The organism is Bacteroidota bacterium, from assembly GCA_018266835.1.
Lineage (GTDB): Bacteria > Bacteroidota > Ignavibacteria > Tepidaquicellales > Tepidaquicellaceae > JAFDZO01.
In genome coordinates, this window is the sequence record JAFDZP010000002.1 from 830,475 (window position 1) to 888,145 (window position 57,671).

The following is a 57,671-nucleotide window of genomic DNA, read 5'->3' on the forward strand; positions in this document are numbered from 1 at the left end:
AGAACACAGATTTTATACGTTAAAAAATAATATTTCCAGCTTTGTGTCCTCTGTGTAGATTTCTGTGTTCTCTGTGGTTTAGAACATGCATTTAATTGTAAGTTCAATATCGGTATATTTGCAGATGAAAAATTTAGACGCGATTTTTTTCTCAGCCCATCCTGATGATGTTGAATTATCTGCCGGCGGGACTGTTATTGCTCTTGTTAAAGCAGACTTTAAAATCGGAATTGTTGATTTAACCCAAGGCGAACTATCTACACGCGGAAATCTAAAATCACGTGCGGTTGAAACTAAGAACGCTTCGAATCTTATGGGAATCCATCACAGAGAAAATTTAAAGATTCAGGATGGCAACATTGAGAACAATGAAAAGAACAGAAAAAAAATAATAGAAGTCGTTAGAAAGTTCAGACCTAAAATTGTTTTTGCTCCATTCAATTGTGACAGGCATCCTGACCATATAAATGCAAGTAATCTTTTGAGAGAAAGTTTTTTTTATGCGGGACTAATTAAGATAAAAACAAAATCCCCTGCTTACAGACCCGGTAAAGTTTATTATTACGCGCAGCACTTTGATATTCCTACAAGTTTTATATTCGATATATCAGATACATACGAACAAAAAATAAAGGCAGTAAAATGCTACGAAACTCAATTTTTTACCGATGATAAAAAAGGACCGCAGACATACATAAGCGGAAAATCATTCGGAGATAATCTTGAAGCGCGCTCAATTAACTGGGGATTTAAAATCGGAGTTAAATACGGCGAGCCGTTCTATACAGAAAGCGAATTAAAAATTACAGAAGATACTTTGTTTAAAATATAATTGAATGGAATGATAGATTTAGAAAGAAGAAAAATATTGGTTTTTGATTTAGAGGTCGCTGCATATGATTTCGAAACTCATTACGACGAAGAAACAAAAGCGTATCTTACAAAATTTGCAGCAACTGAACAGGAGAAACTAAACTCAATAGATGCATTAACTTTTTCTCCTTTCACATCACAAATAGTCTGCATAGGTTTATATGATTTAAGCCGTGATAAAAAATGTTGCCTGATTAACGTGGATGAAAACTACGAAAAGCAGCCTGAAGATGAAAAGGAAGAGTATGTATTCGGCACGGAAAAAGAAATTGTTGATATTTTCTGGAAGAGCATTGCAACTTATAAATACGATATTTTTGTAACGTTTAACGGACGGGAATTTGATTGCCCGTTTATTATGTTAAGAAGTTTAGTGCTGGGCATAAGACCGTCATACAATTTAATGAAAGGTTCGGATTTTACATTTAAAGATTACCATGTAGATTTATTAAAGGAACTGACTTTTCACAAACACTCGCCGCAGGGAGCAAGAAGAAAATTTACTCTGGATTTTTACTGCAAACAACTGGGAGTTGAAAGCTCTAAGGACGGAGGAGTTACGGGAGATATGGTCGGTCCGCTCTTCAGAGATAAACAGTACAGGACCATTGCAGATTACTGCATAAGAGATGTTGTAACCGAAGCAGAGCTTTTTAAAAAATGGAATGAGCTTTTAAATTTTAACCAGCTGTACTAAAACAAATAAGAATTTTAAAATAAAATTATAAAAATAAATTAAAAATTAATTAAGGAGAAATAAAAATGAACTTAGGTCAAATGCAGGGAATGATGAAACAAGTGAAAAAGATGCAGGAAAAAATGGACAATGTTAATCAGGAGCTTGAAGGTAAATTTGTTACTGAAGAATCAGGCGGCGGAATGGTGAAAGTTACAATGAACGGAAAAAATGTCATCACAAAAATTGAAATTGAAAAAGAAATCATCAAAGCAGAAGAATCTGAAGTGCTTGAAGATCTTTTAATTGCTGCTGTGAACAAAGCAATAGAAAGCTCAAAGAAAATGGCTGATGACGAAATGTCAAAGGCAACTGCAGGTATGATTCCAAATATTCCGGGATTAAATCTTCCGAAATTTTAATTAACGATTTTTTATATCCGATACAACAATGAACGGCACATCAGATATACTTGATATATTAATTGACGAGTTTGCAAAGCTACCTTCCATCGGCAGAAAAACTGCGCAGCGCCTTGCTATGCATGTTACAAAGCAGCCGCTGGAAGATATAGAACAATTTTCTAAAGCTCTTATAGAGACAAAGAAAAAAATAAAGTTCTGCAAAACCTGTATGAATATTACTGAGAACGAAGAATGTAAGATATGCTCTTCCGACAGAAGAAACAAAAATGTTATCTGCGTTGTGGAAGAGCCGCAGGATGTTTTTGCAATTGAAAAAACGAATGAGTTCAAAGGAGTTTATCACGTTCTTCATGGGAGAATTTCTCCGTTGGACGGAATTGGTCCAAACGATATCAAACTCCGTGAACTGATAATGAGACTTGATGAAAGCTCGGGTAATACAATCACTGAGTTAATCTTAGCATTAAATCCCACTGTTGAAGGTGAAACAACAATATTATACATTTCAAAATTAGTTAAACCACTGGGAATAAAAATTTCACGCATTGCGCGCGGAATACCTATCGGAGCAGATATCGAGCTCACCGATGAAGTCACACTTGCAAAAGCAATGGAAGGAAGAGTTGATGTCTAAGCAAACACCATGGTACGTTAACTGGTTCTCAAGCAAGCTTTATCTCGAACTATATAAACACCGCAACGAAGACGATGCTCGTAATTTAATTAACCTTGTGCAACGGGTTCTTCCGTTAAAAAAATGTGATAAAGTGCTTGATGTCTGCTGCGGCGCAGGAAGATATTCAATTGAATTAGCGCGTAGAGGATTTGAGGTTACGGGATTTGACCTATCTAAATTTTTAATTTCCGAAGCAAAGAAAAATTTCAAAGCTCTGCCGGAGAAATACATTAAAGCAAAGTTTCTCAATAAGGATATGAGAAAGTTTGACTTCAATCACTCCTTTGATTTAGCTGCAAACTTATTTACCAGCTTTGGATATTTTTCTGAAGATGAAGAAAATTTTCTTGTTATAAAGAACGTTTCCGCCTCCCTTAAGAAAAACGGATACTTTGTTTTTGATTTCCTCAACGGTAATTATTTAAGAAAGAACATTGTTCCCTATGATAAGAAGATTTTTTTAGGAAAAGAGTTTACTTCGAAGAGAACAATCACAGGTGATTTTGTAAGAAAAGAGATCACAGTAAAATCAGGTACAAAAAAAATCAATTATGAAGAAGTACTGAAGTTATATAAAATTGAAACACTGAAGAAAGTTTTTAACGATAATAGATTAAAAGTTATATATTCTTTCGGTGATTATTACGGTAATAAATATAACAAAGATAAATCTCAGAGACTGATATTAATTGCGCAAAAATTTTAAAATATTTTTTTTTCTTCTTTTATATGTAAGCGGATGCGGCTTGTTCGAAACAAGAGATGTTGAAATTCCGAACACTCCGCGCTCTAACTTCATTCCCCCGACTACTCCCGATATTGTTATAACAAATTTTACCTCAGCAATTTTTCAGCGGGATATAAACAATTATACAAATTGTATTTCTGATTCCAATTTCAGCGGAGCGCGTTTTTCATATTTCCCGGATGTTATTTCTCAGGGGACTTATCCTATATTTGCTTCATGGGATAAAAACAAAGAAAACTCTTACTTCACTAATTTAGTTACTCAGACTTCTGAGGCTTCCACTTCAAATTTATTTTTATCGAATGTTTCTTCCAACATAACCAGTGACTCTGCTGTTTATGACTCAGACTATCTGTTAATATTTAATCATAACCGCGCCAATGTCGCAAGGCAGGCAAAAGGAAAACTGCGGTTTGTAATAACACATGATTCAAGAAATCTGTGGTCGATAAAAAGCTGGACGGATTTTCGTGTGAATGATTCAGATACAACATGGAGTGTTATAAAAGCTAATTTCAGCAATTAAGAAGACGGGCATGGGCTTATGGAAGTTTCCGAAAGAAAATTTATTCACATTGTAAACTATTTAGTCTTCGGGAATATTTTCATTGCAATCTGCGCAGTGCTGATGTCTTACTACACATTCGTTGTTTTTAGCTCGCCCTTGAATTTTACTTTACTAGGATTTATTTTCTTCGCTTCAATAAGCAGTTATTCATTCCATTCATACCTGCCTACAACTGAGAAAGAATATTCAGAAAAAGTTACGTGGGGTTTGCAGCACAGAAAATATTTTTTAACGCTGCTTATTGTAGGAGCAATCGGCTCAACAGTGTTTCTATATTTCTTCAATCAGGATTTGAAGTTAATTCTGACTTTAATTGTATTTACCGTTTTATATTCTTCACCTAAAATAAAATTTGAAAAATTCAGTTTTTTTAAAAGATTCGGAACTGCAAAAACACTTTATCTTGCTTTAATCTGGACGCTGGTAACAGTATCGCTCCCTCTTAGTATGATTACTTCCTACGATGGAAACGCCGGAGTTTTATTTTTTCTGAACAGATTTTTTCTAATATATGCAATCTGTGTTCTGTTTGATTTGAAGGACAAAGAATATGATATTCAGCGGGGTATACGAAGCATAATCACCATTCTGGACGAGAAGAAAATCCAAATGCTTTTTATAATTACGTTAATTTTATTCTTTATATCATCCTTTGCATTTTTTATTTTCAGAAACAGCGGATTGATTATTACAACGTTAATTATACCCGGAATATTGTTATTATTTTTACTTAAGAAAAGCAAAGAGACGAAATCGGATTACTGGTTTTCATTTTTATTAGATGGAGTAATGATGCTTTCTTCCATACTATATTTAATTGCAACAGGAATTAAAAAACTTTACTGATTGAAGTTTAATTATAAAAATATTGTATTCGGAATTTTTCTTCTAACGATAGGAATTGCTTTATCCTCCTGCGAAAACATCTTTGCACCCAAAATTGACACAACCAGTACTACAAATATAATCACTGACCAGAAAACCATCGAAGGGCTGTATCAGAATTTCCGCTACGCATATACTTTCAAAGATACAACGGTTTACAGCGGACTTTTAACGGATGATTTCGTTTTCACTTACAGAGATTACAATTTAGGTTACGATGTTTCATGGGATAAATATACTGAGATGCGGACTACTAGCGGATTGTTTCAGAACACTCAGAAACTGGAAATTATCTGGAACAACATTGTCTATCAGGACGGAGATTCCTTAAATACTAATGTAAGGCGGAGTTTAAATTTAACGATTACCTTCAACCCGAACAACGTTGAACGGTTGAACGGGTTTGCAGATATGAACTTGGTGCGCGAGACTTCCGATTCAAAATGGAAGATTAAAAAATGGCGCGATGAAAGTTTTTAAACTTTTATTGATTTGTTAAGAACTGACTTTTTAAATCTTCAAAATAATATCTCTCATAAGGCTTACCGTTTTTCATCAGGTATTCAATAATTTCATCAAGTTTTTCTTTGGGAATATTCCATCCGTACTCACGGTTATACTCATTCAGTATATTTTCTTTTGTAGTGAAAGTCATTAAAGACGGGTCATTCCAATTATCTCTTGATAAATCTTTCCCCTGATAGTTATAAATATCTTTGAAAAATGAGATATAATGTCCGTAGTCGTCCTGACTTAATTCATATGTTTTATAAATTATTCTTACAGGGAATTTATCAATCTCGTCAAAATCATACGTCATTGATTTTTTACTTTTCACCCAGCTTGTAAGGTCTTTCGATTTCACAACTCTTTTAAGAATGAACTCTTTCATCTTCTTAATATTGTCGTTGTCGTTTCTTACGCATCCGTGCGATTCGTATCTCAATGTTTTTTTCAAAACACCGGGTTTATTTGTTCCGTGGAAATATCTGAGTGAACGCTCATCATAATGAACTACAAAAAGTCCAAGCGGATTTCCGGGTCCCGGAGGTGTTGCTTCAACATCTTTCTTGGCAGGATCAGGATCTTTCCATGAAGGCCAGTTCCTTATTCTGAATGCTTTGTAGTTTCCTGTATAAGTTTTATCAGTTACTCTGCCGACAACATTAGGCCAGGTATCGATGTAGATTGTATCCTGTGCATATAGCTGATAGATGTGTGATTCAAACTGCGGAATGTTCAGCTCCCATAAAATTTTAGCAGTATCAGCTAAAAAACTTTTGGGGATCTGATATGTAACTTTGTAGAGAACGTCAGTTTTTGTGCTGTCGTTTATCTGTTCAACTTTCTGAGTTGCAGTTATATCGCCAATCCATTTATCGCTGAGTATAGCAAACCTGTCAAGAAGAAAATCCTGTAACGCTGCATCAGCATCAGATAAACTTCCTGCTTCAATAGTATATGGAACAGTCGCTAACTTTTTATTATTTACCTGGGAGAATGCGCCGCTGTATGCAAATAGCAGGGCAAGAACTAAAAATAAATTATATCGGGGTTTCAAAAAAATTATTTTAATTAAATTATAAAATGAGAAAGTGTTAAAGTACTAGTGTAATATTGTATTAATTACCCATTGTGTGCCAGACTGTTTTAGTTTCGGTGAATTTCTCTACATCTTTTACTGATTCATTAAGCTCATCATTATACCAGTCCCAGTCAGCAGGCAAATAATTTCCGCGCTTTACATTGTTTGCGCAGAGTTCCTGAATTTGTTTCTTGTAATCTGTTCCGTCAGCTGAGTAATCGATTGCGTTCACATCCATATGTCCTGCAAGATGTGAAACCAGTTCCTTCTTCATTCCTGTAAGAATGTTTATTGAGCCTGAAGGAAAATCACTTGTTGCAATAACTTCAGAGAAGCTCAATGCCGGCAGCGGGTATTTTTCGTTTGCAATAATGATACATGAATTTCCCGATGCAAGCACAGGAAGAATTCTTGAAATCATTGGTAAAAAGCTTAACGTATCAGGTAAAATAATTCCTACAATACCTGTTGGCTCAGGAATTGAGAAATTAAAATATCCTGCCTGAACAGGATTAACCGTTCCCGATAGCTGAACATATTTATCGCAGAGACCTGCGTAAAAAATTATTCTGTCGATTGCAACACTTACTTCATCGCAAGCCTGCTGCGGAGTGCATCCCGTTGATATTATAATTTCATCTACAAATTTTCCAACACCGCTTTCAAGCATTTCTGCCAGGCGGTAAAAAATCTGGCCTCTTTCATAGGGAGTTTTGCTGCTCCATGATGCAAATCCTGCTCTTGCTGCAACAACTGCATTGCGTACGTCTTTTCTGGATGAGCGCGAAATATTACAAAGTTTATTTTTATCTGCATCAAAAACTTCAAGGTAACGTTCTGATTCAGTGCGGGCAAATTTTCCGCCAATGAATAGCTTGTACATCTTTGGGATTGCTAATCTTGCTTCCATAAATTTACTATGTTAAACTTTTTAGTTTATTGATTTCATTATGTCTTCAAACCTTATATAGCCATGTGATTCAGTGTAAACAACTTTTCTTGTCTTTATCACTAGCACCTGAGGTGACTCATGCATTACATTGAATTGCCTCACTACAGCAGTTGATACATTTCTATATCTTATCAGGTCAAGAAAGTAAGGAGTGATTTTCATTTCGTTATCAGATTCGTTTTCACTCCATTCAGATTCAAGTATGTCCTGCACTCTGTCGCAGATGGAACATCTTCCGCTGTACTTAAAAATTAAAACCGGTTTTGTTTCGCTTTGTTCAATTAATTTTTGTATCTCTTCTTCAGTAGTTAATAGTTTCCAATTCATTAAATGTTTTTGACAATGTCCTTTATAAGTTTCCCTGCTAAAGCAGACGAAGTTAATAACGATTTTTTCCTGTCTTTAGTTCGTTCTGCGTCATTTCTGGAATCTTCCATCATTTTATCAGCGACTAAATCCCGGCTAATTAATCCTATCGCAATGTGTTTCAATCCGCAGTGAACAGCTGTAATATTTTCTGCAGCAGTTGAGTAGCCGACTACATCTCCGCCAATCTCTCTGTAAAATCTTGCTTCTGCATCGGTTTCGCTTTCAGGTCCTGTAGTACCAACATATATTGCTTCGTTAATTCTTACTTTATTATCCTGTAAAACTTTGTAAACTTTTGCATAAAGATTTTTATCGTAGGCATTGCTCATATCAGGAAATCTTACTCCTAAGTCATCATCATTTTTTCCGATTAGCGGATTATCTCCCATAAGATTTATGTGGTCATAAACTAAAGCAACTTCTCCTGTAGAAAATCTTGGATTTAAATGCCCGACTTCATCAACAGTAATTAATTTTTTAACTCCGAGATATTTTAAAACGTAAATAACGTGTCCGATATCTCTCATTTTATATCCGTCATAAAAATGGAATCTTCCTTTTACAATAATTACATTTTTTCCGTTTAGCTTTCCGAAAATAAATTTTGAGTTCTGATTGTTTCCGCCTTCGAATGTTGGAGGAATATCAGAAGTTTTTATTTTGCCAAGCTCTTTAAAATCGCTGATGTTAAAATTATCTTCTGTGTAGATAGCAGTATCTGCTGAAAAGCCCTTCGGCATTACGCTTTTTATATAATCAACTGATTGCTTTATTCTTTCTCTTTGTTCAGTCATTTGTTTTTGTGTTTTCTATAATAATTGAGAACGCATTAATAATTTAGATTAAAGTCTCTCTACTAATTTTTTTGTTAATAAAGTTAATTTAGGTTCGGCTAAGTTTGCAGCTTCAACAATTTCATGATGCGAAGCGACTTTTAATGTATCGGGAAAACCTTCATCGGTAATAATTGAAAGTCCAAGACATTCTATTCCAAGTTCTGCTGCGGCAAGAACTTCAGGAACGGTTGACATACCTACAACATCTCCGCCCATCATACGGACCATTCGATACTCTGCTACAGTTTCAAGATTTGGTCCCTGCACTACAAGGTAAACTCCTTTTTGAACATCTATACCATTCTCAAGAGCAATATTTTCTGCAAGCTTAATTAATTTTTTTGAATAAAAATTCTTTGCGCGTCCTGCGCTCTTCCCCTGAAAATTTATCAAAGGAGAAGTTCCGTGCAGATTAATATGTCCTGATATAATCATTAAGTCAGTCCTTCTGAATGTGGGATTCAATCCGCCGCACGCATTTGAAACAAGAAGTGATTTTATTCCAAGAGCATGTAATACTAAAACGGGAAACACGACATCTGCATGTGAGTACCCTTCGTAATAATGAAATCTTCCCTGCATGGCAACTATTTTTTTACCGGAGAGCTCTCCGAAAATTAATTTGCCTGAATGTGATTCAACTGTTGATACGGGAAAATTGGGAATATCAGAATATTCTATGGCGTGATTTATTTTTATTTCTTTTACAAGTCCGCCCAGACCTGTTCCGAGAATAATACCTACGTCATAATTATCGCCTGCGATTTTTTTAATGTAATCTAAAGCTTCAGTATGTCTAAAGTTCATTGCTATACGTTTCTAAAAAACAGACCTGACAGTATAACGCTATCAGGTCGATTTTAAATAGTTTAAAATTTCTTTTGTAAAATTATTTTACTTCGAAGTTCTCGTCGAATGGTCTGGAGGTCAGACCGAAATCTGTGAGATTGCCTGCTGCTGTATTGACTGTGATTTTTTCTGTCGGTGAAATTTCTATATCAGTCTTTTCTTCTGCATCTAACATCTTAGGATTTGCAAGTTCCATCTTATAAATTCTTTTATTCTTGATGTAATCTTCAAGCTCAGTAAGTTTATCCATTAAAAACATTTTTGTATCTTCAATCATCTTGTCGTTTTTTAATTTTATCTCTTCAAGCTCTGCGCGCTGAGTCATAATATCTTCATCGATATCCTGCTTTATTCTTTGCGCATTAAGTTCTGCTTCGCGGACAATGTTCTGCGCGCGTTTTTTGGAGTTTTCTAAAATCTCTTCGCCTATATCCTGCGCACGGACAATGGCTTTTTGTAAATTGACTTCATTCTCTTTGTAAACTTCTATATCAGAAGTAAGGGATTTAATTCTGTTGTTTAAAGTTGCTATTTCGAGCACAAGCTTTTCATAGTGAGAGCTCACTGTATCTAAAAAAGCTTCCACTTCATTGGGGTCGTAACCACGGAAAGATTTTTTAAAATCTTTCTTCCTTATTTCAGCAGCTTTAATGTTCATAAATTAAATTTTAAATTGTAGAATGAACTACGTAATTTCGTACTCCCTTTTACCGAAGATTGCGCTTCCGATTCTCAGAAGATTTGCGCCTTCTTCAATTGCAATTTCGTAGTCTGAAGTCATTCCCATTGATAAATATTTAAAATCGGGAAATGATGGTTTCAGTTCGTCGTAAATCTTTTTTAAATCTTTGAAATTTCCTCTGATAATATTTTTATCATAGGTAAATTTTCCTATAGTCATAAGTCCGCATAAACGGACATTTACTAAGCTTGATACAAATCTGCAAAGCTTTTCAGCTTTGTCAGGGTCGACTCCGGATTTCTGCATCTCATCGCTTGTATTCACCTGAACCAGAACATCTAACACCTTATTTCTTTTTTCTGCCTGCTTCTGAATTTCCTCGGCAAGCTTTTCACTATCTACACTGTGAATCAAATAAACGTAGTCGGCAATATATTTTACTTTATTGGTCTGCAAATGACCAATCATATGCCACCGGATATTCTTATCGTGAAGCTCATCAAACTTCTCTTTCATTTCCTGTGGCTTGTTCTCGCCGAAATCAACCTGTCCGGCATTAAAAACCGTTTGGATATCTTCAACAGGAAAAGTTTTGCTTACAGCAATAAGCTTTATCTCGTTTACATCGCGCCCTACCCTTTTACAAACCTCAAATATATCGTTTTTTAGCAGTTTTAAGTTCTCTGCCAGATAGTCTTTCACACCTAAATATAATTTTTATTCAAAGAACATTCAATAAACAAATAAAATACGGTTAATTTGCAGTTTTATTCTTGTTTTAAATTCACCGCAAAGAAGCAAAGTTGATTGCAAAGAACGCAAAGAAAAAAAATTATCCATTAATAATATTTCTTACTTAGCTTTTGCGTACTTTGCTTAAATCTTTGCATCTTAGCGGTTAAATTCAACATGATCTTTACAGTATGAATTATGAGTTCAACACTTTTTCGTAATATTTTTCATACATGGGCACAATGTTATCTTCCTGGAAATACTCTGCCCTGGCGCGGGCATTTTTTGCAAAGAGCTCATATCTTTTCGGTAATGTAAGCAGCTCAATTGCATATCTTGCCATTCTGTCCACATCTCCGATTTCAGCAATGTAACCTGTTTCGCCGTGAAGGTTTAACTCAGGCAATCCGCCGACACTGGACGAAATTACCGGTACTCCGCAGCTCATTGCTTCAAGCGCAGAAAGTCCGAAGCTCTCTGATTGTGACGGCATAATGAATATGTCAGCAATAGAAAGTAGCTCAACCAGCTCTGTCTGCTTTCCAAGGAATTTTACTTTGTCGAAGATATCAAGCTCGCGAGCAAGTCTTTCGCATTCACCTCTGTCGGGTCCGTCACCGACGAGAATTAATCTTGACGGTACTTTTTTATTAACTTCATTAAAAATCTTAACGACTTCCGGTACACGCTTTAATTGACGGAAGTTTGAAATGTGAATAAGAATCTTCTCACCTTCGGGAGCGTAATTTTTTCTGAAGCAGGTGTTCTCTTTCCCGTCTAATCTTTTATACTTCTCAACATCGATAAAGTTAGGAATGACCTCTATATCTTTTACAATTTTATAATTCGAAAGTGTCTTATCTTTTAAGTATTGCGATACTGCTGTAACTCCGTCTGACTGCTCAATACTAAATTTCATCGTAGGAAGAAAGCTAGGCTCTAATCCTGTTAAAGTAATATCGGTTCCGTGAAGCGTAGTTATAAACTTTATATTCTTAATATTTCCGTTCTGACTTTTTATAATTTCGCGGGCAAGGAATGCGCTAGTGGCGTGAGGAATAGCATAGTGCGCATGGACTAAATCAATCTCGTGAAACTTTGCGACTTCGACCATCTTGCTCGCAAGTGCAATGCTGTACAATGGAAACTCAAATAACGGATAATTATTTATTTCTACTTCGTGATAAAAAATATTTTCAACGAAGGCGCTTAGCCTCATAGGCATTGCATAAGAAATAAAATGAATTTCATGACCGCGGAGAGCGAGAGATTTGCCAAGCTCGGTAGCTACAACTCCGCTGCCGCCGTAGGTTGGATAACAGGTAATTCCTATTTTCATTTTTAGAAGAAATTTAATAAATATACTTCTATTATAAATTAAGTTAAATGTATTACGGGAATATAATATGCTATTAAACGAAGTTTTGATTTTTAACCACCCCCTACCCCCTCCTTGAAAAGGAGGGGGACTAGTTTATTCTCGTTTCGATGTTCAATGCTTTGAAAAAAAATTTACAACTGATACCGCCCCCTCAATCCCCCCTTATAAAAAGGGGGGGGAAGCAAAGAGTGGCCCCGCGTTCATATGGAAGTGGGACATCCCGAAACAAAAATAGTTACCCCCCCTGCCCCTCCTTGAAAAGGAGGGGGATTGTCCTCATATAAATTTATTTCGAATTTACAATTTGTAATTCATATAGGGGGATGTGGCGCCGCGTCCCGCTTCCAGCGGGACCTGCCGTAAGCACGAAATTGAAATTTCAATTTCGTGCTTACGGCACCCGGACTTTCAGTCCGGGCGGCGCCACAATGTTTTCCAGAGCGTTTTTGTTTCTCTATTGTTTTTAATTACGCCTTGTAATAATTTACTTGCGAATGAGATACAAACCATACATTTTTTTCATTCCCCTCTTAATTCTTTTTTCCTCGTGCAACTCAATCCAGTTCAATCAGGCCCTCCAGATAAATGAAAATGAGGATTGGCTTATGTCCGGAGGAAATCTGCAGAAGACCAATATATCCAATTCGAAAGAAAACCTTACTCCGCCATTTAATTTATTATGGGAGTACAGCCTCGAAGCAGGAATTTCCAAAAACAGCATTTCTGCAAGCGACGGAGTTGTTTTTATAAATACTCTGCACGGTGAATTACAGGCGTTAAATATTTCAAACGGTAAAAGTCTCGGCAATTACGGAGACCTTGGCAAAGCAGCGTTCTCAACTCCGCTGATATATAAAAATTATGTTATCTGTACATTCTCAGGTGATAAGGAAAGCTCACTACTTTGTTATGATTTAAAAAGAGGGAAAGAAGTCTGGAGAAAAAATTTATATAATATAGAAGCATCACCAATATTAGTAGAAGATAATATTTTAGTGAGCACAGCCGAAGGTGAAATAGTAAAATTAAATTTGAAAGACGGCAAAGAGGTTTGGAGTTTCGAAATAAAAAATTCAAAGTATGGATTTTATAATTCGCCTACTTACTATGATAATAAAGTCTATTGCGGCTCTACTGATGGTAACATTTACAGCGTAAATTTTTCTGACGGCAAAGAAATCTGGGAATATAAAACCAAAGCAAGTATATACGCTGATGTTTCAATTTATAATAACAAAATTTACTGCGGTTCTGACGATAAAAATTTATACTGTTTAGATACAGTAGGAAAATTAGTATGGTCAAAAAATTTAAACTCCAAAATAATTTCTTCGCCGGGGTTTTATAATAACAACGCAATCGTAAGTACTGTAAGCGGATATATCTACTCATTCAACGAAGATACGGGAAATGAAAACTGGAAATTTGAAACTAAGGGAGCAATACACGCATCCCCTTTAATAAAAGATAACAAAATTTTCATCGGCTCTTATGATTTTAACTTCTACTGCCTGGGAGCAGAAGACGGAGCAGAACTCTGGAGATATAAAACCGAAGGAAGAATCCGCTCTAGCGCAGTCGTCTGGAAAAATTATATACTCGTCGGCAGCGACCCGAAATATTTTTATTGCTTCAAATAATTTAATGAAAAGAAATTTTTTAATATTAATATTTTTAATTTTATCCTCATCCCTTTTCGCACAAAGTGATTCCTCTTTCTATAATCTGTCTGTAAATTCCCTTCCGGATAATTACGATGTTTACATTGATTCAACTTTGATAGGAAAAGCTCCCCTAGTTAATTATAAACTTAAACCTTCCGTTTATACTCTTAAAATTTTGAACTGGAGTTCACTAAAAGATTGGGAAACTGAAAGCAAAATTATAACACTCGAATTAAAGAGCGATACTTCATTCACAGTAACTTTTCGGAATGAATATTTTATAAATACAGTCCCTTCAAATGCATCTGTAATAAAAAATGATTCTACCTATGGCTTTACACCATTAAGACTATTTTCAAAAGAAAAATTGTCAGGTAACTTTATTTTAAGGAAAGAAGGCTACTTTGATAAGACTATAAACTTTGATAACCTGGATTTCGGAAGGAACATTGTTGAGACACTCACTCCCTCAGGCATTACAAAAAATAATGTCTGGAAAAACAAGAACACAAACTTTAATGCTAAAAGAAATTTTCCGCTGATAGGAATTTTAGGTGCAGCTATTGCAGGAACAACATTTGGGACTTTCCATTTCAAATCCGTTGCTAACGACGCATACGACAGATACTTAATTACATACAATCAGGCTGACTATGACGAATCAAAAACTAATGATACTTACTCAGTTATTTTTTTAATTGCAACTCAGATTACTCTCGGAGCATTAGTTTACTTTCTATTTGGAGATTAATCTATTATCATAGTTTTTTCACTCGGCTTACTTATCAAATTTCTCCATAGTATCGCTCCAAGTATTACACATGCTCCTGCAATTGCAAAAACTGAAGGCTTCTCTCCCACTCCGAAAAATACCCATATAGGATTGAATATCGCCTCAAGCGTTCCTATAATCATTGACTCCGTTGCGCTTACATACTTTATCCCTTCATTAAAAATCATATAACTAATACCTATCTGCACTGCACCAAGAAAAATAAGTATCACTGTCTGATTAAAATTCAAACTCAGATGCGGAAAAATTATCGGAAGACAGATTAATCCCACTAAAAAATTTCCCATTACAACATTGCTTATTGTATCCTCACTCTGGTGCTTCTGTTTTTTCCATTTAAGAAAAAGTGTGAACGCCGCAAAACACATACCAGAAAGTATTGCAAGCAGGTTGCCGTATATATTTCCAAGCTCTATTCTTCCCATGAAAAATAACGCCATACCTAAAATAACAACCAGCACAGTGATTAAATTTCTTTTATCAAATTTTGTTTTAAATATTAACGGCTCAGCTATCACTAAATATATAGGAGCGCCGAACTGCAGAAATATTGCATTGGCCGCAGTCGTCAGCTTAGTTGCGGCTACAAATAAAATTAATATGCCTGCAAATGTTATAAAGCATAGGACTGAAATTAAATCGAAAGAATATTTTACCTTCTGCCCTCTTGCTGCGCTTATCACTACAATAGTAAGTGCGGCAATCATCGAGCGGTAAAATGATATCTGAAAGGCATCAAGCTCTTTAAGCACTTTTATAAAAAGTCCGCCCGTACTCCAAAAACATGCGGCAATGGAAATAAGCACAAGTCCTTTTCTGTGAGCGGGAATTTTACCTAAGAGCTTTGATATCATTGGTGTGCTATAATACAAAAATCCCGCCTTTCAGCGGGATTAAAATTACTTCAAGTTTTATTATTTTACTTTTTTCTTTATTTCATCCAGCATTATCTTAGTCATTTTTTTCAGGTCGTATTTATGCTTCCAGCCCCAGTCCTTTGCAGCGACTTTATCATCAATGGATTTCGGCCATGAGTCTGCTATTCTTTGCCTGAAGTCAGGCTTGTATGTAATCTTAAATGTTGGAATATGTTTTTTTATCTCGGCTGCTAATTGCTTCGGATCAAAACTTATTCCGCCTAAGTTATAACTTGAGCGTACTGATAATTTCTTCGCATCAGCTTCCATTAAATCAATTGTTGCATTAATTGCATCGGGCATGAACATCATTGGCAATGCAGTATTTTCTTTTAAGAAACATTCGTACTTCCCTTTCTTTATTGCATCGTAAAAAATTTCCACTGCGTAGTCAGTTGTTCCGCCGCCCGCCTCAGTCTTATAACTTATCAAGCCGGGATATCTTATGCTTCTCACATCAATTTTATATCTGTTGAAATAATATTCCGCCCATCGTTCGCCTGCCTGTTTGCTGATGCCGTAAACTGTGTTCGGCTCCATCACTGTAAACTGCGGTGTTTTTACTTTAGGTGTAGTATTACCGAATACTGCAATTGAGCTAGGCCAGAAAACTTTTTTTATTCCGACTTCCCTCGATAAATCCAGTATGTTCAGCAAACTTTTCATATTAATATCCCATGCCTGCAGCGGAAGACGCTCTGCATTTCCCGATAGCACTGCTGCAAGTAAATATATCTGAGTAATTTTATATCTTATAACGAAGTGAATTAATCTTTTATCATCCATAACATCAAGAAGCTGAAACGGACCTCCTTCAATTATATCCTGCGGCGCCTGACGTATATCAGTTGCAAAAACATTCGATGCTCCGTAAACTTTACGGAGTGCCGTTGTGAGTTCGGAGCCAATCTGCCCTGCTGCCCCTATAACAAGAATTTTTTCCATAAGTGAATATGTTGTAAAAATTATAGATGAAATAAAATTGGAAAATTAAAAGAAAGTTTAAAGTGAGAATTGATAACATTTTTGTTACACTATAAAAAGAGAATAACCTGCTTACGTGTTGAAATCAATCCTCGTCATTTAATGAATTGATGCCTTGCTCCTTCAGACGTTCCAATGCATCTTTCATTTCTTTAAGCCGCTCTGCAGGATGCCCTTGCCAGACTGTTACTTCTCCTATAATTTTAAAAGGATAAACAGAGCGAAAAGATTTTGTGGGATTGCCCGGAAATTTTTTATCCGTTAAGTCAGGGTCGTCTTCAATTTCTCCTGTAGGCTCAACTAAATAAATTCTTTCCCTTCCCTCTCCAACAGATAGTTCAGCGCCCCAGATTGCTGCGTCCAGTGTGGCAGTGAGGAAAATATACTTTGCATTTTTTCTCTGACCAAAGTTCGACGTATAACCCGGCGCAATCAAATCACCAATTTTCAAATCGGCTTTTGTCCCGTGAAAGTAAGTTTGTATAAAAGGCGTAGCGCCTTCTCCGTTAAATTTAATTTCGTGTTTTTGTTCTTTCATTTTATAAATTCAATTAACAGTAGTTTTTAAGTATTGAAAATATATTCTAAAAATTATTGATAAATAAAATTGGAAAATTAAAAAAAAGTTTAAAGTGAGATTCTATACTTATTTCCTATAGAATTTTTTGCTTAAGAAAACATATATTTGGATTTAAAATAAATTACATTTTTACTATATATAATCTACAGCATTTCCACCCCTGTATTTGAGCTGTGAAAAATAAATCAAACTGCTTAATTCAATTGAGCTGAAAACGATTTTAAATTTTTCAAGTTATGGAAAAGATTTTAACCCTAGATCCAGAGACTGAAAAGCTCTATAAAAATCTATTCGAAAAAAATCCCTCCTGTATCTATATATATAATTGTGACACACACCGGATACTCGACGTTAATGAAGCAACAATAAATACCTACGGCTATACTAAAGATGAGTTTTTAAAAATGTCGGTGAAAGATTTATGTACACCGGAAGATTCTCAAAAATTGGAGAATGCTGTAAGGAATCTAATTGAAGATTATAAAACAGGAATCTGGAGGCATAGAAAGAAAAGCGGCGAGATAATTACAGTTGAAATAAAATCAGTGAAAATTTCTTTCAAAGGACAGGATGCTGTGATTTCAATTCCTAACGACATTACAGAAAAAGTAAAAAAGGAAGAAGAGATAAATAAACTCAATGCAAATCTTATCCTGCTCAACGAAGATTTAAGAAATAATGAGGTACGTCTCAAAGCTGCTCAAGAGGCAGGGAAAATAGGATACTGGGAATATAATTTTAAAGATGAGCTTTACTATATATCCGATGCGCTTTTTAAAATTTTCGGAATACCATATAAACCCGGACCTGTGAAAAGAGATGTGCTTACACCAAAAGTTCATCCTGATGATTTATCTATTGTGAGAGGAGCAGTTCTTCAGGCTCAATTATACAGTGAGTTTAATGATTACACGTACAGAATAATTAGTGACGATGGGAGTTATAAGTATGTTTACACTAAAGGTGAAGTAGTTAAGGATAAGAACGGACTGCCTGAGAAAATATTCGGAGTCTCTATGGATATCACCGAACGCGAAATAGACAGACAGGAACTAGTAAGACATTCTAATAATATTGATATAATACTCAGGAGCATTACGGATATTTTTTATATTGTGGACAGGAACTTTTTCATTTTATTTGCAAATGAAGCTGTTGAGAAATTAACAGGTCTTTCAAAAGAAGAACTCCAAGGAAAAAACGTATGGAAAATATTTGAAGATGTCGATCTCTCAATTCCTAAAAAATATTTTCAGATCGCACTTGAGGATAATAAAGCCACTCAGTTCGATATGGAGTACCATGGAATAATATTCCGTGTTTTCATCTATCCTTCCGAAATAGGGCTCGCAGTTTCAGGTAAAGATGTTACTGAACATGTCAGGACTCAGCAAGAACTTTCACAACAGGTAAATAATATAAATATTATTCTTGCCAGCATTACTGACCCATTCTTTATTATTGATAACAATTACAATTTTATCTTTGCGAATTCTGCTCTTGTAAAGTTAACAGGTCATGAACTGAATGAACTCATCGGCAAAAAACTCTGGCCGATTTTCATTCAGCAGAACGAAGACTTCACAAATTTGCGCAGAGGTTTGGAAAAATCCCTTAAGGAAAAAGTCACTGCAGAACTTGAATTTACCTATAGCGGCAGGACCTTCTATACTCATGTTTATCCTTCTGAAATAGGACTTGCAGTTTCATGCAGTGATATTACTACAAGGAAAAAATCAGAAGAAGAGCTTAAGCTTAGCACAAAGTTTATAAAACAAATAAGTGATACCATGCCAGGAGTGATTTTTCAAACCGAATATGATAAAGATTTTAATGCAAGATTTAATTATATAAGCCGTAAGGTGGAAGAGTTTACCGGATATACTGCTGAAGAGATACTGAATGATTACAAAAAGCATCTCAGCGCAATACACAAAGATGATTTAGAATCATTTAATATCGCCAGAAATAATATTGCAAACTTTAAAGGATTTACCGTTAAATACAGATACATTAATAGTAAAACTTCCGAGACAAAATGGGTACGTGTAACTGCAATTCCATCAAGACTTTCGAATGGAAATATTATTGCAAACGGCATTCTTCTTGATATTTCTGAAAGCGAGAATTATTATAATGAACTGGAAAAATCAAATCAGAGATACGAGTATATATCGCAAGCTACAAATGAAACAATCTGGGATATGGATGTAAAAACCAGTATTGTAACTTTAGGAGGCGCTTATAAAGAAATGTACGGAACTTCTTTTCCGAATAATCAGATTGACGGGTATGAGGCAGAAAAATTTATTCACCCCGATGATATTCAGCAAATGCTTGACCAGATGGCAGAAGTTGTTGCAAACCGGAAAAATTTTCTTGAAGAACGTTACAGGCTTTGCAGAGCAGACGGAAGCATTATTTACGTTTACGAAAGAGGTTATATTTTCTATGAAGAAGGAAGTAATATTCCTGTAAGGATTTTAGGAACCATGCAGGATGTAACCGCACTTAAACTCGCAGAAATAGAAAGAGAAAAAATTATTACTGACCTTATGAAAAGGAATAAGGCGCATGAACAGTTTAGCTATATTGTCTCCCATAATATAAGAGCTCCGCTTGCAAATATTCTTGGTTTATGTACTATGTTCAATGAAGACAGCATTGATGCAGAAACTAAACAAGAGTTAATTTCCATGATACTGACATCTTCTAACCGTCTTGATGAAGTAGTCAAGGATATGAACCAAATACTTATTATCAATAAAAACTTTGATGAGAAAAAAACAGAAGTATTTTTTGATACTATCCTTGAAGAAGTTAAAAAAATTGAAGAACACGGCATAAAAAAATCAGATATAAAAATTATGTCAGATTTTAAAAAATCATCTTCAATTTTTGCCGTTAAAAGTAGTGTTCAAAGTATCTTTCAGAATTTAATAAGCAACAGCATAAAATTTAAAAAAGTAAAAGAACCTCAGATAAAAATTACCTCAGATGCGGATAACGATTTTGTTTATCTTACCTTTGAAGATAATGGAATAGGGTTCAATTACTTGAAACACCGGGATAAAATTTTTGGACTATATAACAAATTTCATCTTGAAACCGAAGGAAAAGGCGTAGGACTTTTTATGGTAAAGAAGCAGGTTGAAAATCTTGACGGGGAAATTTCAGTTGAAAGCGAAATAAACAAAGGAACTAAATTTTTAATAAAATTGAAGAAAGAAAACGGATAGATTGCTTTTCTTTAATGAAGCTAACTATAATAAAGGTATTATCATAAGCAGTATATCTAAAAGCTAATAACGCCTAATGCTGGTAATAGGTAGGCAAAATAAATGTTATTTTTTCAGTAGGTTATTGCTAGGGCACCCGTAAAATTGATTGAAAAAACAATAAATTACTGAAAAACTTACGAGGGGGCGTAAGTTTTGGGCTATTAAAAATCAGCAATTTAAAACGTCCTTGAATTAGGACATAAAAAAAGCGGGAAAAACCCGCTTTTTTCAATATCACTTTATCCTTGTTACTTTCTACTTTATTCTAATACGGTCTGTACTTATTAAAAAAAGCCAGACGTTTTTTATGAACGTCCATATAAGAATTTGATACAGGAAGTATATGGAATCCGTCTTCCACGATGAGCTTCTCTGCCTGCGGAATATTGGTAGCAAGATATCCTGCATGGTGAAGCGTTACATCGGCATCGTGTTTGCCGTGGATTATCATCGTAGGACACTGGATTTTGCCAAGGTCGAAGTGCTCGATGTTTGAGTTCTGAATGATGTCATTTTCAAGTCCGGTCTTTCTTATGCCAATCGGACTCATGGATTTAATAAGATTGAATATGTATGCAAGCTTGTCGTTGCTGTTCATGATGTTATTTGTTATTTCATCGATGCGTTTGGAGTCATAATCGCTTTCCATTTTCACCATGGATTTTACTACTGAGTAAGATGCATACTTGGCGAACACATTGTACAGCCATATTGTAGGATCGTTAAATGTAAGCTTTGATAAAACCTTTTCACTCTTTTTACCTGAGTTGACGTAGTACTTCTGGCTTACGCATGATTCTAATACTAAAGCATAAACTCTGTCGGGATGTCTTATTGCAAACTGAAGAGCGATTGGTCCGCCGGTTGAGCTTGCTATAATACCTGTTCTTTTAACTTTGAAATGGTCAAGAAGATTGGCGAGGGCATCTGCCTGCTGTTCAAAAGTTCTGCCGACCGTTATGGGAGTTCTGAGATAACCCGGGCGTGACCATGAAAGAAAGCGATAGCCTCTGCCGATTAATCCGGGAAAATGCGCAAAGACCTGATCGTATCCGCCGGGTGAACCGTGAATACCGGTGATGACAGGACCTTCGTTTCCCTTAACGGCGTACTCGATGCTTCCTGCAGGAGTGTCTACGACTTTGCTTCCGGCAACAAGCTGTCTTTCAAGCTCTTCTTTCCAGTTAAAATACCACACGGGCAATTTTGTTTGTGTTTGAACCATATTTTGGATTTTACAAGTTTATAAAATCCCCCTTAAAATATGTACTGCTTAGAATGAAAATCAGATGTTCTCTACAATCACTTGCGGAGTAACTTCTGTCTTAGGTATTAAAGCAGGCCAGTAAGCAACAACATCTGAAGGTTTTGGTCTGCCTCCGGCAAATCCCGTAACTCCGGGAGGGCCGGTTAAAATCAATGGTGCTAATTCTTTACCAAAGCGCTCAACTGAATATTTATCAGATGAACGGACTGAAAATCTTAATACAACTTCATTGGGTTCGTCTATCTTTCTTGCGATTGGTCCGTGACATGCATTGTATCCCTGAAACTCAGCGCGGACTTCATCGAACTTAAGTCCTAAGTCATCGAGCCTTGTTCTTAAAATCTTATCGGCTGCTTCTGCTTTTTCAAGAGCATCGGGCCAGCTGTAAGTTAATGAACCTGAAGCTGAATATCCATCTGAATAAGACATGGATACTTTATAGAAAGGGGTTGCAGGTAATCCTTTAACGTTGTAAACTCTTACTTTGTTTTCGCCGACATCTTCTAAATGAATGGAAGTAAAGTCTGCGATGCAGTCAGGAGTAATGTAATCTTTCGGGTCGCCGATTTCATAACAGAGCTGTTCGCTTACTGTATCGATTGAAACAAGGCCGCCTGTATTTTCGTGCTTGGTAATAATAACTTCTCCGTTAGGATAAGCTTCTGCAATCGGGAAACCAATGCGTGCTAAATCTGGAATTGACTGCCAGTCACCGGTGAAATTACCGCCTGATGCCTGTCCGCCGCATTCGAGAATGTGGCCTGCAACTGTTCCGGCTGCCATAAGGTCGAAGTTGTTCATATCCCAGCCAAACTCATAAATCATCGGAGCAAGAGTTAAACCTGTATCGGTAACTCTGCCCGTAATAACTATATCTGCTCCCTGTTTTAAACACTCAACAACAGGAGCTGCGCCGAAATAAACATTGGCGCTTAATACTTTATCTTTAACTGTTTTTACGCTGTCACCGGATTCCATGTTCTTTAATTCAACACCTTTGCTTACTAATTCATCAATGTTATCTAATATGTTATCACCCATTACTACACCGATTTTCAAATCCTTTATGCCGAGCTTTTTAGCTACTTCAAAAATAGCATCTCTGCAAGCAGTCGGGTTTACGCCGCCGCCGTTTGTAATGACTTTGATTCCCTTTTCTTTAATAACGGGGAGCATACGCTCCATTAAAGCAGGAATATCACGTGCATATCCGAATCTCGGGTCTTTAAGTTTTTGTTTTTGGAGAATAGACATTGTAACCTCAGCGAGGTAGTCCATCATAATGTAATCAACAGGTCCGCCGGTTGCCTGATTCATAGGGGCATCGATTAAATCGCCCCAAAATCCCTGGCCTGACGCTATACGTATTTTATCTTTCATTTACTATTTAGAGTGTACAATTCGTTCGGAAAATAGAAATTTAAATCATTATTAACAATTTAATAAATAATATACACTTATTTTGCAGAAAAACGTAGTGGTGAGACTATCTATTGAAATTTAATGGTAACATTCTTGGGTTCGGTAAAGAAACGAAGTGCTTCCAGTCCGCCTTCACGGCCGACTCCGGAGTTTTTAACGCCGCCGAATGGAGTACGAAGGTCACGCTGCATCCAGCAGTTAACCCATACAATACCTGATTTGAGTTTTTGTGAGATTCTTTGAGCGCGGGAGAGATTTTCAGTCCAGATAACTGAAGCAAGTCCGTACTGAGTTGAGTTTGCCATCATAAGAACTTCTTCCTCAGATTCAAACGGCATTATTGTAACTACGGGACCGAAGATTTCTTCCTGATTTGTTCTGCATCCGTAAGAAAGGTTTTCAATGATAGTAGGATGTATAAACCATCCGTCTTTACATCTTTTATTTGAAGAAGTGAAATCACCTGCATGATTTCCGCCGCATAAAATATTACCGCCCTCTTCTTTTGCTAAATCTATGTAGGATAGGATTTTTCTGTAATGCATTTCAGATACGATAGCTCCCTGCTGAGTTTTTTCATCATTAGGGTCTCCGAGTCTTAATGCTTTAGTTCTTTCAACAAAGTCTTTTTTAAACTTATTATATATGCTCTTATGAATAAAAATTCTTGACCCGCATAAACAAATTTCGCCTTGATTTGAGAATGAAGAGCGAAGAGTTGTATCGAGCATTTTGTTGTAATCACAGTCATCGAAAATAATGACAGGATTTTTACCTCCGAGTTCAAGAGATAATTTCTTAAACATGGGTGCAGCAACTCGCGCTATATCTGCTCCCGTTGATGTTCCTCCTGTGAAAGTTATTGCTTTAATTCCGGGATGATGTGTGATTGCAGCACCGACTTTTCCGCCCAGACCGTGAACGATGTTTAAAACTCCTTCAGGCATTCCTGCTTTAATGCAGATTTGCGAAAGAAGATATGCAGTGTACGGAGTTACTTCAGACGGCTTTGCAATAACGCAATTTCCGGCGGCTAAAGCGGGAGCGATTTTCCATGTGAATAAATATAAAGGAAGATTCCATGGAGAGATTGCGCCGATAACTCCGATTGGCTGACGTAAAGTATAATTTAAAGTATTGTTATCTGTTAAATGTGATTCGCTTGCAAAATGAAGTATTGCGGTTGCGAAGAACTTAAAGTTCTTTACTGCTCTGGGAATATCAACTTCTCTTGCAAGAGAAACAGGTTTGCCGTTATCTTTGCTTTCAGCGGCAGCAAACTTATCCAGGTTAGCTAAAATTAATTGCGAGACCTTTAATAAAATTTTCGAACGCTCTTCATTAGTCATTGAAGACCATTTTTCAAAAGCGTTTTCAGCAGCTTCATATGCAAGGTCAACATCATGTTCGTCGGAATCGGGAATTAACGAATACACTTTTCCTGTTGCCGGCTCAAAATTATTGAGATATTTTTTTGATACAGGCAGAACAAGTTTTCCGTTAATATAATTTTTAAGTTTCTCCATTAAATGCTTTAGTAAAAATTAATCAACTGTTTCAATCTACTGTTTCTAACACTGTTCTGAATGCATGAAATTTTCCGGCATATCTTTCGATAGTTTCTTTCTGAAGCTTATCGGAAAATTCTCGCTGGTATTTTTCAAGGTCATCCAAAGAATTTAAGGAATACTGGATTGCATATGTAACTCCGACTTCAGGAGAAGGTGTTACTAATTTAAAAATTCGGTGCTCGACAAAAAGTCCTGTGGCTAAAACATCAGGAATGTGAGTAGTTTTCATCCACTCAAGCCATTCAAGATGAATATTTTCGTCAACGCTTAATGTTACGTTATAAATTATCATTTTAAAATTTTTATAAGTTTCCTGTTCTTCCGCCATCGACGGGAACATTGATTCCGTTAATATAAGCAGCGGCAGGTGATGCAAGGAATGCAACTGCGTTAGCAATTTCTTCCGGCTTGGCAAATCGATGCAAAGGTATTTCAGATTTCATTTCTTCTTCGATTTCTTCAATCGGTTTGCCTGATGCTTTAGATTTGTTGTCGATGATTGTTTCGAGTCTTCCTGTTAACGTTGCTCCAGGAAGAACATTATTAACTGTAATTCCGAATTTGCCTAATTCGTTCGCAAGAGTTTTTGACCAGTTAGCAACTGCACCGCGGATTGTATTCGATACTCCGAGATTAGCCAATGGAATTTTAACAGAAGTTGAAATTATATTAATAATTCTTCCATAGCCCTCACTTTTCATTCCTTCAACTAATGCCTGAACGAGGATGTGGTTGCAGATAAGATGATTTGAGAATGCGGAAAGAAATTCACTTGAATCGGCCTTAATAATCTTGCCGCCTTTGGGTCCGCCTGTATTATTAACAAGAATATGGAACGGAGGATTTGATTCCTGGTAATGATGCAATATAACTTTTAAGTAATCGGGAGTAGCGTAATCAGCTACTATACAATGATGTTTTTGATTTCCCATATTAGGAAGCTCTTTCACAACTGTATTTAATGACTCTTCATTTCTTGCAAGCAGAGTAACGTTTGCGCCGAGCGCTGCAAGTTCCATAGCCGAAGCTTTGCCGATTCCCTGCGTGCTTCCGCAGACAAGAGCATTTTTTCCTGTAAGATCTAAGTTCATGTTATTATCATTTACTTTTGAATTCTACTTTTGATAGTAAAATCCAAGCTCTTTCAAAATATCTTTTGGAAGTTGGGGCAGCTCGGAACGCGGAATTAAATAAGTTGAAAGGTTAAATAAATCTACAAACACTCTGTGTTTCTCTATAGTAGCCATCAGATAATGCTGGCCTGATGAACCACCTGTACCTATTTTAACTCCAATCATTCTATGCACCATAATTGCATGACGGTAACGCCAGATTGTGAAGTTTTCATCCATCTCAACAATTGCTGTAAGGAATTGGAATGGAGTAAATAAAATCGGTTCATCTCTGTATAAATTTATAAATAGCGCTGAGAGGGTTGCTTTGAACGAAAGCCTCTTCTCGCCTTTAGCAATTAAATCGTTATGATATTTTTCATCGAAGAGAGAAAGGAAACTCTCTTTAGTCTTGGCAAAATTTTCCAACTGGCTTTGCTTTTTCTCCGGAGTTAATGATTCGTTGTTAGATATAATTTTTTCTTCATGTGAAAGCATGTCATCAACAGCCTGATGGTATTTTTTCCAGAAGTCAAAGTTTTCTGTTTTAATGAATGGTATTCTCTCCAGCCATTTTTCAATTAAATCAAAAAGACTTTCTGTTACCGCTCCGATTTTTTCTTTATGCTCGGGCTTTAATGTGTTGTCAAAATCTTTGCTGTTATATTTTAATCTTTCTTCTCTTTTGAGACCTAGGTTATTCTCTATTGTACGGAACTGGAAGCTCTGAAATCCTGATGCGGGAACCAAGTAATCCCGGAAGTCAAGAAAATCCAATGGAGTCATAGTCTCAAGCACGTGCAATTGCTCAATCATGATTTTCTGAATTTCAGTAATGCGGTTTATTCTTGAAAGCGCTCTTGAAAGATTTCTTTCATCTATAAAATCGTTGCTGAATATTTTTATCACATCCTCAAGTTCGAATAAAATCTGCTTGAACCAGAGCTCGTAGGTCTGATGTATTATGATAAACAGCATTTCATCATGTGCGTGATCTTTGTATTCATCACTTTTCAGATTTTGCGCATCGAGTAATTTATCGAGTGAAAGATAATCGGCGTAATAAACCGGCGGATATAAGTCTTTTTTCATAAGGATAAAAATAGAAATTAAAACTTATAATTAATAGATAACAAAATTTGTATAGGCAGGTTGGAAGAGTGAGTGTTTCTTGGGGCGCCGCGTCCCGCTGGAAGCGGGACACGGACGCAACAGCGGAATTGAAGGATTCAATTCCGCTGTTGCGCCGTCTGTTCCTGCGGAACAGGCGGCGCCCCGTTTTCGAAAATTATTTTTTCTTTTTTACCTTATTGTAATGCTCTATTACTTTAGAATAATCAAACTTTGCAGCTTTTATCATGTGTTTGTCAAAGACACTTAAAGGAAAATCTTCAAGTGATTTGAAATTAACACATCCCTTCTGAAATTTTGCTTTTTTAAGTTTGGATTTCAAATCTGCATAAAGCTCCGGATTCGCGTAAATTGCCATTGAATGAAACGTGTAGCCTGACTTTGTTTTTGCGACACCATATTTGAAAACACCAAGCTGATTAAAAACGAATCCTTTTGTTCCCATAATTTTTCCCTCACCCATTTTTACATTCTTATCATTTTTGGAAATTATTTTCCCAAGCTTTTCTAAAACATCTACATCGGATGTTGATGGGGTCTGTGTAGATTCTTTTTTTCCTTTCTGCATTTTTTTCTTTTTAGCTGAAACTTTTGCTTTGGGATTATATTCCAGGCAAAGGTCAATCCAGTATTTTAGTTCGGAATCTTTATCAAGATTTTTTAAATCTACAAACACAAAACCAACCATTGGCTTGCCTGTAAAATCCATCGGCTGCGCACCCTTTTTCTTTAACGCTGCTTCATAATTATCAGGACCAATACGAGCCATCAGTCTTTCTTTTTCAACTCCCATACACATTTTATCATTAACTATAAAGCATAATCCACCCATCATTTTTTTCCCAATAAACTTTACTTTTTTTGCCTTTAGAATTTTTTCAATTCTCTCTGCAAGGTTTTCATTGTAAGCCATATTTTATTCTATTTTTGTAGAGGTTACTTCTACCATTTTGTTTTCAGAGCCGTCAGGTTTTATAAAAATTATATTCATCTTTCTTTCATTTAAATCTGATAAATCGAATACGAATTTAAAATCCATTTTCATTTTCATAGCCGGGTCTTCTTCAGTTCCTTTCAGTGTCATAATTTTTGTAGAGGCGTCATAATCTCCCTCTGCAGAAATAGAATATGTTCCCATTCCGTCAATAGAAAATAGTGTATACTTATTTTTTCTTTTGTCGTAACCTAAAATCATCAATACTTCCGTATCCATTCCCATTATTTTTCCTACGCTTTTAACCTGTATAAACCTTCCTCCTATTATTGATTCTGTTATACCTGAGCCTTCACCATCCATTGATTGGCCCGGAGCAAAATAGAACTTTATTTTTTGTTTAAATTTTCCTGCCATATCCGTAAGAAGTTTATGCTCGGGACCCGGTGCTGCCATCTTCATTGCCTCTTCCATATTCATTTCCTGGGCTGAAAGAGATATTGCAAATAATAATATAATAAGTGTTAGAATTTTTTTTATTTTCATATTAAGCATTTTGAGTTTTAGCAGGTTTTCTTTTAAGAATAAAAGATGAAATTAGTGAAATTACTATTCCGATTAAAAAGACGGTTGCAAACATTATAAATGCGTTAAATGGAATATTTGTAAATAGTTCTCTGTTTGCTTCCAATTCGGCAAGATGAGCATCAATAACTTCTTTTGATTGACCGCTTTGCAGATATGAACGTTTGCAAAAATCCATCATTTCATTTGCAAAATTTGGATATATGAATTTGTAGAGAATAATTGTAAAAAGTCCAAATATAAAAGAGGCTATAAAGGAAATAAACAGTCCTGTAAGAAATGCTTTCCCAAATGTAATTGAACCTCCCAGCTCAGTATCGCGGTAAGAACGGATTCCGAAAAATACAAAGAGCATGGATAAAATCATTGTGGTGTAACCAATAATTTCACTTGTCTGAAAAAAGAATTTCTGGTTTTGAAAAAAAGCAAAAGGAATATAAAAAATGACTGCTAAAATAATACCGGCAAGCAGTCCGTACTTTAAAGAAGGTCTTCCCATATAATTTTAAATTTTTTATACAAAAATACATAGTTTCAGGCGTGAATGCATCACCCTAAAGTATGATTTTATTAAAAATCACCCTAAATAAGGACTTTTAACTGATTAAATTAAGGGATTTTGCTTTTGAAACTGCCTGAGTACGACTTTTAACTCCGAGCTTTGAGTAAATATTTCCGGTGTGGGTTTTTATGGTATTGAGTGAGACAAAGAGTTTATCAGCAATTTCCTTATTTGACAATCCGTGAGTTATATTAAGCAAAACTTCCAGTTCCCTCGTGCTTAAGTCGGTCTCGATTCCGTTATTTAATTTTATTGAATTAAGACTGTTGTTATTTGTTTCCAAAGCTGGTATAGCTTTAGATTTTTTGTTGCTGAGTTTGCTTCCGAAGTAAATCCCAAGTATTAAGAAAATGACTGCAATAATACCGGCATATGTTTCAAAACTGAATTTGTAATGAAAGAAAAATGATTCGAGGACCTTTACCAATATCAGCAAAGCTGAAAATGAAACGGCTGTAATAAGGACTTTTTTATTTGTCAGTATACTTTTTATCACAAATAAAAATATGTATTGTTGCCAAAAGTTCAAATGTAATTTTAGAACATCGTATTATCATTTGCTGATTGTTCCGGAATAACCTGTAAAACATCCCAGTGTTCGACTATTTTCCCGTTCTCATCAAATCTGAATATATCGATTCCGGCATAATCTTTATCACCCGGCCACTTTTGATAACAATGAAGTACAACATAATTATCTTCGGCAACTGCACGTTTAAATTCTACAGATTTCCCAGGCCATTCTTTTGCCATCTTTATAAAATAATCTATAAATGCCTGCTTTCCGTCAGCAACATGCGGGTTGTGCTGAATATATTCATCACCTGCATATTTTTCTATTGCCTCAGCCGGTTTGCATTTATTAAACATCAGATCATAAAACTCCATTGCATTTTTTTTATTTAGTTCTAAGTTTGCCATAATAAATTTTATTTAATTAGGAGCATCTTCTTAGTCTCCTGAAAATTTTCCGTTATTATTTTATAATAATAAATTCCTGACGTTTTGTTTGTACCATTGAATTCCACTTCATAGCTACCCTCTCTCAAATTTTCATTTACAAGGTTTTCAACTTCCCTTCCCATCACATCGTAAATCTTTATTGAAACAAATTCACTCTTTGGGATTTCAAATTTTATCTTTGTTACAGGATTAAAAGGATTCGGGTAATTCTGATATAAATTATATGAATGAGCAGTTTCATTTGTATTCAAAATTCCGATAGACTCGCAGGGATTTTGTATATTCAAAACAGACTTAACAAGCGAACCTACATAACCCATTCCATAATTGACGAAAACCTGATAGTTTCCTGTTTGAGTAACCTGAATTCGCCTTGTAGTGTCTCCGGTACTCCATTTATAAGATTGGTATGAAGCAGGTGCCTCAAAGTAGTAATTTCCGTTTTCTGTATAGCATGAGATTTCCGGTCTGACCAGATTTGCAGGAAGTGTCTGATAATTAAAGAAACGATATGAATAAGCCGTATCGGGAAAAGTTATTTCAAATATTTTACTTCCGGCTGAATTCAATACAACAAGAGGATTTGTAGTATTTACCAATCCCCCGAATGAAATTGCTGTGCTACCATTCGAAAGTCTCTGAACATTCCCTGTAAATGAACTTGCAGTTGCAGGATTCTGACTGTAACTCCAGACTAGTGTTGCTGTTTTATTTATTTCATCTAATTGAAACTCAGTTGCTCGCGCAGGATGAGTAAAAGGTATTTCATTTCTACCATTATCAAAAATTGTAATGTGACCATTGGGAAGACGCCTTATATCATGCTGGCCTAATAATTTTAAATTATCATTGGTAAAAGTGAACTGATTTCTTATTCCGCCGAAGCGCCAGATTATATCGCCCGTAGCTCTGCTTATTTTTGTAATCTCGCTGAAATATCTTGAGGATAGTAAATAATTTCCGTCGGTATCTACATCAATTGCATTGCAATGAGTCCAGTCAACATTTTGCGGACTGCTGAGCCATGAAGAATCAACATCGTCAAATTGAAAATGGTCAAAAGCTTTCCATTGAAAAACTAAGTTTTTATTTTCATCAAGCTCTTGTATTACTCCGCCGTCAACTGAAGCAGTAGTTGAACCCGGCTGACCATTGAAATAATGATAAGCGGAAAGATCCATAACTCTGGTCTCACTTCCCAGCAATACATAATGTCCGTTAGGTAAAATAATAAATTCGTGGTTATCGGTAGAAATGCCGTTAACACAAACAACTGAATCTTTTATAACAAGATTTGAATCCAGAATATAATTTTTGCTTCTGTTACAGAATGTCAGTTTTCCGTTTGGCTGCAATTTGAAATTTGTAAAATTTCCCTGTGATGCAATTCTGTAAAAAACCATATTCCCTTTTGAGTCAAGAATATTTAATGAAGGTCTGTATTGAGTGTTGTTTTGGCTTTTCGTCGGAGTCATTAAATAATAACCTGTGCCGGTAGAATTATAAACTGAAACATTGTATGGAAAATACTGGCAAAAAGCTGATGTGCAGCAGAACAGCATTAATACTGTAAACTTCTTCATTATTATTCTAAAATTAAGAGCTATTTAGAGCTATTGACAAGCTAATTGTTTTAAGACATAAAAAATCCGCAAAAGTTTAAATCTTCTGCGGATTTCAAAATGAATGTTATCTATCTTAACTATTTTACTAAAATCATTTTCTTTGTTTCCTGATATTTTTCAGTGTATATTTTATAGTAATAAATCCCTGAAGATTTATTCATCCCGTTGAATTCCATTTCATAGCTTCCGGCTTTCAAATTCTGATTTACTAAGTTATCAACTTCTCTTCCCATGACATCATATATTTTTAGAGATACAAATCCGCTTTGAGGGATATCAAATTTTATTCTGGTGGTAGGGTTAAACGGATTCGGGAAATTCTGGAATAATTTGTAATCAGAAGGAATATAAGAACCCAAAGGATTTATACCCACTGTATTTGGAGTAAGATAAACTTTGAAAATTCTATTTGAAGCAACTGAACCAACACCGGTTACCTGACTATGAGAACTTAACATCTGAACAAAAGGGTTTGCTTCAAATGCTTCAATTCCTCCGTACAAATAACCTGCAAATGTTCTACCCGTTAATGAACGAAGCTTCACCACATCATTCGAATACCTTGGAAGCCCTGCATCATATACCATATGCTGCTCTGCCCCAAGTCTTCTGTTTGAAGGAAATCTTACTGGAAGTACAGAATCCTTACTTGTTCCATTTGAAAATTTTGTAATCGCAGTGATATCACTTATAAATGGCACACATGGAGCAGGTCCTCCGAAGTTACATGTATCAATTACAGATTTATGCAGCAAAGTATCATACCTGTACAAGCTTATTCCACCAAGGAATAAATTACTCATGTCATTTCTTACAGAATCATATAAAGGAATTACAGGACACTCATATTGACTGTATTTCTGCAGGAAAGTGTTTTCAACTGAAATTGAATTTGCTCCTATGTAAACAGGATTTACAAAAGGTACATCCTGAGTATATTGAAATACCCCTCCGTAAATTGTCATACTCTGATTACCGGATGTGCTTGTAATCTGAGGAACAACATTTAAATCTCTTCTGTGAAGATTTACTGTATCAACTATATATGATTTATTTGTAATGCTTAGTGTAACACCGTTATCTACTATATCAAATTTCTTAATTGCATTATTATACTGTTGTACAAAAAGCGGCGGACCTGATGCAGGAAAAGCATACTTGCCTGTAAATTTCTGCCCTACTGTTAAATAATAAGAAGTTCCGATTCTTCCTAATATACCACCCGTAACTGCAAATGTTGTATCTGTTAATGTTCTGATAAAAGAACTGACAGAACTGTTAGACTTAATCGCATTTATCATTCCGCTGACATTAATAGCTGTGAATTTTGGAAATGTTATAAATGAATCAAGTGAGCCTGAGCCGATGCTTGAATCTTTTCCATACCCTCCACATAAATAAAGAGTATTTCCTGTCTGATATGATTGCATATTAGTAGAGCGGAATTGCTCTGCATTTGCTACAGATAAATCCTGATAAATACTTCGTGTCCACACGCTATCGGTTACAGGATTATAAACAATGAAGTTTTTATTTGCGGAAACTGTTGGGAAGCCGCCTGCAGGCGGAAGAGGAAACGAGTGCATTCCGTCCGTCCGTCCGCCGATTAATAGCCAGTAATCATTATAATGACCAAGTACATATGACTGAATACCCGGAGCATTGGTTCTCGGAAATTCCTGGATTTCAAAAATAAACGGGACTGTGTTTTGAGAAAAAACAGATACAGAAAATACACAAAACAAAAAAACGAAGATTTTTTTCATTTAAGTTGGGTTTAAATTGAAATGAATTATAAATTATATTGTGCAGCTCCAGGAGGCTAGGGGGGTTCGTTAAAATAGTAAATCTAAAATAAAAATAAAATCTTTTATTTATTTATGATTTGATTAAACTTTATTCAAATAATGTTGTCTTAGTAGCAGGGATTACCACGCCCTTTTCCTTTCTCATTAGATTTATCGTTAAACCAATCTGTATTAAAAGAATTTTTTTTCTATTTAATACCTGTTTTGCGAACTGTATATTTTTTAATATTGTTATAAATCGAAAATCTTTAGTTTGAATAAATACATTAAATTCGCAATTATTATATTAGTTATAGGTGCAGCTCTGTACTTTATAATACCAAAACTTTCCTCGAAAGAAAAACCTCAAACCCAAAACCAATCTCAAGGCGATGGCACAACCTCTGCTGATGGTTATGTAATAAAATCCACTGATTTAGATAATGAAATTCAGGCAGTCGGTACTATTCGCGCAAATGAAGAAGTAGAAATTCGAAGCGAAGTTTCCCGAAAGATTACCGGAATTTATTTTAAAGAAGGTTCAAAGGTTGGAAGAGGTAAAACTTTGTTTAAACTTGACGATGCCGATTTAATAGCAAGTATGAATAAACTCAAGTTAGATGAACAGCTTGCTGTATTAAATGAAAAGAGAAATAAAGAACTTCTTGATAAGGGACTCTTATCACAATCAGATTATGATATACAAATAAATAATCTGGCAAAGATAAGGGCTGATATGGAATCAATCCAAATTCAGATTGATAAAACAAATATTCGCGCTCCTTTCAGCGGGTTTGTAGGCTTAAGAAATGTAAGTGTTGGCAGCTATGCAACTCCAACGAATGTATTAACTACAATGCAGGATTTAAGCAAACTTAAGATAGATTTTTCTATACCGGAAAAATATATCAACTTTTTTAAAATTGGGCAGAAAATATTTTTTAAAGTTGCCGGAATCGATGAAGAATACGAAGGAGAAGTATATGCATTCGAACCTAAAGTGGAAAATGGTACAAAAACTTTAATACTGAGAGCTATTAGTAACAGATCTAACTCTAAGCTTTTACCCGGAAGTTTTACAAATGTACGTTTAATAATGAAGCAGATAAGCGACGCTATGCTTGTACCAACTCAGGCCGTGATTCCAAACCTTAAAGGACAAAGTGTTTATATTGCTGATAACGGAAAAGTGAAGGAAGTAAGTGTAGAATTAGGAAACAGGTTAGAAGACATGGTTCAGATTATTGGAGACATTAAACAGGGTGATACATTAATTACTACAAATATTTTACGTCTGAAACCTAATTCAAAAGTCAAAATCGTTAAAGTTAGTAATTAAAATTAATCATAAAGTTTGAGCTTATCAGATACATCCATAAAGAGACCCGTATTTGCAATGGTAATGAGTATTATTCTCATTATTATGGGTTTTGTTGGATTCAGATTTTTGCAAATAAGAGAATATCCTAGCATTGACCCTCCAATTGTAACGGTAACTACAAATTATCCGGGAGCAAATTCAGATGTTATCGAAACACAAATCACCGAACCCCTTGAAGAGGGAGTAAATGGTATTGAAGGAATAAGAACACTAACTTCTACTTCCCGTGAAGGAGTCAGCTCTATTACAGTAGAATTTAATCTAGATAGAGATTTAGAATCTGCAGCAAATGATGTAAGAGACAGAGTAAGCCGCTCATTGAAAAATCTCCCGAATGATGTTGACCCTCCCATAGTTGAAAAAGCCGATGCAGATGCAACTCCAATTATCTTTTTAACAGTTTATAGCGATACAAGAAATATATTAGAAGTCAGCAAGTTTGCTTCCGATGTAATTGGTGAAAGAATGCAAACTATTAATGGTGTAGGTTCAGTGCGGATTTTTGGCGAAAAAAAATTAGCCATAAGATTGCGCCTTGACCCAAGCAAGATGGCTGCATATAAAGTTACACCTCTGGATATTCAAAGTGTATTAAATAAGCAAAATGTTGATTTACCTTCAGGTAAAATAGAAGGGTGGTCTACAGAACTGACCATAAGAACATTTGGCAGACTAAATAGCATTGATGAGTTTAATAATCTAACGATTAAAGAAGACAATGGAAGAGTAGTAAAATTAAGTGATATTGGATTTGCAGAATACGGCGCGGAAAACGAACGTTCTGCTCTTAAACGTAATGGCAGACCCGGAGTTGGTGTAGCAGTTCTTCCTCAGGCAGGTGCAAATGTCATTGAAATCTCAGATGAATTTCATAAAAGACTGGAAAAATTAAAAACAGAAGTTCCTGAAGATATAAAGTTAGATTTGGGATTCGACTTCTCAACTTTTGTCAGGAAGACTTTAAGTGAAGTAGAGGAAACAATTTTTATTGCATTCGGACTTGTTGTATTCATCATATTTCTTTTCTTAAGAGACTGGCGCTCGACCTTAATTCCCGTTATTGCAATTCCTATTTCTATTATTGCTACATTCTTTGTCATGTATCTTCTGAATTTCTCCATTAACGTGCTTTCATTAGTAGGAATAATTTTGGCTATTGGTTTAGTATGCGATGATGCCATAGTAGTACTGGAAAATATTTATACAAAAATTGAAGACGGAATGTCGCCTAAACAGGCAGCATTTAAAGGTGCAAGGGAAATCTACTTTGCCGTTATTTCTACTACTATTACTCTTGCTGCGGTATTTTTTCCTATCCTATTTATCCAAGGTCAGGTTGGAAGATTATTCAGAGAGTTTGGTGTTGTGATTGCAGTCTCTGTTTTAATTTCGGCTTTTGTTGCCTTAAGTTTAAGCCCTATGCTTAGCGCGTTTATTCTCAAAAGGCATGATGCTCACAACAAGTTTTATAATATGACTGAGCCGTTTTTTGTATGGCTTACTAAAACTTACAATAACTCTCTTGAAAAATTTATGAGAGTAAGATGGGTGAGCTTCATATTAGTTGTTGCAGCTTTTGCAATAATATTTTTTATCGGCAGTCAGTTGAAATCTGAGTTAGCTCCCTTGGAAGACCGTTCTAATATAAGAATTTCCGCTACAGCACCTGAAGGGGCGTCGTATGAATTTACGGAACGTTATCTTGATGAAATGACAAAATATGTAATGGATTCTATTCCGGAAGTATCATCTCCTTTAACTTTAGTTGCAATTGGCGGAGGAAGCAGCGCTACAAACACCGGTGGATTAAGTTTGTATTTGAAAGACCCAGATGAAAGAGAAAGATCACAGAAAGAAATCTTTGCCCAGCTTTCTAAAGCTCTTAATAGTTTTTATGGTGTACGTGGGTTTCCTACTCAGCCGCCTACAATCGGAGCAAGGTTTGGCGGGCAGCCTATTCAATTCGTAATTATGTCAAATAATTTTGATAGTCTTGCAAATATTCTTCCTAAATTTTTGGATGAAGCTAAGAAAAATCCTATTTTACAGTTTGTTGATGCTAACTTAAAAGTAAATAAGCCGGAACTTGCTATAACAATTGATAGAGGAAAGGCTGATGCACTTGGTGTTACTATTCAGGATGTTGCGCAGGTTTTGCAGACTGCTCTGGCAGGAGTAAGGTACGGATATTTTATTCAGGGTGAAAAACAATATCAGATAATCGGGCAGCTCGAAAGAGAATACAGAGATAAACCGGGTGATTTAGATAATATATATGTAAAAAATAAACGTGGTGAATTGATTCAATTAAGCAGTCTTGTCTCATTAAAAGAAGAGGCAACTGCACCTTCGAGATTCAGATTCAACAGATTTTCAGCTGCGACAATTTCTGCAGCACCGGTACCTCCGAACACATTAGGTGACGGATTAAAAGCGATGGAAGATGTTGCTAAAAAAGTTTTAAATGAAAATTATACAACGGCACTTGCAGGTGAGTCACGTGATTTTGCGGAAAGCTCCTCGAGTCTTTTGTTCACTTTCGTTTTTGCAATTGTAATTATCTTTCTTGTTCTCGCTGCGCAATTTGAAAGTTTTATTGACCCGTTCATTATTTTGCTTACGGTTCCGTTAGCAATTACAGGGGCTATACTCAGCCTTTGGATTACCGGTCAAACTATAAATATTTTCAGTCAGATTGGTATTATTATGCTTGTTGGTCTTGTTACAAAAAATGCTATACTTATAGTTGAGTTTGCTAATCAACGCAAACAGGAAGGGCTAACAAAACTTGAAGCTGTTATAGAAGCTGCAGAAGCACGTTTCAGACCGATTATCATGACGACACTTGCAACAACTTTGGGAATTTTACCAATTGCTCTTGGTTTTGGTGCCGGAAGCAGAATATCACTTGGTATTGCTGTTGTAGGCGGACTTTTATTTTCTACCTTCTTAACATTATTTATTGTCCCTGCTATTTATTCTTATATTGCCAAGGCAAAAGCAAATGTAATTGAAGATGAAGAACCTGAACCGGAGAAGTCGCAAATAACTGATAAATCACAGGACGAAATTTACGCCCCCTCGTAAGTTTTGAACTAAATTAATATTTTTTCACTATATTAATTGAAGGGTTTGGAAATTAAACTTTGAAATAACAAATATTTATCAGTTTTATCCCTATTACTGCCAGTGCGTTAATTTCACTTACGGATTTCACTTACAAAGGCTACTTCAATTAAACTTTTAAACGTTCTGTTACCATACTGAAATTCATTTTTTAATAAATCCAATCTGAACTTTATTCCTCACTTCACTATAACCATTCTTTTCGTTTGAATAAATCCGTTTGTTTTCATTCTGTAAAAAAATACTCCGCTGCCAAAGCGGCTTGCATCAAATGTAACCATATAACTTCCAGCCGACTTAAACTCACTTACAAGATTTTCAATTTCTTTACCAAGTATATCATAAACCTTTAAGTCCACAAAATCTCCTTTCGGAATATCGAACTGAATATTTGTTACAGGATTAAAAGGATTTGGAAAATTCTGATGAAGCTGATAATCGCTTACTACTGAATTACCTACCTGAGTAATTGCCGAGACAAAAATTCCCCCTCCGTTTGTGGTTTTCAAATTAACTCCGAAATCCCCTACTATTATTCCTGTGCTTGCATTAAAAAATTTTATATCTTCTATTCTTGCCTGAGTAGGAATTGAACCCGTTCCCCAATGACTTCCTCCGTCAGTTGTTTTATATGTTACACCTGTACCTGCTGCATAGCCGGTCTGCTCATTAATAAAATCCATTGATGAAATGAAAGTACCTTGTGGAATGCCAGTAATATATAATTGATACCAATTCGCTCCCCCGTTTGTAGTGGTCGAAATCCCATACCCGCATATATATCCCTTAGTATCGTTCACCATTTTAATTTTATATAGAGTATTACCCAAAGAATTCGGAGTAGAATAAACAGGTATCCAGCTTGCTCCGGAATTAGTAGTTCTGTAAACTTTATTTACAAATGACTGATTTACTCTTCCGCAAAGCATACCTGTATTTTCATTGATGAATTGAATTGAATAAATATCCAAATCATCTTGCAATGTTACCGCCTGCCAGTTTACTCCACCGTTTGTTGTACCGAAAAATTTATAGTAACCGTAAACAAATCCTGTATTAACATTTGCAAATTTCACCTTTGTACCTATATAATCATCTGAAACGTAAGCAGGTGTAAAACTTGCTCCGCCGTTTGTTGTTTTACTTACGTAAACATGCCATGCACTATTGCCAGAAACAAATCCCGTATTTACATCTAAAAAATCTACCCCTGAAACACCTTCTAAACCTGTTTCATATTCTGTCCAGGTTTCTCCGCCGTTTGTAGTCTCTTTTATTTTATTGTTCCGTCCCGCAATATACCCGGTATTATTATTTACAAAATCGATTACCTTGAGCACATCACTTGCTGAGCCGTTACCATTAGGTTCAGTTATCTGCGCCCAGTTATCCCCGGAATTTTGTGTTATGCTTATTCTGTTGTTTTTATCAAGAACATATCCCTTCTGAATTGATTCAAAATACAAATCAATCGGTTCCAAATAGGGCTGCGTTTTTATTATCCATGTAGCGCCGCCGTCAGTTGAACTTTTAAAATCGTTATAATCTGTGCCGGCAATATTATTTTCATCAAAAATAAATATGCGCCCGAACACTTCACTTGTTCCGGTAATAGTCCAGTTCAAACCCTGATTTGTAGTTTTATATAATCTGCTTCCGTTTGCGAAACCGCCATACTGAATAAATCCTGTATTTGCGTTTACAAACTTTAATATTCTAAAATTACCGGCCCAGCCGTTAAAAATCTGTGAAGTCCAGTTTAAACCGCCATTAGTAGTTTTGTAAAGAGTAGAAACACCACCTTCCATACCACCCATCGTTGTTACAAATCCGGTATTATTATCGATAAAATTTATTGATGTTAGTTCATCGGGTAGAGTCGTTAACAAATTCCATGGAGATGAACCTCCGTTAGTTGTCTTATAAATATTTTTATATGTTATAACGTATCCGATGGAGGCTGATGTAAAGGCAATGCCTCTTATTCCTGTTGATGAAGATTCGTAAATAACAGAAATGCCTGTCCAGTTCACTCCGCCGTTAGTAGTTTTCCTCATTCCGTTATACTTTGTACCAAGGTAATAAGTGTTCTCATCATATTTCTGAAAAGCCGTGATGTTATCTTCCGGTCCCGTAAGCCTGTTTATTACATTCCATGATGCTCCGGCATTGCTTGTTGAAATAACCGTTGAACATTCCCCTATTCCGAATAATTTATTATTGCCGGTGAAGATCTGATTGATTCTGTTTCCCTGCGGGTTAGGACTTTTCCAGTACCAGTCCTGCTGAGCGCTTAAGTGTAAATTAGCGGAGAGTAGAAAAAGGCATGCTAATAAAATTAATTTTCTCATAAGCTAATTTTATTGTAGGTTGACTTATGAATAAAAGTAAAAATACTGCATTAATAAATCAAGTTTTAAAATAACTGCAAATGTTGAAATCTTTTACGGATTTAAACTTTGGTTATATGAAAGCGGTATTAAAACTGTTGGAGGAGGGAAAATTTAATTTATATTTAAATTCTATTCTAATGATATACAAAAGCATAATACTCCGCGTTTAAAATATATACACCATCTGAAATTGTGTTACGGACTTTTTTAACATCCTGCTCGTCCGATATTCTTATTACCATCACGGGAAGTATATTCACAACAGAACGGACAGAACAAGTTATATTTTTTTCTTTAAAAAAATTTATTAAGTCAGAATTCATCCAGTCATTGAGATATATTTTATTAACCATGCAGTTTTTTTCAGAAAGATAATCAATAACTTTATTCATATGATTTGTGTCAGTAAATTTATTGCTATCGCAGTACACATATAAAAGATGTTTTAGTATTCCTCCTGTGGTATCTTTATCCAGTGTAGAGTTGTAGGTTTGAGCGAAGAGACAATTAGCGCAGAAAAAAATACCAATTAATAAAATAAATTTTTTCATAATATTTATTTTTAAATTCGCATAGTTAAAAAATGAAACCAATACTTGCATCTATGTTCAGCCCAAGCTGCGAGGCAGAGCTGCTGTCTCTTCTCTTTGAATAGAATACGGGACCTGCTCTTAAATGCAAAGATATTTTCTTATCCGGCTTTATCAGAAAATAACCTGCATTGGGAGAGAAAGCAAAAGAGTCTCCGTAAAAATCATTTGTCTTTTCATAAACACCGAGCATACTGAAAAACAAACCTTCATATATTTTTGTGTAGTAGTTCATACCTGCTGTAAGATAATATCTGTTAAGCCCGTCATTGAACAGGAAATTTTTACCGAAAGATGCTTCAATGCCTATATCTTCATTAAGCCTTAACCTGTATCCAAGCCTTCCTCCGTTCACTGCTCCGTAGCCCAGATAAATTTCATTCGCAGGAAAGTTTTTATTATTCAATGAAACTTTCAGTGAATCTTTCAGAATATCCTGTGAAAATAAATCCTGAGTAAGTATGAGAAATAAAAAGAGTAATGTAAGTTTAATTTTCATTTGTTCAGAATTTATAACCCAATGATAAAATTGTAAAAGGAACAACGGGAATAAAATAATAAGAGCTTTCAGAGAAGAACGGCTGAAGAAGAGTTATTCCCAATGTAACTTGCGGAGTAAGGTTAATATCTGCTTTAATTGATAGCAGCGGGTAAACTAATTTCTGTTCAGAGTATTTTAAGACCTGAACACCGCCTCCAAAGTAAACATCCACACGGTTCTGCATTATATAGGTATGATAATAGATCATAGCATTGGCAGATGATCTGTTTCTTGTGTAAAGAGTTATACTCGGTTCGATAGTCATTTTTTTGAATACATCATACATATAACCCGCATAAAAAACTCCTATACTGGATGAAGGCAGCATACCGTATCCGGCAAAAAATTTATTTTTTTTGCTGTGCGTTAAACGTTCAAAATCCTGACTGCTCAGTGAATCGGATTTTATTATGTTATTTATATTTAAAGATTTTTTTTCTTTCAGAGAATAATCAAATACCTGAGCATAAGATCTGTTACACATTACAAAACAACAAATAAAAATAAAAACTTTAAATGATATAGAAATCCGGTTAAGCAAAATCACTTTTTAAATTAATAAAAAATTAAATTTCAAATTTGTATGACAGAGTAAAATTAAAAAGCATTAATGGAGGCGCTGCAAAATCAGTTCCAAAAAAAATGGGCTGCTTGTATTCTGCCCCGAGTGAAACACCTTTATATATATTAAAGTCTAACCTTAAAAGTCCTGACGGGTAATAATGAATAGTTTTTGTAAAATTAACTGTTCCTCCGCCGCCTATAAATAAATTCACTTCCTTTGAAAATATTTTATTGGTATATAATATATATCCGCTTACTGAAGAAAATAATTTTTCTGAACCGCCGCCATTTTTAATCAATTTATAATTATCATAACCAAGCGCAAGTGATACGGTTTTTGAAGATTTTGCAAACATTTCTATACTGAACAGAAATGAGGGTTTATCATAGGAAGAAACTCCGCCGCCAACGGAAAAAATATATTCTTTCACTTCCGGTTTAGTATTATATAAATTCTGTCCGAAAGACAATCTTCCTAACATCAAAAGAATTGCAGATATAAAAATTATTTTCTTCATCAGTGAATTGTTAAAATGAATAACCAAAACCGATATCGATGTTCGGCAGCAGTGTATCATAATGAACAGTTTCTGTTGACCTCTCGTAATAATATCTTAATGCAAAACCACCTCTTGCAAAAAAATTCATACTGAATTTAGTAAGCCAGATATAACCTGCATTAAGTGAATAATAGTACTTCGGACTTCTTAGATTTGCCTTTTCACCCCTGTCACCTATTGCAAACAACGCACTTATAAAAACCGGAATTTTTTCACTGTAACGATAACTTACACCGACTCCGTATCTTTTTTCTTCATCTGACGCGCTTGTAAAATTTGCCAAATCATATCCTGCAGAAATTTCTCCGGAAAAATTTTCCGTTGCCTGAACCATAAGTCCGGCACGGACTCCGCTTGCAAACCCGATTCCTATATGAGGAAGAAAAATGGGATAAGAAGTTTTTTGTGTAGAAATAAATTTTGATACTTGCAGTGAAGGATTGAAGTTCAGAAGAGTTTGGGAATAAGAAGATGAATTCAGGAATATCGTAAAAACAGCCAGAATAAAGAGAAACGGGGATTTTTTCATCTTAAGTATTTAACTTAACATTTTTATGCATAAAATTAAAATTAGTTCCTCAAAATATAGATATTAAAACAAATTAAGATGCAAAATAAGTTAAAATCTCTTTGCCGGGTTCAGACGTATTTATTAGAGAATTATTTATTAACTATATTTGTTATAAATTGAAACCAATTCAAAAAATGAAAAACCATAATAAGTACAGAAGTGTTTTCAGTATTACTCTGATAATGCTTTTTTTTAGTTTTTACTTCACTGCCTGCTCGCAGATAAAATCAACTATGAGCGGAGGCAGCAAAGATATACCGGTTGAAAAATCAAATCTATCAAATAAGGGAGATAAAAATAAAATGTCAGGCGACACAACAAAATATAAAAAAGCAATATTCGCATCCGGATGTTTCTGGGGAACACAATACTACCTTTCAAAAGGAAAGGGAGTAATTTCAACAGAAGTGGGATTTACCGGAGGAACAAAAGACAATCCGACGTACAAAGAAGTATGCACAGGAAAAACGGGACATGCAGAGGCAACACTTGTTGTTTACGATCCCGAGCAGACGACATACGAAGAGCTTGCAAAACTATATTTTGAAACACATGACCCTACGCAGGTAAACAGACAGGGACCGGATATCGGCACACAATACAGGAGCGAAATTTTTTATTTAGATAATGAACAAAAGGAAACAGCAAACAAACTTATCGATATTTTAAAAGGCAAAGGATATGATGTTGTAACTAAAGTTACTCCTGCTTCTACATTCTGGAAAGCAGAGGAGTACCATCAGGATTATTATGAAAAGAATAACGGAAGTCCTTACTGCCATGTGTATAAAAAGAAATTTGATTAATAAATGTCATTCCCGCGAAGGCGGGAATCCAGTTTGATGAACGGAGCTTATACTCTGTTAATCTGCAATACTCCCCTGATTACGCTTCTAGTTTTCAGGGGTTTTTTATTTTGAATTTTGTAACCTTTTTTATAATATTGTATCTAACTTTTAAATAAGACTTTAATGGAAGAGCACATAGTAAAAATAAAAGTAATAGAGCACGCAACACACGATGTTCTGCGAATTGTTTTGGAAAAGCCCGAAGGATATAATTTCAATCCCGGACAGGCAACGGAAATATCTATCAATAAAAAGGGATGGGAGAAGGAGAGAAGGCCATTTACATTTACTTGTCTTCCCAGTGAAAACTATCTTGAGTTTCATACAAAAACATATCCTGAAAGAAAAAGCGTGACAAATGAACTGCTATCATTGAAGGCAGGAGACCAATTAATTTTGCACGATGTATGGGGAACAATCGGTTACAAAGGAGAAGGCGTGTTTATTGCGGGCGGTGCCGGTGTGACTCCGTTCATTGCAATATTCAGATATTTGAAATCAAAGAATGAACTCGGTAACAGTAAGCTTATTTTTTCCAATAAGAAAAGAGAAGATATAATATTGAAAAAAGAGTTTGAAAAAATACTTGGAGAGAATTTTATAAATATTTTATCTGAAGAAGATACAAATGATTATCCGCACGGTCACATAACGGAAGATTTTTTAAAACAGAATATCGGAACAGTTGACCAGAAGTTTTATGTCTGCGGTCCCCCGCCGATGATGGATGCAGTAGAAGGGTATCTGAAGAATTTAGGCATTAAGAAGGAAGATATTGTGAAGGAGGAATTTTAAATATTCTTTATATCCCTTTTTAAATTCTTCTCAATATTTCTTTTCCATCCTGCGTATTTCGTTCTTCTTACAGGCGTGCCTTCAAATAATTTATTGAATTCTTCTTCGGGAAGTTTTGATAATTCTTCCAGTGATTTATTCAGCGTTTCTTTCTTTGGAAAAAATCTTTCATCTTCTGTGAAAACATTTCTTGAGTTGTAAGGGCATACATCCTGACATGTATCGCAGCCGTAAATCCAGTTATCCAGATTTATAAACTCAGGTATCTCACCACGATTTTCAATCGTCTGATACGATATACATAAATTCGCATCGAGCTTATACTCATCATAAATCGCTCCCGTAGGACAGGCATTCACGCATAGCGTGCAGTTCTTGCACAAGTCCTCTTCAATAGGTTTATCATATTCCAGTTCGACATTAATAAGTATTTCACATAAAAAGAAAAAACTGCCGATAGCGGGATTTATAATGTTCGTGTGCTTACCCATTGCTCCGATACCACTGCGTGCTGCCCATATCTTATCCATCATGGGACCGTCATCTACATATGCGCGCGTCTTAATTTCAGGAGATAATAATTCTATTTCTGCACAAAGAGGTTTTAATTTTTTCTTTATTACCTTATGATAATCTTTCTCTCCCCAGGCATAGCGGGAAATTTTAGCTATTGATTTATCCTCTATATGCTGATATGGAGTATCGTAAATAAAGGCGAGTGATATAATTGACTTTGTTTCAGGCATTACAAGGAAGGGATTTACTCTTTTTTCAAAGGAGTTATTCAGCCAGTTCATACCGGCATTCTTCTTTTCATCCAGCCACTTCTTAAAATAGATTTCCTCCTTAACAAGAATCTCCGCTTTCGAAAATCCGCACAGGGCAAAGCAGTATTCTTTTGCTTTCTGCTTTATTAGTCCTGATATGATTGACGTATTAATCAAAAATGAAAATCGAATAATTTTCGTTTCGGTTTCTTTACGTATATATAATCGTCTTCTATTTTCAGTTCATATGTTTTCAGCTTGCATCCGATTTTTGTTGGCTGCTCACCTGTTTCAAGATGAAATTTAAATCCGTGTATGGGACATGTAACATACATTTCATCTATATAACCGTCAAACATCTGCGGCACGTGATTATGCGGGCATATATTATCAACTGCATATACCTTATCATATATTTTAAAAACAGCTATCTCATGGTCGTCATCTAACTGAAACTGCTTTCCTTTTTTATTTGAAAGCTCCGATAGCTTGAATGTTTTTACGTATTCGTCTTTCAATTTAGTATCAAGTAATAAGTATAATGTAGTAAGTAAAAAGAAAAAATTCGTGCTATTATCTGCTCACTGTGTGTATTAAACGCAAAGAACGCAGAGAATTCGCGAAGACCGCAAAGTTTTATAAACAATTAATTCATTAAAAGATTTCTTTGCCCACTCTGCGTGAGACTTTGCGGTCTATGCGCTTAAAATCAATCAACAATGATTTAAAATTGGGCATAAAAAAATCCCGTCTGAAACAATTAAAAAAATTTGCTTTATTCAAACGGGATTTGAAGGAGAGACTTGTATTATTTTATATCGAATACTCTGTCAAGACGGGCAATTTTTATTAAATCTTCCACTGCCTTGTTAACATTCATCAATACTAATTTACTTCCTTTTTCACGCTCCATTCTTTCTGCAAGAAGAAGACATGAGAGGCCTGAGCTGTCACATCTTGTTACATCGCCCAGGTCTATTATAAACTGATTATCAATTTCTTTCTGAAGAAAAATTAATTCAGCTTTTAAATCAGCAGCTATTTCGTGGCCGAGTACTTTTGATTCAAGCTTGAATATTGTTTTGTCTTTCTGTTTATCAATTTCGAATTTCATGTTGAGAGAATTTAATTTTCTTAATTATTCTTTCTTAACTTAGCGTCTGTTACCGCCGCCGCGTCTGTCATCTCTTCTCGGTCCGTCGCGTCTGTCACCTTCAGGTCTTTCGCGTTTTACCGGCTCTACATATCCTTCAGGTTTCGGAAGCAATGCTTTTCTGCTAAGCTTCATTTTTCCTTCACGGTCAATATCAAGAAGCATGACTTCTATCTTATCGCCCATATGTAAAACGTCTTCAACTTTATCTACTCTCTTATAATCTATTTCGGAGATATGAAGAAGTCCTTCTTTACCCGGAATGATTTCCACGAATGCGCCGAAATCTTTTATAGATTTAATTGTGCCTTCATAGGTCTTTCCTTTTTCAGGAACTTCAACTAATCTTCCTACCATAGTCTTAGCAATCTCTGCATTCTTTTCATTCACAGCTGCAATTGTTAACATACCTGTATCATCGATGTTAAGCTCGCAGCCTGATTCTGCAATGATGTGGCGAATCATTTTTCCGCCCGGTCCGATGATTGTTCCAATCATATCAACAGGAATCTGCATTGAGTATAGATGCGGAGCATACTTCGATAAGTTTTCTCTTGGAGCAGAAAGTGTTTCGTTCATTATTCCAAGAATATGAAGTCTTCCGTCCTTTGCCTGCTTAAGAGCTGTTTCAAGGACTTCAAATGAAATTCCTCTTATCTTTATATCCATCTGAATCGCTGTGATACCGTCAACTGTTCCTGCAACTTTGAAATCCATATCACCGAAGTGATCTTCATCGCCGAGAATATCTGAAAGCACTGCAACTCTATCGCCTTCTTTTATAAGACCCATCGCAATACCTGCAACCGGTTTTTTCATTGGTACACCAGCATCCATTAATGCTAATGAACCTGCGCAGACTGTAGCCATTGAAGATGAACCGTTTGATTCAAGAATATCCGATACGATACGAATAACGTAAGGGAAATCTTTTTCGCCCGGAGCCATTTTTTTCAATGAACGCTCTGCAAGGTTACCGTGCCCGATTTCTCTTCTTCCGGGTCCTGGTCTTCCGCTGGTTTCACCTGTGCTGAATCCCGGGAAGTTATAATGAAGTATAAATTTCTTCTGAATTTCGTCTCTTAATCCTTCGATAGTCTGTGAGTCGTTTCCTGTGCCTAAAGTTACAGTTGTCAAACTTTGTGTTTCACCTCTGGTGAATAAAGCTGAACCGTGTGTTCTCGGTAGAACAGTTACTTCACAAGCAATATTTCTTATGTTAGTTGTTCCTCTTCCGTCTAATCTTTTGCCTTCATCTAAAATCATTGCGCGGATAACATTGTACTGTATATCGTGCATAATGCCTGAAAGCTCTTTTTCTTTTTCAGGATATTTTTCTGCTAATGCTGCTATTACTTTTTCATGAAGCTCATGATTTTTATCGTGTCTTTGTTCTTTCGGAAGAACTGCGCTTACCATCTCTTTATACTCAGCTTCGTACAATGCTTTAACATCGTTTATCATTTCTGTTCTGTCTTCAGCAGCAGGAATTGGTTTCTTTGCTTTAGCAACTTCTGCCGCAAATTCCTTCTGGAATTTACAAAGCTCGATGATATGTGTATGGGCAAATTTAACTGCTTCAATAAATTCTGCTTCTGAAATTTCTTTTGCTTCACCTTCAACCATTACGATTGAATCTTCCGTTCCTGCAACAATAATATCAAAATCACCTTCGTCATTCTGAGTGTGAGTCGGCAGAATTATTAATTCACCATTCAATCTTGTTACTCTTACTTCTGCTATAGGTAAATCAAAAGGAATGTCAGATATCATCAATGCTGCTGAGGCTCCGATAGCAGCAATTACGTCTGCATCGTTCTCTCCGTCTGAAGAGTAAACACCTGCCTGAATATCAACTTCGTTGAAATATCCGTCAGGGAACATTGGTCTTATTGGTCTGTCTATTAATCTTGATGAGAGAACTTCTTTTTCAGAAGGCTTCGCTTCTCTTTTAAAGAAACCGCCCGGAATTTTTCCGACGGCTGCCGATTTTTCTCTGTAGTCTACTTTTAATGGGAAAAAATCCTGTCCCGGTGCTGCTTCATCTTTTGCGACTGCTGTACATAATACCACGGTGTCTTCTAGGGAGATTAACACTGCTCCGTTTGCTTGCTTAGCAAGTCTTCCTGTTTCTAGAGTTAGTTTTTTTCCGCCTATCTCTATGCTTTTTCTTATCAATTCGGTATAAACCTTTCTTGTAAAGTTTTAAAATGTTTAACGTCTTTTTTATGTACGTTCATAAAAACGACAAACCCGTCCTAAAAAATGAGGGACGGGCATTTGTGAAATAGAATAAAAAATCAAAAAAATTATTTTCTGATGTTTAACTCTTTTATGATGCCTCTGTATCTTGTAACATCTTTGTTTTCAAGATATCTTAAAAGCTTTCTTCTTTTACCAACCATTTTCAAAAGACCTCTTCTTGAGTGGTTATCTTTTGCATGAGTGTTAAAATGGCTTGCTGAAAGCTCATTAATTCTTTTTGTAAGTATTGCAACCTGAACTTCAGTCTTTCCTGAGTTGTTAGCTGATTCGCCGTACTTTGTTACAATCTCGCTTTTTTCTTCTTTAGTTAATGCCACGTGTTTTTTTAATTAATGTTACTGAATATATTTAAAGTTTTTTGTTTGTCTTCGTCAAGCTTCTTTGTAAGCTCTTCAAGGGAATTGAATTTTACTTCTTCCCTTATGTACTCAACAAACCTGATTTTAATTTTTTCTCCGTAAATATCTTTATCAAAATTAAAGATGTTTACTTCAATGAATATTTCATCGGTATCATTCACTGTCGGGTTATGCCCTATGCTCATCATACCTTGGAAAATATTTTTATCGTAAAGAACTTCTACTGCGTAAATTCCGTTTTTCGGAATTTGTTTGTTATCATCATCAATCTTCAGGTTTGCCGTCGGATATCCTAACTCTCTGCCTCTCTTCGCTCCCTGCACAACTGTTCCTTCTATTTCATAAAATCTCCCGAGAAAAAATTTCGCAGCGTTTACATCTCCCTGTTCAAGAAGATTTCTTATTTCAGTGCTGCTTATATTTTTATCGTCGATTTTAAACTCCGGCACTTTGTGCACGCTGAAACCGAAATTATTTGAAAGTGCGTTTACCGTTTCTATACTGCCTTCGCGATTTTTACCGAACATGTGGTCATATCCGATAACTAAATCATTAAGTCCAATCCTGTTCACTATGTAATCAGTAAAAAATGTCTCTGCCGGTGTTGCTGCAAACTCTTTACTGAAATTTATTATATAAACTGTATCAAGAGGAAATCTTTTTAGTAACTCAAGTTTCTCCTCTGTGGAAGTCAAAAGCTTTACATCTTTGGAGCGGTTCCTTAAAACAATCTGCGGATGCGGGTCGAAAGTGATTAAGATGCTTCTTAAATTCTTTTCTTCCTTCAGGCGATTAAGCTCACCTATTATCTGCTGATGCCCTATGTGAACACCGTCAAAAGTCCCTACGGTAACAACGGTTTTCTTATCGTAAACAATTTCATCAGGCTCTCTAACAACAATCATTACCTTAAAAAATTAATTTAAGGATTTTAAAACTTCTTTTACTTTATCAAAGTTTGGCAGATCTCCTGCGCTTTCTAAAACTTCAGCGTATGCAATCTTACCTTCTTTATCAACAACAAATGCAGCTCTTTTTGAAACTCCGTTCATATTGTGAACAAAGCCGCCGTCAGGATATCTTGTTCCGTATTTTTCAATCACTTCTTTGTTGAAATCGCTAAGTAAAGGGAATGTAATTCCGTTTGTTTTTGCCCATGCATCCTGTGTAAAAATAGAGTCAACACTTATTCCGAAAGTCTGCGCATCAAGTGAAGAATAATCTTCGAAGTCTTTTACGATTGTACACATTTCTGTTGTACAAACTCCGGTAAATGACTGCGGATAGAAAAATAAAACTACGTTTTTCTTTCCTTTGTAATCACCTAAAGTGTAATCTTTAACATCGCCTGTTTCATTTTTACTTTTTAAAGTAAAATCAGGAGCTGTATCGCCAACGTTTAAAGCCATGTTTATGGATGAAATTTAATTTTAAGCAATTAGTAATATAAGGATTTACCCAGAGAGTTTCAATGAGAAAACGGGGTTTATAAGAGGTCAAAAATGAAATGAACTTATTTGAGACAAATCTGCGTAATTATGGCGTAAGTGCTTGTTTTTTCTTTTTTCTATTTCTTTTAACAATATATATAACTATACCTGCAATAACGAGAATTATTATAATCGGAACACCAAAAACCAGAAACAACATTATAGTTGAAAAGACATTGAAGCCCGAATCATGCACTTCAAAATCATTCGCCGTGAACGGTTTGTAAGACTCAGCGATGATATTAGCCGGCTGAATGCGGTCAACTTCATCAAAATATTTGGCTGAGTTTGAAACTATTGACTGAATATCGGTTTTACTCTTCGCGCTTTTATAACGTATAAGAACGTTATCCTTCGGAGTCGGCTCTAAATTTTTAAAATCATAAATTAAGCTATTGCTTTCTTCGTTTATCTTAAACTTTGTGTTTGGAGATACACCCATAATGTCTTTTGCAGTCAACCCATCCATTAACTGAATATTTATCCTGCCGCTCTCGATATTTTTAGCCCATGCTTTGCCTGACTCAAGTATGTAAACAAAGCCGTTATCGTTATCCCTGCTGTAACCTTTTCTTAAGATACTGTTTGAAGTATTAACAATGAAGTAAACTTTTATTTTTGTGATTGCACCCGGTTTAAAATCTGACTTCCATACGTACCAGTTATTGTACAGATTGCGTTTTTTCTCATCGAATGAATAGCTCGAGTCCCCCGCTTTCAGTTTTTCATTTGGCACATCTTTGCCGTCAACAAATACTTTCAGTCCGTAAATATCTTCAAAGCTGACTCTAGAAACCAATTCGTTTTCATAAGAAGCATTGATTGGATAACCTGTATTAAAAATTATTTCTTTGTTGGATAAGTTAAGCATGTTATACTCACCACGCACGACTGCAAAGTTAGGATATAGCAGAACAGTTATCTGCTCGCTCTGCATCTGAATTTTATCCAGGTATTGAGCATCGGAAAAAAAGAAAGGAATAAAATCGCTGCTGCCTCCGTTATTATAAAATCCGGGAGCGGCAGCGTTTGCAAAAATTTTTGAAGTAATACATATAAAGAAAAACAGAACAACAAAAAATTTTCTCATTCTACTGGGGTTATGAGTTATTAATTCTGAGCAAATTCCTGAGCACGCTTGAATGCATTCAGCATATCTACTACTCCGCCCGAACGAGATAAACTTGCGAACGGCACTTTCGAATTTTTCCCTTTTACTTTCACCTGTAATCCCGGATATGTTCTCACTGAGCTTGTAATAATTTCTTTTATCTGGGCTGCAGTAAGATTCGGGAAGTACGCTTTTAAATTAGCTGCAATACCTGTTACTTCAGGGGAAGCCATGCTTGTTCCGCTTTCGTGTTTGTATAAGGGATTCGGATAGCAGCTGTTTATCTCAACACCCGGAGCATACACATCAACAATTTTGTTTGAATAATTACTGAACGAAGCTGCAAGGTCATAATGCCCTGCTAAATCTTCCGGATCTTTTTCTTTAGACCATTCCTTCATCCACGTTGATGCTCCGACTACAATCATATTCGAGAAAAATTTCATTTTTCCGTCTTCCATCATAAATTTTTTCGGATAACTGATTTTTGTTTCTATATCAGCTCCGTCGTTACCTGCTGAGTTTACAAATAACACTCCTTTTTCTTCAGCATACTTCATCGCTTCCAGTACCAGGTCAGCTTTAGGAGAAAAATATTTTCCTGCTGACATATTTATAATATTCGCACCGTTATCAACTGCATAATGAATTCCGTTTGCAATATCTTTATCTCTTTCATCGCCTTCATCGGGCACGCATCGTATGCTCATAATTTTTGCATAAGGACACTGACCGATTGTATTTACACTAGCTGCAATTATTCCTGCAACGTGAGTTGCATGGTCCATGCTGCCTGTATTAGGTTTATTGTTGCCGTAAGATTTATCTAAAAATAAATTCGGATTATCTCCAATCAATAAATATGTGCTTGTCGTATCTGTTAAGTATTTTGATTTCGTATCATACTCTTTCTGCAATTCTAACATTTCATCTTTCTTAACTCCGTACATGAAATATGTATTTAGAATAACCGATGCTGCCTCTTCATATTTTCCTGTTAATGTATTGGAAATTTTCTGCAGTTTATCAGGGTCAGTCGGATAATTTCTTTCCTTTAAAGTTGTTTCAGCTTTATTAAGTTCATCCACTGAGGTTCCAATTCCCATTTTCATAAACATGACTTCACTTTTTTCTTCAAGGTATGCATCCTTAACTTTTTTAAAGTAAGGGTCACTTTCGCTCACACCTTCTTTTTTTAATCTGAAATATTCACGCGTAAATTCCATCCCAAGACTTTCCTGTGTTCCAAGAAAATTCCATCCGTTGAAATCATCTATATATCCGTTGCCGTCATCATCTACTCCCGGCTGGCCGTTTACTTCAGCCATGTTCTGCCAGATATTATTTTTTAAGTCAGGATGATTTATATCTATACCTCCGTCAATAACTGCAACAACAACCTGCTTCGGTTCATTGAGAGTCTGAGTAGTTTTTAAATACTCTCTGAAAGCCAATGTTCTGGTTCCTTCATAGCCGTCTTTAGGGTCAGTTAAAGCCCAGTCAGGAATTTCCTGCGCATCTGTTTTAATATATTTCTGAATCTTCTCCGAAAGCAGTTCATGAAATCTGTTATCTGAGTTTGGAATAAATGCAAATGAGGAAGCTGCAAGTATTAAAGCGAGAAAGGATGTGAAGAGAATCTTATTTTTAGACATGTATTTGAACACTTTTAATTTCATATTTCTAACGAATAATATTTTATATATTAACAGTTTTATTTACAATAGAATTACAACTGCCTTGCGGTTATTATAACCCAAATCTTCTGTTTAAATTCAAAAACTAATTAAAAGTTTCACGCATCAGGAAGAATAAATCGGAATAATGGAAAAATTTTTAGAGAAGTATAGTGTTTATAAGAGTAAAATCGATGAAAGAATAAACTCCCTCGTTGTTGAAAAAGAACCCAAAAGTCTTTACGACCCCGTAAATTATATCCTTTCAGGCGGCGGAAAAAGAATCCGCCCCGTTATTTTACTTTTTGCTTGTGAGTCTGTCGGCGGCAATATTGAAGATGCCCTTGATGCCGGAGCAGCTATTGAAGTGCTTCATAATTTTACATTAGTTCACGATGATATAATGGATAATGCCGATACCCGCAGAGGAAACGAGACCGTTCATAAAAAATGGAACGTAAACACTGCAATTCTTGCCGGCGACAATTTAATCGCTATAGCCTATAAATCATTATTAAGAACAAAAGTATTAGGAATAGAAAATATAGTTAAAGAATTTACTGAGGGCGTTGTTGAAGTCTGCGAAGGGCAAAGCTATGACAAAGATTTTGAATTAGAAAGCGATGTAACGATTGATAAATACTTAATGATGATTCAGAAAAAAACTGCAAAGCTTATTGAAGTCAGCGCAGTTATGGGAGCTATTATCGGAGGAGGAACTGAAGAACAGATCAGTAACATAAGAAACTTTGCAATTAACTCAGGTCTGGCATTTCAGATACAGGACGACTTGCTCGATATAATTGCAGATGAAAAGGAATTCGGGAAAAAAATCGGCGGAGATTTAATTGAAGGGAAGAAAACTTATTTATTGCTAAAGTCGCTTGAAGTTGTGAACAAGAAAGAAGACAGGAAACGAATTGAACTGATAGTAAAAAACTCAGGAATAAAAGATAACCAGGAAGAAGAGATACAAAGAATTAAAAAAATATATCACGATTACGGAGTGATTGACGCTGCCAAAAAAGCAGTGGAGAGCTATACTTTAAAAGCAGATGAATGCATAAAAGATTTTGACCCGAAGTATCAGGAACTGCTGAAGGGATTTTCACAAATGTTACTCGAAAGAAATTCTTAATTTTTACAAATGATTGAAAAAGAAGTTGAGATTGTAAATAATGCAGGAATGCATACACGCCCTGCATCATCAATTGTTAAAATCGCCGCAAAGTACAAAGCCGATTTTTTTATAACACGGGATGATTTTGAAGTTAACGGTAAAAGCATAATCGGCGTAATGACTCTTGCCGCGGAAAAAGGCTCGAAGCTTACACTGAAATTTGAAGGCGAAGATGAAGAAGCTTTATCGGTTGAGATGATTGATTTTTTTGAAAAAGGATTCGGTGAAATGTAATTTATTTATCAGAAATAAAATTGAAGTTTACCCCAATAATATTCCGCATATTACTTTTTTTTACTCTGCTTAATTTCTGCAAAGCAGAAAGTTTTTCATTTGTGGATTATAACTGCGAATCCGATAACGCATTCTTTTACACAAAAGAAAATCACCTTATCTCCGGCTATTTAAAACTCATCAATGACGACGGTAGCATAAACAATCAGTTTCAAATTATAACTCGCACTGATTCAATCTTCTACATTCCGGATTACAACTTCATAAGCTATACGAATGAGAAAGGATACTTTCCAATGGTGAAGTTTGCTTTTCCGTTCATGGAGCTTAAGTTTAATGTAATTCCTTATATGCAGACTCCAGCATTAATAAAATTTTTATATCTGCTGGATAAAGTAAAATTCAGACCAAGAGTTTCCGATGGAATGCGCACAAATGAAGCTCAATTGCTCTATAAAAGAAGAGGCTGGTCTAATATTGAAGCATCGCCGCATATCATAGGAGCAGCAATGGACCTGGCTTATACTCCTCCCGAAGATAAAGCAAAAATTCTTTCTCTAAACGATGCCATAAATGTTCATTATCTTGAGCATGGTCACAGAGGCAACAGGCACGTTCACATTCAGGATAACAGCATCTGGAACATGGATGTTTCCACCTATGCAAACGATTTAAGCGCGAAGCTTAATGCAATTATAAAAGAAAAGATCTGCATGGTTGCAGATGCATACAGCAGAGTTTATAAAAAAACAGATGAAGTGAATTCATTTATATATAATTTTCACACAAAAAATCCGGGGACACTTAAAATCAAATTTTATGATATGTACGGAAAGAAAAAAGCAGAACTGCTTTCAGGAGTTTATGAGCCGGGCAATCATTCAATAAATGTATTAACACATTTTTTAAATACCGGCATTTATAAAGTTATCATTACGAACCAGGAAGGACTGCTTGAAGAAAAAATTATCGGAGTAATCTGAATCTGCTTTTATTTTTTAAAATTTTCGTTACATTCATCTATGGAACGGAAATTATCTAAATACCTCATTTTAATTTCCCTCATATTAATTACCCTCATGTTTTTCACCTCTCAATTATTTTCTCAATCTCAGATAAAATTATTAGAAAGAGCTTACAAAGAAAATTCTGATTCTCTTATGCTGATTTTTATAAATAACTGGAAAAAAGATTTACCTGCTAACTATATAGATGAAACTAATCAGGACAGCATTTTAAGTTCCGCAGTCGAAATCTATAAACTTTTTTACAAGAAAAAAAAGATTACTGAACATCCTTATGGGGAAAATGATGCGAAACCTGCCTATTCTTTAAATATGCAAAGTAATTCTTTGCCTGAATTAAACCTTAGTCTTTTACCGTCTGATTTTTTTATCAGGGTAAAAGAGAGAATTGGTTATTTTCAATGGACTGAGGACTCAACATGGAATAACTATTTCCCTGAAAACGAGCGAAGAGATACATTAAAGCCGCCTGAAATATCTTACTTCATGAATGGCAATGAGCTTAAGCTAATAAAAATTAAAAATTTTTTGCCCTCTTATATAGTGGAAAAGGCAAAATTTTTGGATTCAAATTACATAGGAATATTTAATTATTTTTTACTTGGGAATTTCAGGAAAGAACAATTTACCCGATTTGAAAATAATAATTTGAAGAGAACAGAAGAAGAATTTCAAAAAAGATTTTCGTATTTAACTAACTATCTTCCAATATATTTTACTGGCGGCCATGTAATTATAACCGATGAGAATGGTGATGATATTTTTAACAGAGGAGAAGGAATGCTTATCGGTGATTATGATACAATAAGTGAAATAATATTTGATAAATCTTTAAAATATGCTTCTGTTGGAGTGACTAATGATATGTCAAGCACAACGTATTACCTCGAAAGAACTGACAACGGTTGGAAAGTAAAAAAGAAAAGGAGCCTTTATATATAAGTTAACTACCTCTTCACCTCAAAAAAACTTTTTAAAATCCCTGCGCATTCTTTATCCATAATTCCGCCATAGACATTTACATTATGATTCATCATTTCATTTGAAGTTATATTGAATGCACTTCCGCATCCGCCGATGTTATTATCAAATGCGCCGAAGTAAAGATTATCAATCTTAGCCATCACAATCGCTCCCGCGCACATGGGGCATGGCTCAAGCGTAACATACATATTGCAGCCGATAAGCTGCTTTGACTGCAGATATTCAGCAGCAGAAGTAATTGCAATTATCTCTGCATGAGCAGTCGGGTCTTTTAACGTCTCAACCTGATTATGAGCTTTTGCAATGATTGTATTCTGAAAAGTTATGATGCATCCTATCGGCACTTCATTTTCTTCGTATGCTCTCTCTGCTTCTTTGAAGGCGTACTTCATCCATATTTCCTGTGTATTCATTTACTAATTTTTCTTTAGTTACTTTTTCTTTTTTATTGGTGTTTTTGGTTCGGGATTTAAAGTATCAGCTTTAACTCCCTGCGGATTATCGTTTTTCTTTTCATCACTCGGTTTTACCAACGGCGCACTAAGCTTTCGCATCATATCTTTGAACGAATAAAATTTATATCCGCGTCTTTTTAAATTTGCAATTTCTTTATCAAGAAATGTAAATTCCGAAGGAGATAGAT

At 35.5% G+C, this 57,671-nt stretch carries 60 protein-coding genes (1 of these 60 only partly in view); 19 read left to right on the forward strand and 41 right to left on the reverse strand.

The genetic code is table 11. The annotated features are described in order from the left end of the window. The first annotated feature begins 124 nt into the window (after positions 1 to 124). The 8 genes from bshB1 (at position 125) to JST55_05455 (ending at position 5,331) form a co-directional block, all read left to right on the forward strand. Positions 125 to 832 carry a bacillithiol biosynthesis deacetylase BshB1 gene (gene bshB1, locus JST55_05420; protein MBS1492923.1) on the forward strand — a complete coding sequence of 236 codons (708 nt, stop codon included), beginning with the start codon at positions 125 to 127 and terminating at the stop codon, positions 830 to 832. 9 nt (positions 833 to 841) lie between these two features. Further along, positions 842 to 1,570, forward strand: a complete 729-nt coding sequence (locus JST55_05425) for a ribonuclease H-like domain-containing protein (GenBank protein MBS1492924.1) — start codon at positions 842 to 844, stop codon at positions 1,568 to 1,570. 65 nt (positions 1,571 to 1,635) lie between these two features. Beyond that, the gene (locus tag JST55_05430; GenBank protein MBS1492925.1) at positions 1,636 to 1,971 is read left to right on the forward strand and encodes a YbaB/EbfC family nucleoid-associated protein; all 336 of its coding nucleotides are present in this window, start codon (positions 1,636 to 1,638) and stop codon (positions 1,969 to 1,971) included. 28 nt (positions 1,972 to 1,999) lie between these two features. Continuing rightward, positions 2,000 to 2,608, forward strand: a complete 609-nt coding sequence (gene recR, locus JST55_05435; GenBank protein ID MBS1492926.1) for a recombination protein RecR — start codon at positions 2,000 to 2,002, stop codon at positions 2,606 to 2,608. After that, the gene (locus tag JST55_05440) at positions 2,601 to 3,356 is read left to right on the forward strand and encodes a class I SAM-dependent methyltransferase (GenBank protein ID MBS1492927.1); all 756 of its coding nucleotides are present in this window, start codon (positions 2,601 to 2,603) and stop codon (positions 3,354 to 3,356) included. The genes recR and JST55_05440 overlap by 8 nt, the downstream gene beginning before the upstream one ends. 40 nt (positions 3,357 to 3,396) lie before the next feature. Beyond that, a complete protein-coding gene (locus JST55_05445) occupies positions 3,397 to 3,924 on the forward strand; it encodes a hypothetical protein (protein MBS1492928.1) in 528 nt (175 codons plus the stop codon). Positions 3,925 to 3,942: 18 nt separating this feature from the next. After that, positions 3,943 to 4,812, forward strand: a complete 870-nt coding sequence (locus JST55_05450; GenBank protein MBS1492929.1) for a UbiA family prenyltransferase — start codon at positions 3,943 to 3,945, stop codon at positions 4,810 to 4,812. A 48-nt stretch (positions 4,813 to 4,860) separates the two neighbouring features. Continuing rightward, on the forward strand, positions 4,861 to 5,331 hold the full coding sequence (locus tag JST55_05455; GenBank protein MBS1492930.1) for a hypothetical protein: 471 nt from the start codon (positions 4,861 to 4,863) through the stop codon (positions 5,329 to 5,331). 4 nt (positions 5,332 to 5,335) lie between these two features. Here the strand turns inward: JST55_05455 and JST55_05460 are convergent, their stop codons facing one another. The 8 genes from JST55_05460 to bshA form a co-directional block, all read right to left on the reverse strand. After that, complete coding sequence (locus JST55_05460; protein MBS1492931.1) at positions 5,336 to 6,412, reverse strand: L,D-transpeptidase; 1,077 nt, start codon at positions 6,410 to 6,412, stop codon at positions 5,336 to 5,338. Between the two features lie 61 nt (positions 6,413 to 6,473). Then, positions 6,474 to 7,346 carry an aldehyde dehydrogenase family protein gene (locus tag JST55_05465; GenBank protein ID MBS1492932.1) on the reverse strand — a complete coding sequence of 291 codons (873 nt, stop codon included), beginning with the start codon at positions 7,344 to 7,346 and terminating at the stop codon, positions 6,474 to 6,476. 21 nt (positions 7,347 to 7,367) lie between these two features. Beyond that, on the reverse strand, positions 7,368 to 7,715 hold the full coding sequence (ytxJ, locus tag JST55_05470; protein MBS1492933.1) for a bacillithiol system redox-active protein YtxJ: 348 nt from the start codon (positions 7,713 to 7,715) through the stop codon (positions 7,368 to 7,370). Then, complete coding sequence (locus tag JST55_05475) at positions 7,715 to 8,551, reverse strand: purine-nucleoside phosphorylase (GenBank protein MBS1492934.1); 837 nt, start codon at positions 8,549 to 8,551, stop codon at positions 7,715 to 7,717. The genes ytxJ and JST55_05475 overlap by 1 nt, the downstream gene beginning before the upstream one ends. A 48-nt stretch (positions 8,552 to 8,599) precedes the next feature. Then, on the reverse strand, positions 8,600 to 9,400 hold the full coding sequence (locus JST55_05480) for a purine-nucleoside phosphorylase (GenBank protein MBS1492935.1): 801 nt from the start codon (positions 9,398 to 9,400) through the stop codon (positions 8,600 to 8,602). Between the two features lie 82 nt (positions 9,401 to 9,482). Next, positions 9,483 to 10,100: a DivIVA domain-containing protein gene (locus JST55_05485; GenBank protein MBS1492936.1), complete on the reverse strand. Its 618-nt coding sequence runs from the start codon at positions 10,098 to 10,100 to the stop codon at positions 9,483 to 9,485. 27 nt (positions 10,101 to 10,127) lie between these two features. Then, positions 10,128 to 10,826 (reverse strand): YggS family pyridoxal phosphate-dependent enzyme, encoded by a 699-nt coding sequence (locus JST55_05490; protein ID MBS1492937.1) that lies wholly within the window; start codon positions 10,824 to 10,826, stop codon positions 10,128 to 10,130. A 226-nt stretch (positions 10,827 to 11,052) separates the two neighbouring features. After that, on the reverse strand, positions 11,053 to 12,195 hold the full coding sequence (gene bshA, locus JST55_05495; GenBank protein MBS1492938.1) for an N-acetyl-alpha-D-glucosaminyl L-malate synthase BshA: 1,143 nt from the start codon (positions 12,193 to 12,195) through the stop codon (positions 11,053 to 11,055). A 647-nt stretch (positions 12,196 to 12,842) separates the two neighbouring features. Here bshA and JST55_05500 point away from each other — a divergent pair. Continuing rightward, positions 12,843 to 13,877, forward strand: a complete 1,035-nt coding sequence (locus JST55_05500) for a PQQ-binding-like beta-propeller repeat protein (protein MBS1492939.1) — start codon at positions 12,843 to 12,845, stop codon at positions 13,875 to 13,877. A gap of 4 nt (positions 13,878 to 13,881) precedes the next feature. Beyond that, positions 13,882 to 14,652: a PEGA domain-containing protein gene (locus JST55_05505; GenBank protein ID MBS1492940.1), complete on the forward strand. Its 771-nt coding sequence runs from the start codon at positions 13,882 to 13,884 to the stop codon at positions 14,650 to 14,652. Here JST55_05505 and JST55_05510 read toward each other — a convergent pair. The 3 genes from JST55_05510 to arr form a co-directional block, all read right to left on the reverse strand. Further along, a complete protein-coding gene (locus JST55_05510) occupies positions 14,649 to 15,548 on the reverse strand; it encodes an EamA family transporter (protein MBS1492941.1) in 900 nt (299 codons plus the stop codon). The genes JST55_05505 and JST55_05510 overlap by 4 nt on opposite strands. Positions 15,549 to 15,608: 60 nt before the next feature. Beyond that, positions 15,609 to 16,556, reverse strand: a complete 948-nt coding sequence (locus JST55_05515; protein MBS1492942.1) for an NAD-dependent epimerase/dehydratase family protein — start codon at positions 16,554 to 16,556, stop codon at positions 15,609 to 15,611. 124 nt (positions 16,557 to 16,680) lie between these two features. Further along, on the reverse strand, positions 16,681 to 17,133 hold the full coding sequence (arr, locus tag JST55_05520) for an NAD(+)--rifampin ADP-ribosyltransferase (protein MBS1492943.1): 453 nt from the start codon (positions 17,131 to 17,133) through the stop codon (positions 16,681 to 16,683). A 278-nt stretch (positions 17,134 to 17,411) separates the two neighbouring features. Here arr and JST55_05525 point away from each other — a divergent pair, with 278 nt between their 5' ends. Continuing rightward, entirely contained in the window at positions 17,412 to 20,414 is a 3,003-nt protein-coding gene (locus tag JST55_05525; protein ID MBS1492944.1) for a PAS domain S-box protein, read from the forward strand. Between the two features lie 307 nt (positions 20,415 to 20,721). Here JST55_05525 and JST55_05530 read toward each other — a convergent pair whose 3' ends face one another. The 13 genes from JST55_05530 to JST55_05590 form a co-directional block, all read right to left on the reverse strand. Further along, positions 20,722 to 21,681: an alpha/beta hydrolase gene (locus tag JST55_05530; GenBank protein MBS1492945.1), complete on the reverse strand. Its 960-nt coding sequence runs from the start codon at positions 21,679 to 21,681 to the stop codon at positions 20,722 to 20,724. 60 nt (positions 21,682 to 21,741) lie between these two features. After that, positions 21,742 to 23,103, reverse strand: coding sequence for a DUF1446 domain-containing protein (locus JST55_05535; protein ID MBS1492946.1), 1,362 nt, complete (start codon positions 23,101 to 23,103; stop codon positions 21,742 to 21,744). 110 nt (positions 23,104 to 23,213) lie between these two features. Continuing rightward, positions 23,214 to 24,671, reverse strand: coding sequence for an aldehyde dehydrogenase (locus JST55_05540; GenBank protein MBS1492947.1), 1,458 nt, complete (start codon positions 24,669 to 24,671; stop codon positions 23,214 to 23,216). A 31-nt stretch (positions 24,672 to 24,702) separates the two neighbouring features. Continuing rightward, positions 24,703 to 25,008, reverse strand: a complete 306-nt coding sequence (locus tag JST55_05545; protein MBS1492948.1) for a DUF4286 family protein — start codon at positions 25,006 to 25,008, stop codon at positions 24,703 to 24,705. A 10-nt stretch (positions 25,009 to 25,018) separates the two neighbouring features. Further along, on the reverse strand, positions 25,019 to 25,807 hold the full coding sequence (locus tag JST55_05550) for an SDR family oxidoreductase (protein ID MBS1492949.1): 789 nt from the start codon (positions 25,805 to 25,807) through the stop codon (positions 25,019 to 25,021). Positions 25,808 to 25,831: 24 nt separating this feature from the next. Beyond that, the gene (locus tag JST55_05555; protein MBS1492950.1) at positions 25,832 to 26,920 is read right to left on the reverse strand and encodes a tryptophan 2,3-dioxygenase; all 1,089 of its coding nucleotides are present in this window, start codon (positions 26,918 to 26,920) and stop codon (positions 25,832 to 25,834) included. A gap of 196 nt (positions 26,921 to 27,116) precedes the next feature. Then, on the reverse strand, positions 27,117 to 27,872 hold the full coding sequence (locus JST55_05560; GenBank protein MBS1492951.1) for a TfoX/Sxy family protein: 756 nt from the start codon (positions 27,870 to 27,872) through the stop codon (positions 27,117 to 27,119). A 3-nt stretch (positions 27,873 to 27,875) separates the two neighbouring features. Continuing rightward, the gene (locus JST55_05565) at positions 27,876 to 28,439 is read right to left on the reverse strand and encodes a DUF1579 family protein (protein MBS1492952.1); all 564 of its coding nucleotides are present in this window, start codon (positions 28,437 to 28,439) and stop codon (positions 27,876 to 27,878) included. A gap of 1 nt (position 28,440) precedes the next feature. Further along, positions 28,441 to 28,977 (reverse strand): DUF4199 domain-containing protein, encoded by a 537-nt coding sequence (locus tag JST55_05570; protein MBS1492953.1) that lies wholly within the window; start codon positions 28,975 to 28,977, stop codon positions 28,441 to 28,443. 97 nt (positions 28,978 to 29,074) lie between these two features. Further along, positions 29,075 to 29,404, reverse strand: coding sequence for a response regulator transcription factor (locus JST55_05575; protein MBS1492954.1), 330 nt, complete (start codon positions 29,402 to 29,404; stop codon positions 29,075 to 29,077). A gap of 173 nt (positions 29,405 to 29,577) precedes the next feature. Continuing rightward, entirely contained in the window at positions 29,578 to 29,961 is a 384-nt protein-coding gene (locus JST55_05580) for a nuclear transport factor 2 family protein (GenBank protein MBS1492955.1), read from the reverse strand. Between the two features lie 8 nt (positions 29,962 to 29,969). Then, positions 29,970 to 31,586 (reverse strand): aryl-sulfate sulfotransferase, encoded by a 1,617-nt coding sequence (locus JST55_05585; GenBank protein ID MBS1492956.1) that lies wholly within the window; start codon positions 31,584 to 31,586, stop codon positions 29,970 to 29,972. A gap of 119 nt (positions 31,587 to 31,705) precedes the next feature. Then, positions 31,706 to 33,394, reverse strand: coding sequence for a T9SS type A sorting domain-containing protein (locus tag JST55_05590; GenBank protein MBS1492957.1), 1,689 nt, complete (start codon positions 33,392 to 33,394; stop codon positions 31,706 to 31,708). Positions 33,395 to 33,689: 295 nt separating this feature from the next. Here JST55_05590 and JST55_05595 point away from each other — a divergent pair, with 295 nt between their 5' ends. Both JST55_05595 and JST55_05600 read left to right on the forward strand, forming a co-directional pair. Beyond that, complete coding sequence (locus JST55_05595; GenBank protein MBS1492958.1) at positions 33,690 to 34,754, forward strand: efflux RND transporter periplasmic adaptor subunit; 1,065 nt, start codon at positions 33,690 to 33,692, stop codon at positions 34,752 to 34,754. A 15-nt stretch (positions 34,755 to 34,769) separates the two neighbouring features. After that, positions 34,770 to 37,883 carry an efflux RND transporter permease subunit gene (locus JST55_05600; protein ID MBS1492959.1) on the forward strand — a complete coding sequence of 1,038 codons (3,114 nt, stop codon included), beginning with the start codon at positions 34,770 to 34,772 and terminating at the stop codon, positions 37,881 to 37,883. A gap of 218 nt (positions 37,884 to 38,101) precedes the next feature. Here JST55_05600 and JST55_05605 read toward each other — a convergent pair whose 3' ends face one another. From JST55_05605 to JST55_05630, 6 genes are all read right to left on the reverse strand, one after another. Further along, a complete protein-coding gene (locus tag JST55_05605; protein ID MBS1492960.1) occupies positions 38,102 to 40,273 on the reverse strand; it encodes a T9SS type A sorting domain-containing protein in 2,172 nt (723 codons plus the stop codon). A gap of 176 nt (positions 40,274 to 40,449) precedes the next feature. Continuing rightward, positions 40,450 to 40,866 carry a hypothetical protein gene (locus JST55_05610; GenBank protein MBS1492961.1) on the reverse strand — a complete coding sequence of 139 codons (417 nt, stop codon included), beginning with the start codon at positions 40,864 to 40,866 and terminating at the stop codon, positions 40,450 to 40,452. Positions 40,867 to 40,891: 25 nt separating this feature from the next. Beyond that, complete coding sequence (locus JST55_05615; GenBank protein ID MBS1492962.1) at positions 40,892 to 41,404, reverse strand: hypothetical protein; 513 nt, start codon at positions 41,402 to 41,404, stop codon at positions 40,892 to 40,894. 4 nt (positions 41,405 to 41,408) lie between these two features. Further along, the gene (locus JST55_05620; GenBank protein ID MBS1492963.1) at positions 41,409 to 41,930 is read right to left on the reverse strand and encodes a hypothetical protein; all 522 of its coding nucleotides are present in this window, start codon (positions 41,928 to 41,930) and stop codon (positions 41,409 to 41,411) included. Positions 41,931 to 42,012: 82 nt separating this feature from the next. Continuing rightward, positions 42,013 to 42,528 carry a hypothetical protein gene (locus JST55_05625; protein MBS1492964.1) on the reverse strand — a complete coding sequence of 172 codons (516 nt, stop codon included), beginning with the start codon at positions 42,526 to 42,528 and terminating at the stop codon, positions 42,013 to 42,015. A gap of 10 nt (positions 42,529 to 42,538) precedes the next feature. After that, positions 42,539 to 43,099, reverse strand: a complete 561-nt coding sequence (locus JST55_05630) for a hypothetical protein (protein ID MBS1492965.1) — start codon at positions 43,097 to 43,099, stop codon at positions 42,539 to 42,541. A 176-nt stretch (positions 43,100 to 43,275) separates the two neighbouring features. Here JST55_05630 and msrA point away from each other — a divergent pair, with 176 nt between their 5' ends. Both msrA and JST55_05640 read left to right on the forward strand, forming a co-directional pair. Continuing rightward, complete coding sequence (gene msrA, locus JST55_05635; protein MBS1492966.1) at positions 43,276 to 43,947, forward strand: peptide-methionine (S)-S-oxide reductase MsrA; 672 nt, start codon at positions 43,276 to 43,278, stop codon at positions 43,945 to 43,947. Between the two features lie 165 nt (positions 43,948 to 44,112). Continuing rightward, positions 44,113 to 44,784: a flavodoxin reductase gene (locus tag JST55_05640; GenBank protein MBS1492967.1), complete on the forward strand. Its 672-nt coding sequence runs from the start codon at positions 44,113 to 44,115 to the stop codon at positions 44,782 to 44,784. Here the strand turns inward: JST55_05640 and queG are convergent. The 9 genes from queG to JST55_05685 all read right to left on the reverse strand — a co-directional run bounded on the left by queG (position 44,781) and on the right by JST55_05685 (position 53,584). Next, entirely contained in the window at positions 44,781 to 45,728 is a 948-nt protein-coding gene (queG, locus tag JST55_05645; protein MBS1492968.1) for a tRNA epoxyqueuosine(34) reductase QueG, read from the reverse strand. The genes JST55_05640 and queG overlap by 4 nt on opposite strands. Further along, on the reverse strand, positions 45,725 to 46,069 hold the full coding sequence (locus tag JST55_05650; GenBank protein ID MBS1492969.1) for a nitrite reductase (NAD(P)H) small subunit: 345 nt from the start codon (positions 46,067 to 46,069) through the stop codon (positions 45,725 to 45,727). The genes queG and JST55_05650 overlap by 4 nt, the downstream gene beginning before the upstream one ends. A 290-nt stretch (positions 46,070 to 46,359) precedes the next feature. Further along, complete coding sequence (locus JST55_05655) at positions 46,360 to 46,665, reverse strand: STAS domain-containing protein (GenBank protein ID MBS1492970.1); 306 nt, start codon at positions 46,663 to 46,665, stop codon at positions 46,360 to 46,362. A gap of 39 nt (positions 46,666 to 46,704) precedes the next feature. After that, entirely contained in the window at positions 46,705 to 48,882 is a 2,178-nt protein-coding gene (pnp, locus tag JST55_05660; GenBank protein MBS1492971.1) for a polyribonucleotide nucleotidyltransferase, read from the reverse strand. A 131-nt stretch (positions 48,883 to 49,013) separates the two neighbouring features. Continuing rightward, positions 49,014 to 49,286, reverse strand: a complete 273-nt coding sequence (gene rpsO, locus JST55_05665) for a 30S ribosomal protein S15 (protein MBS1492972.1) — start codon at positions 49,284 to 49,286, stop codon at positions 49,014 to 49,016. 8 nt (positions 49,287 to 49,294) lie between these two features. Continuing rightward, positions 49,295 to 50,233 carry a bifunctional riboflavin kinase/FAD synthetase gene (locus tag JST55_05670; GenBank protein MBS1492973.1) on the reverse strand — a complete coding sequence of 313 codons (939 nt, stop codon included), beginning with the start codon at positions 50,231 to 50,233 and terminating at the stop codon, positions 49,295 to 49,297. Positions 50,234 to 50,245: 12 nt separating this feature from the next. Then, complete coding sequence (locus JST55_05675) at positions 50,246 to 50,737, reverse strand: redoxin domain-containing protein (GenBank protein ID MBS1492974.1); 492 nt, start codon at positions 50,735 to 50,737, stop codon at positions 50,246 to 50,248. 127 nt (positions 50,738 to 50,864) lie between these two features. Continuing rightward, positions 50,865 to 51,908: a hypothetical protein gene (locus JST55_05680; protein MBS1492975.1), complete on the reverse strand. Its 1,044-nt coding sequence runs from the start codon at positions 51,906 to 51,908 to the stop codon at positions 50,865 to 50,867. Positions 51,909 to 51,928: 20 nt separating this feature from the next. Next, entirely contained in the window at positions 51,929 to 53,584 is a 1,656-nt protein-coding gene (locus tag JST55_05685; GenBank protein ID MBS1492976.1) for a S8 family serine peptidase, read from the reverse strand. Between the two features lie 169 nt (positions 53,585 to 53,753). On the opposite strand from JST55_05685, the gene JST55_05690 reads away from it, so the two are divergent. The 4 genes from JST55_05690 (at position 53,754) to JST55_05705 (ending at position 56,986) form a co-directional block, all read left to right on the forward strand. Then, on the forward strand, positions 53,754 to 54,743 hold the full coding sequence (locus tag JST55_05690) for a polyprenyl synthetase family protein (protein MBS1492977.1): 990 nt from the start codon (positions 53,754 to 53,756) through the stop codon (positions 54,741 to 54,743). Between the two features lie 9 nt (positions 54,744 to 54,752). Then, complete coding sequence (locus tag JST55_05695) at positions 54,753 to 55,019, forward strand: HPr family phosphocarrier protein (protein MBS1492978.1); 267 nt, start codon at positions 54,753 to 54,755, stop codon at positions 55,017 to 55,019. A gap of 101 nt (positions 55,020 to 55,120) precedes the next feature. Beyond that, positions 55,121 to 56,002 carry a T9SS type A sorting domain-containing protein gene (locus tag JST55_05700; protein ID MBS1492979.1) on the forward strand — a complete coding sequence of 294 codons (882 nt, stop codon included), beginning with the start codon at positions 55,121 to 55,123 and terminating at the stop codon, positions 56,000 to 56,002. A 96-nt stretch (positions 56,003 to 56,098) separates the two neighbouring features. Next, positions 56,099 to 56,986 carry a hypothetical protein gene (locus JST55_05705; protein ID MBS1492980.1) on the forward strand — a complete coding sequence of 296 codons (888 nt, stop codon included), beginning with the start codon at positions 56,099 to 56,101 and terminating at the stop codon, positions 56,984 to 56,986. Positions 56,987 to 56,991: 5 nt separating this feature from the next. On the opposite strand, the gene JST55_05710 is transcribed toward JST55_05705, so the two are convergent. Further along, a complete protein-coding gene (locus tag JST55_05710; GenBank protein ID MBS1492981.1) occupies positions 56,992 to 57,441 on the reverse strand; it encodes a nucleoside deaminase in 450 nt (149 codons plus the stop codon). Between the two features lie 18 nt (positions 57,442 to 57,459). Beyond that, positions 57,460 to 57,671: the 3' end of a hypothetical protein gene (locus JST55_05715; protein MBS1492982.1), read on the reverse strand. It continues 1,033 nt past the right edge of the window; 212 of the gene's 1,245 nt are visible here — the last part of the coding sequence; the start codon falls outside the window, past its right edge; its stop codon occupies positions 57,460 to 57,462.

Bases quoted from the DNA above. Each gene is read 5' to 3' on its own strand.
- JST55_05585 (MBS1492956.1), bottom strand. From the start codon at position 31,586: ATGAAGAAGTTTACAGTATTAATGCTGTTCTGCTGCACATCAGCTTTT.
- JST55_05500 (MBS1492939.1), top strand. From the start codon at position 12,843: ATGTCCGGAGGAAATCTGCAGAAGACCAATATATCCAATTCGAAAGAA.
- recR (MBS1492926.1), top strand. From the start codon at position 2,000: ATGAACGGCACATCAGATATACTTGATATATTAATTGACGAGTTTGCA.
- ytxJ (MBS1492933.1), bottom strand. From the start codon at position 7,715: ATGAATTGGAAACTATTAACTACTGAAGAAGAGATACAAAAATTAATT.
- JST55_05705 (MBS1492980.1), top strand. From the start codon at position 56,099: ATGTTTTTCACCTCTCAATTATTTTCTCAATCTCAGATAAAATTATTA.
- JST55_05695 (MBS1492978.1), top strand. From the start codon at position 54,753: ATGATTGAAAAAGAAGTTGAGATTGTAAATAATGCAGGAATGCATACA.
- JST55_05480 (MBS1492935.1), bottom strand. From the start codon at position 9,400: ATGAACTTTAGACATACTGAAGCTTTAGATTACATTAAAAAAATCGCA.
- JST55_05690 (MBS1492977.1), top strand. From the start codon at position 53,754: ATGGAAAAATTTTTAGAGAAGTATAGTGTTTATAAGAGTAAAATCGAT.
- JST55_05475 (MBS1492934.1), bottom strand. From the start codon at position 8,551: ATGACTGAACAAAGAGAAAGAATAAAGCAATCAGTTGATTATATAAAA.
- JST55_05425 (MBS1492924.1), top strand. From the start codon at position 842: ATGATAGATTTAGAAAGAAGAAAAATATTGGTTTTTGATTTAGAGGTC.
- JST55_05565 (MBS1492952.1), bottom strand. From the start codon at position 28,439: ATGAAAATAAAAAAAATTCTAACACTTATTATATTATTATTTGCAATA.
- JST55_05625 (MBS1492964.1), bottom strand. From the start codon at position 42,528: ATGAAGAAAATAATTTTTATATCTGCAATTCTTTTGATGTTAGGAAGA.
- JST55_05525 (MBS1492944.1), top strand. From the start codon at position 17,412: ATGGAAAAGATTTTAACCCTAGATCCAGAGACTGAAAAGCTCTATAAA.
- JST55_05450 (MBS1492929.1), top strand. From the start codon at position 3,943: ATGGAAGTTTCCGAAAGAAAATTTATTCACATTGTAAACTATTTAGTC.
- JST55_05535 (MBS1492946.1), bottom strand. From the start codon at position 23,103: ATGAAAGATAAAATACGTATAGCGTCAGGCCAGGGATTTTGGGGCGAT.
- JST55_05610 (MBS1492961.1), bottom strand. From the start codon at position 40,866: ATGAAAAAATTTATTTTATTAATTGGTATTTTTTTCTGCGCTAATTGT.
- JST55_05590 (MBS1492957.1), bottom strand. From the start codon at position 33,394: ATGAAAAAAATCTTCGTTTTTTTGTTTTGTGTATTTTCTGTATCTGTT.
- JST55_05680 (MBS1492975.1), bottom strand. From the start codon at position 51,908: ATGAGAAAATTTTTTGTTGTTCTGTTTTTCTTTATATGTATTACTTCA.
- JST55_05550 (MBS1492949.1), bottom strand. From the start codon at position 25,807: ATGAACTTAGATCTTACAGGAAAAAATGCTCTTGTCTGCGGAAGCACG.
- bshB1 (MBS1492923.1), top strand. From the start codon at position 125: ATGAAAAATTTAGACGCGATTTTTTTCTCAGCCCATCCTGATGATGTT.
- JST55_05620 (MBS1492963.1), bottom strand. From the start codon at position 41,930: ATGTGTAACAGATCTTATGCTCAGGTATTTGATTATTCTCTGAAAGAA.
- JST55_05510 (MBS1492941.1), bottom strand. From the start codon at position 15,548: ATGATATCAAAGCTCTTAGGTAAAATTCCCGCTCACAGAAAAGGACTT.
- JST55_05670 (MBS1492973.1), bottom strand. From the start codon at position 50,233: ATGATTGTTGTTAGAGAGCCTGATGAAATTGTTTACGATAAGAAAACC.
- JST55_05545 (MBS1492948.1), bottom strand. From the start codon at position 25,008: ATGATAATTTATAACGTAACATTAAGCGTTGACGAAAATATTCATCTT.
- JST55_05615 (MBS1492962.1), bottom strand. From the start codon at position 41,404: ATGAAAATTAAACTTACATTACTCTTTTTATTTCTCATACTTACTCAG.
- JST55_05675 (MBS1492974.1), bottom strand. From the start codon at position 50,737: ATGGCTTTAAACGTTGGCGATACAGCTCCTGATTTTACTTTAAAAAGT.
- msrA (MBS1492966.1), top strand. From the start codon at position 43,276: ATGAAAAACCATAATAAGTACAGAAGTGTTTTCAGTATTACTCTGATA.
- bshA (MBS1492938.1), bottom strand. From the start codon at position 12,195: ATGAAAATAGGAATTACCTGTTATCCAACCTACGGCGGCAGCGGAGTT.
- JST55_05560 (MBS1492951.1), bottom strand. From the start codon at position 27,872: ATGGCTTACAATGAAAACCTTGCAGAGAGAATTGAAAAAATTCTAAAG.
- JST55_05485 (MBS1492936.1), bottom strand. From the start codon at position 10,100: ATGAACATTAAAGCTGCTGAAATAAGGAAGAAAGATTTTAAAAAATCT.
- JST55_05655 (MBS1492970.1), bottom strand. From the start codon at position 46,665: ATGAAATTCGAAATTGATAAACAGAAAGACAAAACAATATTCAAGCTT.
- JST55_05430 (MBS1492925.1), top strand. From the start codon at position 1,636: ATGAACTTAGGTCAAATGCAGGGAATGATGAAACAAGTGAAAAAGATG.
- JST55_05570 (MBS1492953.1), bottom strand. From the start codon at position 28,977: ATGGGAAGACCTTCTTTAAAGTACGGACTGCTTGCCGGTATTATTTTA.
- JST55_05555 (MBS1492950.1), bottom strand. From the start codon at position 26,920: ATGAAAAAAGACTTATATCCGCCGGTTTATTACGCCGATTATCTTTCA.
- JST55_05505 (MBS1492940.1), top strand. From the start codon at position 13,882: ATGAAAAGAAATTTTTTAATATTAATATTTTTAATTTTATCCTCATCC.
- JST55_05605 (MBS1492960.1), bottom strand. From the start codon at position 40,273: ATGAGAAAATTAATTTTATTAGCATGCCTTTTTCTACTCTCCGCTAAT.
- arr (MBS1492943.1), bottom strand. From the start codon at position 17,133: ATGAAAGAACAAAAACACGAAATTAAATTTAACGGAGAAGGCGCTACG.
- JST55_05640 (MBS1492967.1), top strand. From the start codon at position 44,113: ATGGAAGAGCACATAGTAAAAATAAAAGTAATAGAGCACGCAACACAC.
- JST55_05580 (MBS1492955.1), bottom strand. From the start codon at position 29,961: ATGGCAAACTTAGAACTAAATAAAAAAAATGCAATGGAGTTTTATGAT.
- JST55_05630 (MBS1492965.1), bottom strand. From the start codon at position 43,099: ATGAAAAAATCCCCGTTTCTCTTTATTCTGGCTGTTTTTACGATATTC.
- JST55_05440 (MBS1492927.1), top strand. From the start codon at position 2,601: ATGTCTAAGCAAACACCATGGTACGTTAACTGGTTCTCAAGCAAGCTT.
- JST55_05465 (MBS1492932.1), bottom strand. From the start codon at position 7,346: ATGGAAGCAAGATTAGCAATCCCAAAGATGTACAAGCTATTCATTGGC.
- JST55_05540 (MBS1492947.1), bottom strand. From the start codon at position 24,671: ATGGAGAAACTTAAAAATTATATTAACGGAAAACTTGTTCTGCCTGTA.
- JST55_05530 (MBS1492945.1), bottom strand. From the start codon at position 21,681: ATGGTTCAAACACAAACAAAATTGCCCGTGTGGTATTTTAACTGGAAA.
- JST55_05685 (MBS1492976.1), bottom strand. From the start codon at position 53,584: ATGTCTAAAAATAAGATTCTCTTCACATCCTTTCTCGCTTTAATACTT.
- JST55_05710 (MBS1492981.1), bottom strand. From the start codon at position 57,441: ATGAATACACAGGAAATATGGATGAAGTACGCCTTCAAAGAAGCAGAG.
- JST55_05515 (MBS1492942.1), bottom strand. From the start codon at position 16,556: ATGGAAAAAATTCTTGTTATAGGGGCAGCAGGGCAGATTGGCTCCGAA.